The organism is Asticcacaulis sp. EMRT-3 (genome assembly GCF_030027245.1).
In the GTDB taxonomy this organism is placed as follows: Bacteria; Pseudomonadota; Alphaproteobacteria; order Caulobacterales; family Caulobacteraceae; genus Asticcacaulis.
In genome coordinates, this window is the sequence record NZ_JASERT010000002.1 from 173,015 (window position 1) to 230,685 (window position 57,671).

The following is a 57,671-nucleotide window of genomic DNA, read 5'->3' on the forward strand; positions in this document are numbered from 1 at the left end:
CGCAGCAGCGGCGTACCGATCAGGCCGTCGAAATCATCGAAATTATCCATCGTCTTCGGTTCGGTCAGGGCAACCGGCAGGACATCGATATGGAGGTCGCCAATGTCGATATTGGGCATACGGACGATGCGAACCGACAGGGTCTGGCCATTGCCGCCGATATTGGTGCTGGCCCGGATCAGCGGATATTTGTCCCATAGCTTGTGATCGGCCACGAATTGCGCACCCGCCAGCACCGGCGTGCCTGCGCCGGTATCGATGGCGCACAGCATCTTGTGGCCATCGAGTGTCAGCGGCACGAACACCTTTTCGGCCTCGCCATCGTGGGCCGCCTGAAACTCGGCGTCGATCTTGTGAAAACCGTCGAGATCCATGTCCGCGCCGTTCAGATAATAGCGTATCTCCTTGCCCTCATAATCGAGTTGCGACGGCAGGGCGGTCAGGATGCTGGCGGGCAAGACACCATCCACCCCTTTGATCGGGAAATGGGCCATGCCGATCAGGCTCATATGCGGCAGGCGCAGACCGCCGCCGATCAGGATGTTCTCGCCCTGATAAATATAGCTGTCCTCATGGCCGACCACGCTGCCGGTACGGATCGAGCCCGCCGATCTCAGCTTCAGCGACTTGGCCAGGTCTTCGCGGATCATGCAGGCAAAGGCGCCGGTATCGAGCAGAAAATGATAAGGCCCCTGCCCACCTATGGTCAGCGGCAAGACCGGCATCCCATTGGGCGCATAGTCAATCGGCACCCGGATGATCAGCGGCGCGGCGCGCGCCGTCGTCCCGGCAAAGGCCAGACCCGCCACAGCCGCCGCACCCATCCATATATCGCGTCTGGAAAACATCACATCCCCTCCCTGATGAATGGTTCAGACCCAGCATGACACCGGTGGACGTGTCATTCCAGAAGAAACGACAGCGATAATTTGGACTTTTCGTATCTTATCCGTGTCAATTTATGACGATCCGCAACCTGCTGGTTTTTTTGCACATGAAAGCCATGTCCACTGATAATTCTATTTTATTTTTGAAAAATTTATTGCATCATTTATCATATTTAAAATATATCGCCGTTTTTCAAGGGCTTATGTTGCAATAATACTATGCCCCCCGTTATCGTACTACAATTGATAACTCCACGCTGGAGTTTATCATACAAAATGTTAGCCTTATCAATAGCACATATAGATTCATAAAACGTGCCGCTTAGCCGGTTAGTTGATCTGCGTCTGTTGTGAATAAAATAAATTTTGGGAAGACGTACAGCAGACGAGAAAAAGGGGTTACTGCGCCCTTTTCTCGTTTTTACATATAAATTAGATTTTATGTGACGCTGAAACGCCCTTACCGGTTACCGTTTCGCCGTCCGGCTCCACAGAAGAGCCGGAACCACTTTCAGGGAGATGTAAAAGTGTCCAAGTCCCGTTATTCATCGCGCCGTATCGTTGCCCTCATGGGTGGCGCATCGCTGCTCACCCTCGGCCTGCTGGCTGCGCCCGCCTTCGCGCAGGACGCCGCCGCCACGCCGGATGCCGCAGCGCCCGCCCCGGCCTCGGCTGACAGCACCGTCGTGGTCGTCACCGGCCAGCGCGCTCAGCTTAGAAGCGCACAGAAGATCAAGAAGGATTCCGACGTCATCGTTGACTCCGTGACCGCCGTTGACATCGGTGCCCTGCCTGACCGCAGCGTCGCCGAAGCCCTGCAACGGATTTCTGGCGTCACCATCGAGCGCGCCGCCGATGCCGGCGACCCGATCCGCATGACGGCTGAAGCCGGCGGCGTTGAAATCCGCGGGCTGTCCTGGGTGCGTTCGGAACTGAATGGCCGCGACATTTTCTCGGCCAAGGATGGCCGGGGACTGAGCTGGGGTGATGTGTCATCCGACCTGCTGGCCGGCGTCGATGTGTACAAGAATCCCTCGGCCGACATGATAGAAGGCGGTATCGGCGGCACGGTTAATCTGCGCACCCGCTTGCCGTTTGATTCCAAGAAGCAGGTAATCGCCTTTACCATCGATAATACGCGCGGCGATTTGCAGCAAAAGGATCACCAGTCCGGCAGCCTGCTGTATTCGAACCAGTGGGACACGTCGATCGGCAAGATCGGTGCCCTGTTCAACTATTCGATGGTTGACGAAGGCAATATGACCAATGTCATCGCCGTTGACCGCTACAATCCGGAAACCACCGCAGGTGGTCAAAACGTGCTGGTGCCCAATACGATGGGCTGGCGCACGATCGAATGGAACCAGAAGCGCACTGCCGCCTATGCCGCCCTGCAATGGCGTCCCAACGATGCCTGGGAATTCACCCTGACCGGCCTGAACGCCAAGGCCGTTCCGAAGAATACCGAATATAATGTCGGCTTCTACAATGACAGTGGCGAATTCGCCTCACCCGCTTCGATGGCCTCCTACAAATACAATTCGGACGGGGTTTTCCAGAGCGGTACGGTCAAGCAGGCCGGTATTACCTCCAATACCCGTTACGGCGAAGATCATAACGAAACCAGCGACATTGCCCTGCACGCCCGCTGGAACGCCAGCAGCCGTCTGACCTTGTCTGCCGACTTGCAATATGTGCGCTCGACCTCCAACGTCTTGTCGAACACTGACTTCATGCAGGTAGCCACCAAGCCTGACGCTACGATCGACATTTCCGGCAAGCTGCCCGTCATCAGTGTCTCGAATGAAGCCGTTGTCGCTGACCCGTCGCAATACTGGTGGGCGGCGGCGATGGATCACGTCGAAGATAATTCCGGCCATGAGTTGGCCGCGCGCATCGATGGCGACTATGATATTGATGCCGGCTGGTTGAAGGATTTCAAATTCGGCGTGCGTTCCACTGACAAGACCTATGATACACGTCAGTCCGGCTACAACTGGAACGCGTTGTCTTACCAGTACTGGGGCAGCCCAGGCGGCGGTGCCGCGGTTTACGGCACCGATACCGGTGCCAGCACCTATGATGTGCGTGACTTCTCTAACTTCATGAACGGCGCTGTGCCGGTTCCTGGCACGGTCGTGTTCCCCTCGGCCCAGACCGTCAATATGGGCACGGCCCATACCTATGATGTGCTGAAGTCGACCGAAACCTCAGGCTGGGGCTGGACGCCGCTCAGCACCGATTACTCGACCTATGCGGCTTCGGGTGGGCTCAACCATCAAAGGGAAAAAACCTCCGCCATCTATGGCCTGCTGAAGTTCGGTCATGATGTCAGTATCGCCGGTCAGGATCGCACCATCGACGGCAATGTCGGCATTCGCTACGTTCAGACCAAGTCGACCGGTGCAAGCTATATCGTCATGGCGGCGCCGACATCGACCAGCGCCCAGTGCAATACGAACTGTACGGAATATCTGAACTATCTGGCCTTCGCCAGCGGCGGCTTCACCCAGCCCTATTCCGGCGGGCGCAATTATTCCAACACACTGCCGAATTTCAATATTCGCCTGAAATGGAATGACCAGTTGCAGTTCCGCTTCGGTGCTTCCGAAGGCATGGTGCGTCCGGAAATGGCATGGCTGAATCCTTACAGCTCTATTGGCGGTTCGATGAACTTCACTGGCACGGACGGCAAGACGTTCGATTACGCCACCTATACCGGCACCGGCGGCAATCCGAACCTGAAGCCGATCGAAGCCGCGCAATATGACTGGACCGGCGAGTGGTATTTCTCACCCACCGGCAGCCTGACGATGGATCTGTTCTATAAGAAGCTGAAGAACTACATCTATACGGGAACCTCTCCGGAAACCTATACCAATAACGGCCAGACCCTGACCTTTGATGTTACCCGTCAGGAAAACGGCAATGTTGACGGTACGGTCAAGGGTTACGAATTAGCCTATCAGCAGTTCTATGATTCTCTGCCAGCGCCGTTAAATGGTCTGGGCATTCAGGCCAACTATACCCACATCGACTCGTCGGGTGGCCGTAATTCCAGCTCGACCGCAGGCAGTGCGCTTAATGCCCTGCCGTTGGAAGGCATGTCGCCAAACAGCTACAACTTCGCTCTGATGTACGAAAAATACGGCATCTCGGCGCGACTGGCTTATAACTGGCGTTCGACCTATCTCTACACGACATCGGCAGCCAATGTGAATCGTCCGCTGTGGGCCGAATCCTACGGTCAGGTTGATGGCTCGGTCTTCTATACGATCAATGATCACTACAAGGTTGGCGTACAGATCACCAATCTGGGTCATTCGACCACGACCCAGCTCGTGTCGTCCGATCTTGATAATCCGCTCGTGCGTGAGTGGTATTCGGCCATCAAGACTGACAAGCGCATCTCGTTCGTGCTGCGCGCCCTCTACTAGAGGCCTTGTCCAATTACTGACGTCTCGACCTAAATCCCTCCGGCGGCAACGCCGGGGGGGTCTTTTTTTGTCAGGGCGGGCTTTTTCCCGTATAAGTAACATTCAGCCAGGAAGCGCATATGTCTGAAGCCATACGTAAAATCATCATCGCCGGAGGCGGCACAGCCGGCTGGATCACGGCGGCAGCCCTGCGCGCCGGTCTGGCGGCGAATGTTGAGATTTTGCTGATCGAGTCGGAAGACATCGCCACGATTGGTGTGGGTGAAGCCACCATCCCGACTATTCGCGTTTTTAACGAACATGTTGGCATCGACGAAATCAGCTTTATCCGTGCGACGAACGCTACCTTTAAGCTGGGCATCGAGTTTGTCGGCTGGGGTCACGAAGGCAACCGCTATTTCCATCCTTTCGGCGATTATGGCGGCACACATGAAGGCATTGCCGCGCACCAGATCTGGCGACGGCTCAATCAGGCCGGCGAAGTCACGCCGCTGGAAGCCTACAGCGTCGGCACGCAACTGGCCTATGCTGGCAAATTCTTCCCGCCGAACCCCGATCCGCGTTCACCGATGCATGACTATTCTTATGCATTTCAGTTCGACGCAGGCCTTTATGCGCGCTTCTTGCGCGAGCATTGCGAAAAGCGTGGGGTAAGCCGGATCAATGCCAAAATCACCGGCGTCAATCTGCGCAGCGAAAACGGCTATATTGACAGCCTGACCCTTGATGATGGCCGCTTCGAAGCCGCCGACCTGTTTATCGATTGCACGGGCTTTCGCGCGCTGCTGCTCGGCGAAGCCCTGGGCGTGCCCTTTGTGGACTGGTCCAAATGGCTGCCGGTGGACCGCGCCTGGGCCGTTGCGACCTCAAAGCCCGCTTCACCACACATGACGCCGTTTACGCGCTCGACCGCGCTGGAAGCCGGCTGGCAATGGCGCATTCCCCTGCAACACCGCACCGGCAACGGCCATGTTTTCTGCTCCAGCTATATTGACGAGCAGGCCGCGCTCGACACGCTTTTGCAAAACCTGGATGCGCCGCCCTTGAAAGAGCCGCGCCTGCTGCGCTTCAAAACGGGCCATCGTCAGGTCTATTGGGAAAAAAACTGCGTGGCCATCGGGCTATCCACCGGCTTTCTCGAACCGCTGGAATCGACCTCGATCAACTTCATCCAGAACAGCGCTGTACGGCTGCTGGAACTGTTCCCATCCAAACGGATCGACCCGTACCTGCGCGACGAATATAATCTGCGCAATCAAGGCTCTTACGACTTCGTGCGCGATTTTATTATCGCCCATTACTGCCTGAACGACCGCAGTGGTGAGCTATGGCGTTATTGCGCCAACATGCCAATTCCGGATGATCTGCAATGGAAGCTGGAGCTTTATAAGCGGCGTGGTGAAGTGCTGGTACGCAAGTTCGACCATTTTCACGAACCGTCATGGATTTCGATCTATCACGGCCACGGCCTGCGCGCCGAAGCCTATGATCCGCTGGCCGACCGCATCCCGCTGGAAGGTTTAAGTGAGATCATGCGCAAGCGGCGCGATCAGATCCGGCAGCTCGTGGCCAAGCTGCCCCGCCATGAAGATTTTATAGCCAAACACTGCGCTTCAGAGGCGGCTTTACCGAACCCTCATGGCTGTCGCTCTATTTCGGCCTCGGCCTGATGCCGCAAGCCTATGATCCGTTTGTTGACCTGATGGAGGCCGAAGCCCTGCGCGTCCATTTCGAGCGCATCCGCCAGTCGGTGGCTCAGGCGGCCGCGACCATGCCGCCGATGGAGGCCTATATCGAGCGCTTTTTGAAGGCCGAACCAGCCTGAAGTTCAGCTTCCCCACTCCCGACCGCCACATAGAGTTGTGGCCATGAATTCATTTTGCCGTCTTTACGTCGGCTCTCTATAATTCACAATCATGCGATGGCCTTGAAAAATTGCGCAGCGTCATCAGCCCAAGCAGACCTATACATATTATAATAATGTTCGACTAGCTCTTCAGTATCATAAAACTTTACTCCGCCAGCAGAATTATAAACACCTTCAACTAAATCATACCCACGATAAAGATTATTTTAATCAAATTTAATTTCAAAGTAATCGGCAATATATTTATTTGGAGATATATCTATGAAGTCTAGCTTAAAATAATCAGGAAGCGCATTTACATTAACGGAAGCGTATGGTATAGATATATAATTCAGTATAGATTTGATCGTGCCCCAGGGCGTGGTGTAATTGAGCGCTTGGCATCAATGACTTCCGGACAGGTCCGGGTTTCGCTCAGTTTGCCACGGCTGGCATGCTGAGAAGTGGATCATCGCTGAGTTGTGCGATGGTTTCAAGGGTAATGTAGCGTCCGCGCTGAACCGCCCATTCGTCATTTTGTTCGAGCAGGATGGCGCCGACCAGTCTGGTGATGGCATCGTCGTTTGGGAAGATGCCCACGACATCGCAGCGACGCTTGATTTCGCCATTGAGCCGTTCAATGGGGTTGGTTGAGTGCAGCTTGATGCGGTGTTCCTTCGGGAAGGTCATATAGGCCAGGACATCGTGCTCAGCCTCGTCCATGATCGTGGCCAGCTTTGGCATTTTGGGCCTGAGCTGGTCGGCGACGTTTCGCCATTGGGTACTCGCCGTTTCCGCCGTCTCCTGGGCGAAGGCCGTGCCGATGAAGGCAGAGACGACGCGTCGCCCGCTCTTGCCGGCATGGGCGCAGACATTGCGCATGAAGTGAACACGGCAGCGCTGCCAGGTGGCGTTGAGAACCTTGGAGACGGCACCCTTGATCCCGATGTGGGCATCAGAGACCACAAGTTTGACACCACGCAGGCCCCGGCGTGTCAGGTTGCGCAGGAACTCTGCCCAGATCGGTTCGGCTTCCGAGGTGCCGACCTCCATGCCCAGCACTTCACGCCTGCCGTCGCTGTTGACGCCAACGCAGATGATGACGGCGACCGAGACGATACGGCCGCCCCGGCGCACCTTCAGATACGTAGCGTCAATCCAGATGTATGGCCATTCCCCTTCAATGGGGCGGTTCAGGAAAGCCTTCACACGGTCATCGATCTCTTCGCACAGCCGACTGACCTGACTCTTGGAGATGCCGCTCATCCCCATCGCCTTGACCAGATCATCGACAGAGCGCGTCGAGATACCCTGAACGTAAGCCTCCTGGATCACAGCCGTCAGTGCCTTCTCGGCCACGCGCCTGGGCTCCAGGAAACCCGGGAAGTAACTGCCTTTACGAAGCTTCGGGATCCGAAGCTCGACCGTGCCTGCGCGTGTTTCCCAGTCTCGGTCACGATAGCCGTTGCGCTGGACCAGCCGGTCGCCGGTTTTCTCATGGTAGCCGGCACCGGTCATGCCGCTCACTTCCAATGCCATCAAGCGTTCAGCCGTGAAGCTGATCATGTCGCGCAACAAATCGCTGTCTGAGGTCTTTTCAACAAGCCCTTTCAGGGCCATCATATCGTCGGTCATCGGTGTTCTTTCGTTCTGGAATGAGTGTCGCAACCCAAACCTATCCGAAAATCACTGATGACCAACCCGCTACGCTAAGGCTCGCTTTGCCCTTTTGAATGGGCGGCGAGCCATGCGCTACGCTCTTACCCAGTTACACCACTCGCTGGGACACGACCATAGATTTCGCAGCATAGATCAAGAAATTAATGCAAGGGTGGTTTACCGTGTGCGTTATTGGATAAATATTATAATATTCATTTATAAATGAAGCGCACTTTACATCACATTCGGCATCGCGATTGACTAAATCGATTAAAGAGAGCTCGAACAGGTTGATTGCTTTTTCTTCAAAATTTACCATTTTTTGCCAGCAATCCACAGCCTGCTGCACACTTTTGCCGGAAGCATAGGCTTCAATGATCTGCCGGAAGTGGTTGGGCCCTAAAGGGCCGTCATAAGGCAGGTTATTTTTGTTGAGAGGGATTACAAATGAAGGATCGTAACCATTAAACCAGAAGCTGGTGAATGTAACAACCTTTTCTGGCCAACCGGCAGTTAAAAAGTTCGTCCTGACATATTCTATATGATAGTTATCACTTATTTATGCGTAAAAATAAAATCGACATCATGGAACACATTTAGGTACTTTTCTCTTTGTTCTTCAGAAAGCTTGTGAACCCCGTCCAAAACATAACAGGTTATATTGGGCGACATGGCTTTAATCAAAAGCTGTATTTTTTCTGACTGACAATTGCCAATAACTGCTATTTTTACCATGATACACTCCGGCTCAACCCATGTAAACACATGGCTGCATGCAAATAATTGAGTTTTATTTTCATCAAATTTAAGAATTCACTTATCGAATATATGGAGAATTCGATTAACACTCTATGATTAATCGATAAACTACTTTGGATAAATTATATTTGCAGCCTGTACCAATCGTCCCATTGAGATTCTACCCCGGAATATCCTTTACTTTCAAGCAGCTTCCTGATTTTTTCGCGGCTAGGCGTGAAATTATGCTCGACTGTAATGAGGTGTATCTTCCATTTTTCAAAAGGGAAATTCTCAAGAATTTCTAACTCACTCCCTTCCGTATCTATACTGAGGTAGTCAATATTTTTCGGTGCCTTATTCTTTTTAAGAAAGTCATGCAGAGAAATAGTAATAAGGTTTAGAGTTTTTCCTTGTTCTTGATAAGCTTGACGCTTGTCCTGATGCTTATCAGAGTTAGCATATTGCGCCATACCCCCAAAAACACCGGCCAGAATAAATTCTATTGAATTTCCCGTTTGGCCGCCAATGCAGTCAGAGGATACTTTACATTCTCGATTTACTTGTAGCTGAGCATAAAATTCAGGATTAGGCTCTGCACATATTCCCTTCCAGCCAAACTGCTTTTCCAATAGCCAGGTATTACTTAAAGCTATGCCGTCCGTCGCGCCAAATTCCACGAAATAACCGCCACGTTTATAGCCGGTCTGTTCCAGAACCCAAAGATCCTGGCCAAGCTGGGAAGGGGATTGTCTTTTGAGATCGTCGCCAGTTATGAGCGCCTGCCCCGGCACATCCGCCTTTTGCGGATCGCCATGTGGAAACATTTGGCCCTTCTGCAATGAGAGCCATAACTCGTGATGCAAGATTTCTATCTGTGCTTCCACGACAGACCGCCATGCCATACTATTTGAGCGTGTATCGTCTTGACTGCTGATCTCCTGATCCAGAAGTTGGCTGGCTTGCGGAATCAAGCCCAGTCTGGCGGCTTCGGATATCTGCCTCACCCGGCCCAGATAGGTGTTGTTACGCTTTGTCTCGATTATTTCAATGGCGCGATTAAAATATTCAGATGCATCTTTCTCACGATTTAACAGTAATGAGAGACGCCCTAATGTATTATATAGGTTGGATATAAGAATATCATTGACCAGCCTTCTGCTGCATCCCCAACTGACCGCTAAAGACGCAAAATGTCTAGCAAACGGCTTGTTCGTATTGTGCGCGTGCGCCGCGGCGATAAGCAGGGCCAGCTTAGCTCGGTCAGGATGATTTGTGAGATCAGCTTTGCCGATCTGTATCAGTGCATCCCAATCACCGAATTGCCAGCTCGTCCGCGCCGAATCCAGTGTGTACATGTCTTCCGGAGGATAGTCGGACTCTGGATTATCTATTTTTTCCGGCACGGCAACGAGTTCCCCAAGACCTTCTGACATCATCACTTTTTTAGCTGGTGATGGTTTTCCCGCGCTCTGGTCAGAAGTTTTTTTCATAGAGATTCATCACGCAGCAGCAGATCTTTAAGGATGTCAACCTGCCCTTCGAAACGGGAAAATTCAGTGCTGGCCAGCCATTGCTTGTGTTCCAGTTCTTTGATTTTCATAGTTTCTGCCTGAAGCGCCTGATCCTTTTGCAGAATTTGTCCTTGAGCGTCGGTAAGTGCGTGTTGCAACTGTTCTGATGCCGACTTCGCCTGCGCCAGAGCCTCCTCCAACTCGGTCAGGCGGGCCTCGGCTAATCGAGCCTGTTCAGTTTTGTCGCACAACATATCTTTATTTTTTTGATTCTCCACTTCGATTTTATCGTAAGCCTGCTGCAAATATTCAGCCTCCGAGGCCCGCAGCAGCAAGGCGGCGTCCAGTTCGGTCAGGCGCGCCTGCGCCGCCTGTGAGCGCGTCGTTTCAGCCCTGAGCGCCTCGTCCGCTTGCAACAGACGATCTTCGGCATTCTCCAGCCTTTGTTGCAGCTCGTCAGCCGCCGCCGACTTTTCAGAATAGCTCTTCGACATATCTGAGAGTGTCACCTCCAGATCAAGCAGGCGCGCCTGCGCCGCCTGTGAGCGCGTCGTTTCCGCCCTGAGCGCCTCGTCCGCTTGCAACAGACGATCTTCGGCATTCTCCAGCCTTTGTTGCAGCTCGTCAGCCGCTGCCCTCATTTGCGTGAGTGCGGCTTTCATTTGCGCAACCGTCGCCGCATGGGCATCAAATCTGAACCACAACTCTGTGAAGCCGGCATCATCCCTAAGCAGGGATTCGGTCAGATAGCCGCCCGCCTCAAGTATAGGCTGAAGTTCCTGAGTCGAAGAACCGTTTTCATACAGTATTTCTGAGGTGGCCCGCAGAATTATAGTTTTGAAAACCGGCGCTTGCAGGCCGACAATCTGCCTGAGGATAGCCAGTTCTTCTCCCGGCGCATCCAGAATCATCATGTTGTCGCCGGCCGCCGGCAGAGAAATCCGGCTTATCAAATCGCTGACATTCAGGGTTTCAACCGGCTGTTCCGATATGATGCGCAATCCTGGAAACAGCGACCGCAGGGCGTCCGTCGGCGGTTTCAATCCGGACAGCGAGGAAAAATTCAACATATAGAGCGTTGATTGTCCTGTTGTTTCCGCTAAGGCGAAGGGTAAAACTTCCAGACGCGCATCATTGCCGCCGATACGCTTCAGCGCCGAAACCAGATTGCTGTTCGGCTCAACAACAATAATTTTTTGGGCTTTGCTGTTTAGAAGCCAGGGCAGATCCGTACCCGCGCCGGCACCGACATATACGATAGTGTCTAAGGCATTTAGCGCTTCCAGAGCCATAAGCAATGGGGAATCATCGCTAGATTCATTCGACATTATTTTTCTCTGTTCTTAGAAATGCCTGTTCCCAGGCAAGTCAACCCTATCCATTAGAGCGCTTTTCGATCTGATAGACTCAGATCGGCGCTCTAAGTTTTTGTTTATCGCTCTTCCTTATCCAAAAAGTGAATCCACTTTTGGGGGAAACACTCTAAAGGCCGCGTTCCGCGCGACCGGATCAATCGTCCGAAACAGGTATGGCCTGGATATTTTCAACAAAAATTACCAGTTTGCGGGGATCGCCAGGTACGGTTTTAATTTGCGCGAACTCCATGACGCCTATGTTTTCACCTTCTTGCAAATCAACCTGTAGCTGGATGCTAAGTTTTGTTTTCATCGCCTCATTGGGCAAAACAAACGATTGCCCGAAAAGGCTGACCTCATTATCGCTCATGGGGTTACGGTAGTCGATCATCACATCATAGCGTCCCGCTACCTCGCATAGAAGAACAAATTCTGCCCTGGCCTCGTTTATCCAGCGCCCGCTGACAATGTCTTCTTCGGGAAAAGGCCCCTCGGAGCCTGAGAAACCTTCCCTAGGTATCCAGGTTTGCCTCGCCAGGGGCGTAAATTTCCATGACTTGCTTTCAAGGTCGTAATGAAAGGTTCCATCCGGCGATATATTTTTGTTCTTGGCCTTCCCGTCCATGAAGGCTTGTTCAAGCTCATAGCTTTTAAGGCTGTCCACTTCAGAGAAGTATTTCACCAGATTCGAACTCAACTGACCATCCCGCCTTCTGTGGCTGGCGATCAGGGTGTCGAGCTGATAATATTCCGTATGCTGGGCAAACCGGTACCAAAGATCATAATCGCCCGCATATCTCAAGGATGCATTCAAACCGCCCGTCTTGTCCCACAGTTCAGAGCACCAAAAGGTTCCCTCCTGCATGACAAAGACATCCTTGCGTCCGTCATAAAGTCCAAGCGCCATATTAAGCCGACTGTAGCCTCTTAACGGCCAAAGCCGGAATACGAAGCCATCGGACGCCATGATATTGACCAGACCGCCAACAAGCTGGGCGGAAGGATGCTCTCTGAAAAAGGACGCTATAGCCGCGAGGCCGCCGGGAAAAAGAATATCATCGGCATTGACCCAGCCCATGATGGTTCGTTCCCCGGCCTCATTTTCCACCTCGGGCATTTTATAGGCAGACGGCACAACCTTGCTGAACCTTGGTAATGAAGCCCCGCGCTGCCCCGCCTCTTTTGCCGAATTGCCCTCACTTTGGGCCAGAGACTTGCGGGCAAAATCGAACCCGCGGTTTATACCGTCATACATGCCGTTGTCCTTCTCGACCGAATAGGAGAAGGAAACTCCCTTGCAGAGCAGGGGGAAGTCAGGCCCGTCTATCAGACGCTGCCATTTTTGGATGATCTGATGGGTTTTATCCGTCGAGCCCGCATCCTGAATATGATAACGGATCCGGAAATCACCCTGCTGGAACACCACAGAGGATATAGTTTGTTCGATAAACTTATCCAGATTGTAGCTCGGCGTGACGATCACAAAAAGCATTACGCATCAACTCCTGCCGCCCGCGGCGTCGTAGCAGATTGAAAAAAACGTAGGCTGACCATGCCTGCGAATGGGCCGCGCTTTTTAATCCGCGCGGGAAAACAATATATCGCTCAGTATCAGCGCAAGCTTCCGGGGATCTGCCTCCGATGACGTCCATTTCTGGAACCTGATCGATAAGTCATTCCAGCCTTTTTTCAATGGAGTTTTAAAATAGACTGTATCGATATGCCCATAGGCGCTGCGCGCCAGGGTTTGCTGATGACTATCGCCGTCTCCAACCTGCATTTCCAATTCCATGTCGTCGAAAAGGATATTCTGGCATTCGATGGCGATCCAATAGTCACATGTCTCGGTGCTTTTGATACGAATCCGCGATTCCGGCCCCTGCAACCAGAAAAATGGTTTGGGAATGCCGTGTTGCGGATGGGCATCCTCTCTCGAACAGACACCGTCACCCGGAATCCAGGTATTGCCTGCCTTCACGCTGTCAAGAGCGCTTACCTCTGAAAACCGCGAGCGGAACTCTCTCGGCTTGAACGTAATATTGGTGCGCACGCCCAGCCGGTCGATCAGGCCTGCGCGCACCAGCACCTGATAGAAGCTATGGTAGCAGGCCTCCACGGAATGCTCATTGAAGAAGTAGATAGGCCCCAGTTCATGCAATTGCTGTCTGAGTTGCGGCCTTTCCTTGAGCATCAGCACAAGGCGGACAATATCGTCCGGCGACTCTGTCTGCGCCAGTACGCCCGAATACCCCTCCGCGACGGCTTCCGTCACGCCTGTGACACCATAGGCCACGGATGGCGTGCCGATCGCGGCCGCTTCGGCAAATATCTGGCCGAAGGTTTCCTCACGACTGCCACCGACCAGAAGATCCGACGCCGCGTAATACAGCCGCAATTTTTCCTGATCGGTGACATATCCGGGCAGCAGACACATATCGCCGAACATGTCGCGCTGCGATTCCGAGAAATGGCCAAGAATAATCACTTTAAGTTTGCTGATCTTGTGTTCGGCAAACTTTCGCATGATCGGCAAGGCGCCCTTGCGGGCATCATTCAGGTCGCTTGTGCTCATGATGACGATGAAATCATCGGTTGGCAGGCCCAGCGCCATGCGCGCTGTGGCCTTGTCCCGGGGCACGAAATACCCCGGATCAATCGCCAGCTTTATCTGGTCAACATCATGGAAGGGCAAAACGGACGACTGATCCACAAAATCCCGGGTCCAAAGCGAATTCGCCACGAGCACCACATTGGGATTGTCATTCAGCAAGGCGCGCTTCTGTACCCAGGCGCGGTTAATTTCATTTGCATCGAGCCGGGGATATTCATGGGGGGTGGGACAGTTGGCATCGCAACCCTCCTCCAGCATACGGCAGCCGTTCGTATAGGCGCAGCGCCCCGTCAGCCACCAGAAATCGTGCATGATAACCAGTGTCGGCCAGCGTTGGAACACGGCCTCAAAAAGGCTGGGATCGGCATTGGCCGAATGCACATTGCCCAGAACCACGATATCACAATCAGTCTCTTCAATCTGCGCGACCAGCTCTTCCGACGTGGGCAAAACCCCCTGGCGGTTTCGATCGAGCAACTGGAAGGCACTCACCTTGTGACCCGCGGCTTCGACAGCCTCGGCCAGTCTCATGTGCGCTATGCCGGCGCCGTAATGAAAGCCTATATCATTGACGAAGCAAAAAGACAGCTTGCGAGAACTGGCACCGTTTGGATTTTGAGTCGGTACGTGGCCGGTGCGCTTTACAAAGCTGTCGCGCACCGTAATGAGTTCTGCCTTAAAGCGCGATTCAACATGCGTCTTTTGTTGATCGTGGCGTCGGAACAACGCGATCGGACGACCGATTACGTGTATTTTGGCATTTTCGACCGCGAACCTCATCCACAGTTCGTAGTCCATGCTGTAATACAGGTCTTCTCGAACCATACCGCCCGCTTTTTCCCATATGGCGCGCGAAAAGAAGACTTCCGGCTGGTAAAAAAATTGTCCGGCATTCCAGCCGCCATCGAGATCAAGAATTCTATCCAGCGGCAAAATGCCGTCTGAACAGGCCGTCATATGCTCGGATTCGTAGACATAATCCTTATGGGTGCGGCAAATACCCGCGACCAGATCCGCGCCGGATGAGGCAAAAGCGACCGCCATAGCATGAAGGGCGCCTTCGGCCAGCATATCGTCACTGTTTAGCCAGGTCAGAATGTCACCGGAGGCGATATTCATGCCCTTATTGATGGCGTGAGACTGCCCTCTGTCAGGCTCGCTGACATAATGACTGATATGCGGAAGATAACGGCGAACCACCAGATCGGTAGCGTCCGTTGATCCGCCGTCCATTATGATAAGGTCAAGGTTTTCATAGCCTTGATTTATAATGGAGAGCAGCGTCTCTTCGATATAGTTTCCCTGATTATAGGTTGGCACCACGATCGAGATGCGCGGCCATTGCTGACCGTCAAGCCGGCCTTTCGGCGTCGTGTCGCTGCGACCGCGCCACGGCCAACGATCCGGCCGTTCATCGCCTGAAACAATCTCCGACCAGAAGGTCAGCAGCATATTTTGCAAGTCTTGCTCGCGGCTCTTCTTGTCCCCGTCGGCATCCCGATAAGCATCAAATATGATACGAAGGCGTTGCCAGTCGCTATCGTCGAAGCGGCGCGAAAACAGCCTTTCTCCGCGTGACGCCAGAGATACTGCCGATACCGGCCCTTCCAGCACCGCCACCAGATCGTCCGAAAGCGGCGCATCAATACACATGGCGCGCTGCGAAAGCATGGCCTCGCCTTCAGGCCTTATCAGGATGCCATCGGCGGAAAGCAATTCGAAAGCGTCTTCAATGCGCTGATATTCATCAATATCCGCATCCAGCCAGACAATGACGTCGAATTTCAGTGGGATGGTTTCAGCGAGACGTCTGACCGTCCCCGAAAGCAGCAGCGGCCGCTTTTCAAACGGAAGCTGGCGAATGTCGGCCCACGCCGTACTCGCATCCTGCTCGTTGCTGTAAGCAAAGGCCAGCAGGTCGGTCGAGGCCATAAGTGACGCATCGACCTCATGGCCATCGACGATTAAAATCGTGCGGCGCTCTGCGGCTCCACCCAGCAATAGTTGATGGTGAGCCAGTATAGTGTTTAATTGACGCAAGTGGAGAGTCATTAATTCAGCTCCTGCTGCACGGAGGCAAGATGGGGCTGCAATTTTGACACACCTAATTTTATACCCAGCTTAACCCAGCGCGAAGCCGAGATCAGCTTTATATCGCGCTTCAATACACTGAGCGATTCTCTCAGTGAGTTCAGCTCTTCATTTTGAATGTTTAGAGCCTCCAGAAGCATAGCATTTTCTTTTGCATTCTCGATTTTTTCTTCGTTCCGCGATTCCGTAATCACAGCTTCATTTACGTTCACCAAGTCATTTTCTCGCATTTTTGCAATATCATTGTAAAGCTGGTGAATCTCTTCCCGCGCCCTCGCCAATTCATAGCGGGCTTCGTGCAAATCCTCCGCCAAATCAGGATGGCTCTGCGGTTCATGTTTGGACACGGCTGCTTTTGAGGCCTTCAAAACCGCCAGCTTCCGCTCCAGATCGTTTATAATATGCCGCATAAGTTTGTCGCCGCTCTCATGGGTTTGCTCATTGCGGGCATACCGCTTTTGAACGTCCCTGAGTTCATTCTGGGCGACGATGGTCTTGTATTCCGACTGCAAGAGCTGCGACCGCAGGTTATTTTCTACGGATATTGCCTGATCCAGGCGCTGAACCAGAGGAAAGAAAATTTGCTCGAAAAGCTGGATCTGATCGTCATTGAAAGCGCCGGCATTCTTGAAAATTTTTTCAAGGCGCTCGCCCATTGGAATAATCAGGTCACCCGTCGACAGGGCGGCGTCCATGTCCTTGTTGGGATATATAGACGTCATACCTTTGCTGAGAGTCGTCAGAAACGATTTCCAGTCCCCGGCGCGGTCTTCGGATAGGGCAACAGGCATTATAGCGCGAGACACAACCGATTTTTCACCAACGAACTCCGGCGCGTCGGCCGGGTAGGCGGCAGTATTTTCCAGCACATGACCCAAGGCCTGCCTGACATCATCCCAATTCCAGTCTTCCAGGCTGCGCAGAGATGGAAGCCCCTTGATAAGGCCGGCATAGTCCGCATTTGTCGTGAGCAAACACATCTTATCGCCGGATGCGAACGCTTCTTGCAGATCGCCATTCGAAAACATGTATGCGCGCTCGATCAACGATGCCAGCTCGGGGCCCGGATATTCAGCACCCCCCTCAATTTTGCGCAGCCCATCTTGCCCAGACAGTTCCTGGCTCAACACCACGCCGAGATCATTGACAATAACGACGCCGTTCGGAAACGCAGCAAGCACATTCGAAAGCTCAGTGACAAGAAGCTGGCGGCCCGCCGACCAATCGCACGCATCAAAATAAAACAGGATGCTCGCCTGGCTGGGCAACTCTTGCTGAAGCCCGCTCAAAAATGTTGCCGGATCCGTGAAATCGACGCGAACATGCGGATAATCACCAAGTGATTTTTGCATGGATAGAAAATCGCCGCGTGACGACCTGCATATAATAATGGAGCCCGCAAAAGCTTCCGCAAGCTGCGCTGAAACCAAAGCGCTCCGCGCAGGCATTTCAACAAAAATATCGAAATTCACCAAACTCAATATATTTGCGATAAAATCGCAATGACCGACTGCAATGCGCTTCGGTCTAACAATTTCTTCAGACTGCTTCACTCTCACCAGCTTTTCATTAAAGTCATATCGGCCACAACACACATCGCCATCTTTGATTGTGGAATATTAATGGATATTTAACACTCACACCTGAAGCAAGCAACAGAATTTATGAATAAAACTGGCCTATCGTCGAATTTGGACTTATCCCAAAAATGCTCGCCGCTCAATGAGATTGATTAAAAAGGCGAGAGACGCACATTGTGCTCCTGACCCTGGGACTTAAACTCAAAAATTTGACTGCCGGTATCGGTGTCTCGGCGTAAGGTTCCTGGGTAAAATACAGAAACTCTGGCATAAGCTTCGTGGCGTTTCACAAAAATTTTAAGCTCCGCGTTACGGCGACTCACCTCGCCAGACTGATCATCCGCCCGCCGCGTCTGGCCTTCCTTGTGAATAAGACAAGCCTCGGCGGCATAGATGACTTTCAAACCCTTGTCACGGACGCGCAGGCATAGATCCACATCATTGACCGTGATGGCGAAGGCCTCTTCATCAAACCCCCCGACCTCATCAAACAGCGATTTTTCGATCATCAGACAGGCCGCCGTGACAGCATCGACCTCACCTGATTGCATCACGAGCGGGTTAAGCTCCCATGCGTGCCGGGGCGCGCCCAGCCACGGATGGCCTGGCCCCGGCACGAGATGGGTGGCAATGCCGGCATGTTGCAGATCGCCAGACGGATACAGCAGGCGAGCACCGACGACGCCAGTATCTTCGCGCGCTAGATAACCCAGCATTAATTTCAGCCACGCACCGTCCAGAGCTTCAATGTCATCATTGAGAAACAGCAGAACTGGCGCGTGGGCCACTCGGGCACCGGCATTGCAAAGGCGGGAAAAATTGAAAGGGATGTCGCAATCCAGAACTGTGACGTCCTGGCGCGCCGACAGGCTGGAGAGATAGCTGCGCATTTCGGGATGGGTCGCGCCATTATCCACGATAATGATCTCGATTTTCACACCGCTCACCATAGATAGTGAATCTACGCATGCCTTTAACAGGTCGAACCGTTCCTTGGTCGGGATGATGATGGAGACAAATTTCATGTCCGCCGGAACTTCGACAGGCGCGATGGCCGCGCGGGTATCGCCCTGGCCCGCCGCCGACAGGTTCTTCGACGCAATTGGCTCGCCCAATTTCGCACCGGTGACCTGTTGCCTCGACCGGCCAAGGCGTCCTTTGATCGCCGCCAGCAGTGGCGTGATCTCGCCTCTCATGATCCGCCCGGCGATCTTGCGCCCATAGAGACTGAATCTCTCGCGCCAGTTCAACGCGGCCAGTCTCAGATATATGTCTGCGCCTGTGCACATAACCTGGCGGACATAGAGATGATAGATACCCGTAGGCACGATCACATATTCGGCCTGTCCGGGGCCCGCATAAATGATGCTGCGGGCCAGGCTGTCGCGTTCGACCAGCTCGATCTCGGCAAGCTGGCCCTCGCACCACAAGCGATAGACTCCGCGCATGGGCCACATGCCTGCCGGTTCCAGGCCATCTCCGGCATCGAGTTGAATATGTTTGGAAATTGCTTCTCTTTGCATTGCCTTTATAGTGAAGCAATTACGCGGCTTTGACGAGATATTTTCTTTATGTCCCCTTTTAAAAACATGGCCGCAAGCACCCACCGCGCATTGGCAGGCTTGCGCTTTACGGCGGAATCCCTGAGGTGGCAAAAGGCCCGCGAATGTCAGTTGCCGCGCCCGGCGAAGATTCTGGTTTCCGGTTTCATGGACGAGGCGCTGGGCATTGGCCGGGCCGGTCGCCTGACGGTTGATGCGCTCAAGGCGATGGGCCTTGATGTGACAGCGGAATATTTGCGCCCCTTGGACAGAGGCCTGTTGACGCGCGGGCCGGTGGCCCTGCCCTGCCCCGAAGCCTGCGTCTGGCTCATCCATGCCAATCCGCCGGAAACGCGCATCGCCCTGCTGCGCCATCGCTACAGCGACTGGGCGCACAAGTACCGGATCGGTTATTGGGCATGGGAAAGCTCGGAAGCCCCTCAGGACTGGGCGAGAACCGCCCGATGGCTGCACGAGATTTGGGTGCCAAGCGAACATGTGCGTCTGGCCATCGGCCGGGCCTTCGCAAGGGTGGGCCGCCAACATGAAACACAAAAACTGCGCGTCGTGCCGCATCCTGTGGCGGTCGCCAGAAACGTTCAGGCACCGCCAGTCCATGCGGATGGCCGCGACGCCGACAAGGTCGCCACCCTCACCCTGTTCGATCCGCGCAGTGATTTTGAACGCAAGAATCCGATGGCGGTTATTGATGTCTGGCTTTCCCTGTTTCCGCAGGCCAGCCGGACGGCGCGGCTGATCGTCAAGACACACGCCGGGGCCGTGCATCACCCGCGTTTCGCCGAACTGGTGGCGCGCGGCAAAGGCCGTCCGGATATAGAGATCATGGCCCAGACCCTGAATGGCCCGGATACAGACAGGCTGATTCACAATACCGACATTCTTATATCGCTGCATCGCGCAGAAGGTTTCGGCCTGCCTTTGGCCGAGGCTATGGCGGCGGGCGTCAGCGTCATCGCCACGGGCTGGTCGGGCAATATGCAGTTCATGACGCCGGAGAATTCCATCCCCCTGCCGTATCGGCTGGTGCCCGCCAATACAGCCTATAATGGCCCAAAGGCCCAGTGGGCCGATCCTGATCCCGACGCGGCAGCGCAAGGTCTTAAGCGGCTGATCGATGATCCGGCTTTACGCGAAAGGCTTGGCGCACAGGCGCGCCACGATATGATGGCCTTGCGGGAAAACTGGTCGCCTTTTGCGCCGCAAACCGTGCAAAGCGCTTGCAATCCGGTATAATTAGCCTAGTCAATTTTCAGATGCACCCCGCAGACTTGCCGGTCACTGAGCCGACACGTGAGGTAGCGCTAACATATCCGGTCATCTGTTCGGATAAACTGAAATTTTCTGCGCCGGAATTTGTTCGCATCCGCGTTAAGACGGTACGTCCCTTATGAGGCCCCGATGTTCAAAATCAAATCCGTGACCGTCCCGCTCGCGCTGATGAGCGTTCTTGCGCTTGCCGCCTGTTCTAAAAAAGACAATGCGGGCGCACCCCACGGCCCGGCCCCGGTTGGTTATATCGTCGTCCATACCCAGCCAATCCAGTTGACGCAGGATTTATCGGGCCGCACCTCGGCCTGGCTGGTATCGGATGTGCGCCCGCAGGTCAGCGGCATCATCAAGGCGCGCCTGTTTACCGAGGGTGGTCTGGTCAGGGCCGGGCAGTCGCTGTACCAGATCGATCCGGCCACCTATCAGGCCGCGTTCGACAGTGCGCAGGCCCAGCAGGCCCAGGCCCAGGCCAATGCCGACGCCGCCAAGATCAAGGCCGACCGCGCCCAGCAGCTCATTACCATCAAGGCCATCAGCCAGCAGGATTATGACGACGCCGAAACGGCGCTGAAGACAGCGCAGGCAGCGCTGGCCCTGCAAAAGGCCAATGTCGAGAGCGCGCGGATCAATCTGAACTATACGCGCGTGCTGTCGCCGATTTCGGGCCGCATCGGCAAGTCGTCGGTCACGCCGGGCGCGCTGGTCACGGCCAGTCAGGCGACGGCGCTGGCCACGGTTCAGGATCTGTCGAAAATCTATGTCGATATTACCCAGTCCTCGTCTGATCTTTTGAAACTGAAGCAGGCAATGGCCGCCGGTCAGATCGGCGCGGTCGATCATGCCGACGTGACCCTGACGCTTGATGACGGCCAGACCTATAATCAGACGGGCCGTCTCGAATTTTCCGAAGCCAGTGTCGATCCTTCGACCGGCTCGGTGACGCTGCGGGCCGTCTTCCCGAACCCTGACGGCCTGTTACTGCCGGGCATGTTCGTGCAGGCGCGCATTATCAAGGGTGTGGTCAGTAATGGCGTGCTCATTCCGCAAGGCGCGGTGATCCTCGATCCGAAGGGCGGCGCCACCGTGCTGATCGTCGGTGCCGACGGCAAGGCGCAGAGCCGCAAGGTCGGTCTGGGCCAGATGATCGGCAGCCAGTGGCAGATCACGTCCGGCCTGCAATCGGGCGACAAGGTGATTACCGAAGGGGCCATGAAGCTGAAAGCCGGGTCGCCGATCAAGGCCACGCCCCAAAAGACCGCGCCCCCCGCCACCGACAGTGCGGAGTAGATCCCGGTGAATATTTCACGCTTCTTCATCGACCGGCCGATTTTTGCCTGGGTCATCGCCATCGTCATCATGCTGGCGGGGCTTTTGTCGATCTTCGTCCTGCCGATCGAGCAATATCCGCGCATCGCCCTGCCGCAGGTAACGGTCAACGCCTCCTATCCCGGCGCTTCGGCCAAGATCGTCGAGGACTCGGTCACCCAGGTCATCGAACAAAGCCTGACCGGCCTTGATCATCTCAAATACATGACCTCGAATTCGTCGGCAGGCTCGGCCAGCGTCACGCTGGTGTTTGAGGCCGGCACCGATCCCGACTTCGCGCAGGTGCAGGTGCAGAATCAGGTGCAGTCCGCCTTGCGCCGCCTGCCGCAGGATGTGCAGCAACAGGGCTTGCGGGTCAATAAGGCGTCGGGCACGGCGCTAATGGCCATCGCCTTCTACACCGATGACAACAGCCTTTCCAATGCCGACATCGGCGACTGGATCGCCTCGCACCTCAATGACCCGATTTCGCGCCTCGACGGCGTCGGCGACACGCGGGTCTTCGGTTCGCAATACGCGATGCGCATCTGGCTCAATGCCGACGAACTGGCCTCCTATGCGCTGACGCCTGCCGATATTGCCACGGCCATCCAAGCCCAGAACACTCAGGTTTCAGCCGGTTCCATCGGTGCCGACCCGGCCCTGCCGGACACGGCGCTCAATGCCACCATCACCGCGCAATCTCAGCTCCAGACGCCGGGCCAGTTCGAAAACATCATTGTCAAGAACAATCCCGACGGCACGCCCGTACGGCTAAAGGATGTGGCGCGCGTGGAACTGGGGCCGCAATCCTATGGCAATATTGCGCGCATGAACGGCCATCTGGCGGCAGGCATACAGGTATCGCTGGCCACGGGTGCCAATGCGCTGAAGACCGCCGATGAGGTCAAGGCCCTGCTCACCAAGATGGAGCCCAGCTTCCCCGCCGGGCTCAAATACGCCATTCCGAACGATTCGACCCAGTTCGTGAAGCTGTCGATCGAGGACGTGGTCAAGACGCTGATCGAAGCCGTCGTGCTGGTGTTTGTGGTCATGTTCCTGTTCCTGCAAAACTGGCGCGCCACCCTCATTCCGGCCATCGCCGTCCCCGTTGTGCTGTTGGGCACGTTCGGGATTCTGGCGGCTTTCGGCTATTCCATCAATACATTGACCATGTTCGGCCTTGTGCTGGCCATCGGGCTCCTGGTCGATGACGCCATCGTCGTGGTTGAAAACGTCGAGCGCGTCATGGCCGAAGAGGGGCTGGAGCCCAAGGAGGCGACCCGGCGCTCGATGGACGAGATCACCGGCGCCCTGATCGGCGTCGCCTCAGTGCTGGCCGCCATGTTCGTGCCTATGGCCTTCTTCGGCGGCACGCAGGGGATTATCTACCGCCAGTTCTCGGTGACGCTGGTGTCGGCGATGGTTCTGTCGGTCATCGTCGCCCTGGTTCTGACGCCGCCTCTGTGCGCTACCCTGCTGCACAGGCCCAAGCCCGGCGAAGGCATTCCGCCCGCCGAGGAAGGCGATGAGGATGTCAAGGTCAAGGGCGTGCTGTCCGCCTTCAATCGCGGCTTTCAGGTCTTTGCCCACCGCTATCAGATGTCGGTGCGCGGCATTATCCGCAAGCCCGGCCTTTTCATGCTTATCTATGGCGCCATCATTGCCGCCGTGGTGGCGCTGGCCATCACCCTGCCGACCTCCTTCCTGCCGGATGAGGATCAGGGTATGCTGACCACCATCGTGCAATTGCCCGTCGGTTCGACCACCGCCCAAACCCTGCAAGTGCTCGACAAGGTGCAGGCGGTTTACCAGAAAGACAAAGCGGTTCAGTATGTTTTCGCCATTGCGGGCTTCAGCTTTGCCGGTTCCGGGGAAAACCAGGGCATGGTCATCTGCCGGATGAAGGATTTCAAATATCGCCACGCCGCCGATATGAAGGTGCAGGCCGTGGTGGCGCGCGCGCGCAAATCGTTCGCGCAGATCCACAGCGCCACGATCATTCCGACCATTCCGCCACCCGTGCGCGAACTGGGCAATGCGTCGGGCTTCGACCTTGAGCTGAAAGACGTGAACGGCCAGGGTCATGACGCCCTCGCCAAGGCGCGCGACCAGCTCGTGGCGCTGGCCAACCGCAATCCTGTGCTGGCCGGCGTGCGCGCCAATGGTCAGGACGATACGCCGCAACTGCATATCGACATCGATAACACCAAGGTGGGCGCACTGGGCGTCAAGGTCAGCGATGTGAACGCGATGCTGTCCACGGCGCTTGGCGGCACCTATGTCAACGACTTCATCGACCGTGGCCGTATCAAGCGCGTCTATATTCAGGGTGATGCGCAGTTCCGCACGCGCCCGGAAGACATCAATCGCTGGTTCGTGCGCAATGCGAGCGGCCAGATGGTGCCCTTCTCGGCCTTCGGCACGTCAAGCTGGACGTTTGGGCCACCGCAGTTGCAACGCTATAATGGCTCAGGCTCGATGGAAATTCAGGGCACGGCCGCGCCCGGCCAGTCCAATGGCAAGGCGATGCAGGTCATGGAAGACCTGGTGAAGCAATTGCCCGGCGACTGGGGTTATGAATGGACCGGCCTTTCCTTGCAGGAACAGGAATCGGGCCAGCAGGCTCCGGCCCTCTACGCCCTGTCGCTGCTCGTCGTCTTCCTGTTGCTGGCGGCGCTGTACGAAAGCTGGTCGATCCCGTTCGCCGTCATCTTCGTGGTGCCGCTCGGCATCTTCGGGGCGTTGGTCGGCACCTGGCTGCGCGGACTGGACAATGACATCTACTTCCAGGTCGGACTTCTGGCCACGATGGGGCTGGCGGCGAAAAACGCCATCCTGATCGTCGAATTTGCGAAAATCCTGCACGAGGAAGGCCGCACCCTGGTGGCCGCCACACTGGAGGCCGTGCGCATCCGCCTGCGCCCGATCATCATGACCTCGCTGGCCTTTACCTTCGGCATCATGCCGCTGGCCCTGGCCAATTCGGCGGGTTCGTCGGCGCAGCACGCCATCGGCACCGGTCTGATCGGCGGGGTGCTGGCGGCCACCTTCCTGGCCATCTTCTTCGTGCCCCTGTTCTTCGTGCTGGTACAACGCCTCTTCCGGCAGGATCGCCTGCCGCAGGATCTGGCGGCAAAGGAGGCCAATCATGACTAAGGCCGTTTTCGCCTTCGCCTCGCTTGGCCTGTTGTTATCAGCCTGTTCAATGGCCCCGCCTTACGAGCGCCCCGCCCTGCCGGTGGCGCAAACCTGGCCGCTGGCTGCGCCCGCTGCGACCGCCGCAGCAAGCCCGGTAAGCTGGCGCGATCTGCTCACCGATCCGGCCCTGCAAAACACGATTAAACTGGCCCTTGCCAATAACCGCGACCTGCGCGTCGCCACGCTCAATGTGGCGAAGGCGCGCGCCCAGTATGGCATCGAACGCGCCGGGCTTTTCCCGTCGCTCGACGGCACGGGTGCGGGCAGCAAGAGCCATACCGACACACCGAACGCCATTACAGGCAAAACCAAGACGGAAAGCTATTCGGCCTCGCTGGGCGCCTCGTGGCAGCTTGACCTGTTCGGGCGCGTGCAAAGCCTGAAAAATGCCGCCAAGCAAGATTTCTTCGCCCAGACCGAAAACCGCAATGCCGCCGAAATCTCGCTGATCGCGGCGGTTGCCGACGCCTGGCTGCAACTGGCTGCCGATCAGGATCAGCTCCGTCTGTCGCAGCAAACCTATGATACGCAGAAAGACGCCTTCGACATTGCGGGCAAGCAGGCGCAGATCGGCGTTTTGTCCGATCTCGATCTCAACCAGATCCGCACGGAAATGGAGCAGGCGCGCGCCAATACGGCGGCGGCGGCCACGGCGGTCGATCAGGATAAGGCGGCGCTGACCCTGCTGGTAGGTAACGCCGTGCCCGACAATCTGTTACCGGACGGTCTTAAGCCCGATATGGTGGCGGCCAGCATCCCCGTGGGGCTACCGTCCGATGTGTTGCTGAACCGGCCCGATATTCTGGCCGCCGAGCATAATCTGAAGGCCTATAATGCCGATATTGGCGCAGCCCGCGCCGCCTTCTTCCCGTCGATCAGCCTGACCGGTTCCGCCGGTTCGGCCTCCACTGATCTCGGCCACCTTTTCGGATCGGGCACGGGCGTCTGGTCTTATGGCGCCAATCTGGCCGTGCCGATCTTTGCGGGCGGGGCCAATCTCAACAATCTGCGTTCGGCCAAGGTCAGCCGCGACATCGCCGTGGCCCAGTATGAGCAGGCGATCCAGCAGGCGTTTTCCGACGTCAATCAGGCCCTGGCCGTGCGGGCGCGCATCGATGAGCGGCTCGACGCCGAAAGCGCCTCGGCGGACGCGGCGGCGCAGTCGCTTAAATTATCGCAGGCGCTTTATCAGGTCGGCAGCGATTCCTACCTGACCCTGATGACCGCCCAGCGCACCTCCTATAGCGCCCAGCAGGCCCTGATCACCTTACAGGCCCTGAAAGCGAGAAATCTGGTGGCGCTCTATGCGGCGCTTGGCGATGATGCGACCCTGAAATAGGCAGGGTTACATCGCGCCGAAAGGCGGGCCGGTCAAATCATGCCGGCCAAATCCCGATTGACAGCCGTGCTGTTCTGCGCATTAGCAACGCAGCATGATGTCATCCGCCAGAAGCCGCTATCTCGCCGTGCTCGCCGCCGCCCTGTGCCTGGCGGCGGGGCTGGCCATCGCTTTTGGCTATATCAGCGTCGATTCCTGGTATTATATGCTGCTGGCGCGCTCGCTGCGCGATGGCCATCCCCTGCACCTGCACCACCAGTATATGGCGGTTTATCCGCTCGGCTACCCGCTGCTGCTGGCCCTGACCACGCCGCTGGCCCGGCCTGAGGTGATGATGATCACCTCCAAGCTTGCCAATATGGCTCTGCTGGCCGCCGATTTTGCCCTGATCTGGCGAGCCACCCGCAATCTGCCCGTGGCGACGCTGATCGTGGTCAATCCGGTTACGCTGGTGATCGCCATGTACACCTGGTCGGAAAACCTCGAACTGTTCGCCATCTGCGCCAGCCTGTTCCTCATCACAAACCTGGCGCAGGACGGTAAACGGCGCGATCTGTTCCTGCTGGCCATTGTGCTGATCATCGGCGTTTTCTCACGCTACTTTTTCGGCCCTCTGGCCTTCCTGATCTTTGCCGCTAGCTGGCGCGTTTATGGCCGCAAGGTGGCGTGGCGTATTTTCCCGGCCTTTTGCGTGGCCGGGCTGGTCTATCTGAGCTATCAGGGCGTCAACTGGGCGGTGACCGGCTATCCGACCGGAATGCCGCGCGGGCCTGCACCGGAAGCGCCGCTGCTGCTGATCCGCGACTTCCTGACGGCGGGCGGCTGGAACGGGCTGAAAGTGCTGATCGCGGCGGGATTATTCCTGGCCTTCGCCCGGCGTCATGTCTCGCTGCAACGTCCGGCCAGAAACGACGCCGCCACCCTGATCCTGCTGACCGGACTGGGCTTCCTCGCCCTGGCGCTCGTGCTCAGGCTACGTAATTATTTCGACCCGTTCGATACGCGCACCCTCGGCTACGGCATCGTCCTGACGCTCACGGGATTGATCGGTCGCTATATCCATTTGGACGAAGGCAATCAACCCGTCTGGCCGGTGGCCGCCCTGATCGCCTGCGCTCTGTTTTCTGTCGTTTTCGCCGATGATTTCGCCCTGCTTCAGGATATCCACGATCTGCCCGATGGCTATGCCTTTCCGGCGGCCTCGCTGGCCCAGCTTAAGGGCCATTCACCGCCTGCCAATGTGATCGTGTCTTTCCAGTTGCCCATAGCCGGGCTCGATTCCACCAATGTCGATAATATCAACGAGGTCTTTTATGGCCCGGACGTTACGGTGATCGCGCCGCTCGGCGGCCCCGACAATACGCCGGAATCGGTGCCTGCCTTCTGGCACCGATTATCGGCCCTGCATCCCCATACCTGTTATTTTGATTTCACGCCCTTTGCCACCGCCGCCGATTTTGACACCTATCTGAACGCCCAAAACCTGATCGACCGGCGCTGGTCATGGCAAGATTTTCGCTTCCACAAGGTCAAAATGACGGCCCTGGTGCCCGACATGCGCGTCTGGCTGCGCCACGTCTTCGTCGCAGGCCGCTATCTTCCCTGCGCCAGCGCACTTCATCGCTGATACCAAGTTGCGATGACTGTGGCTCATGGCAGCGTGGTATTACGATGATAAGGCGGTCACTGCGCCTGCTCGCCATCAAAGGCGTCGAGCGTCCTGACCGAGTACACAAGGGCAGCGCCCGCATTGACCGAGATGGCGGTGCCCAGAGCTTCAATGATTTCCGCGCGCGTGGCACCGGCCTTGATGGCGGCCGCCGTATGAACGCTGATACAGCCGTCACAACGGCTGGTCACCGCGACCGCCAGTGCGATCAGTTCATTGACCTTGTCGCCCAGGAGGCTGGTCTGCCGCGATGCCGCACCCAGGGCCTGATAGCCCTTGATGATGTCGGGGCTGGTTTTGGCAATCGACCCGACGCCGGCGGCCAGTTGCTGACGATATGTCTTCCAATCCAGAATTTGCATGAGATAGCTCCTTTGATTTGTCGGAGCAAAAATATTCCAAAATAGCTTTCTTTCAACGCCATACAGGCGCATATTTTTGATCTGACGGATCAACCCTGGCCTGGAGACGAAATGGACGGAGATGCTTTTTCAGGTTTGGCCCCCTTCCTGCGGGTCACGCCCGAACTGCAACTGATCTGCCGGTTTGGCGACCAGTGGCGTGCTGACCATGCCCGGGAAAGCGGTGACTGGGCGCCCTTCCATATTATTACCGAAGGCCAGTGCAGGCTCGATGTCGGATCGGCCAGGTATTTGCTGTCTGCCGGGGACGTTGCGCTCCTGCCGCACGGCAGCCCGCACCTGATACATTCGCTTACCAGTATGCCAAAAGTCGAAGAGCGCTATAGCCACCGCCTGCATAATGGCATCGTTGTACGCACAAATGGCGAACCACCCGATACCCAACTGGTCTGCGGTCGTCTCAGATTTGAAACTCTCCGCAACAACATGGTTCTGGCCGCCTTGCCGACGGTCATCGTCGTGAAACAGGCGGACGGTCAGGATGCCGGGCGATTGCGCACCCTGATTGAAGCCATGACCGCCGAGCTTGAAGCCGATGATCTGGGCAGCGGCAGTGTGGCCATGACGCTTGCCAGCGCCATCCTGATGATCGTTCTGCGGGCCTTTTTCAACGGAAACGCAACGGCGCCGGGGCTGTTGTCCCTGCTGGCGGATCCAAAGACAGGGCGTGTTATGCTGGCGGTGTTTCAGCGGATAGATCATCCCTGGGCCCTCGACGAACTGGCCAATATCGCTAATACGTCACGCGCGACACTCGTTCGGGCGTTTCAGCGCGCGGTCGGTATGGCGCCGCTGGCGTTTTTGATCGAATTGCGTCTCGATCTGGCGCGCCGACGTGTCCGGCTTGAAAAAACGCCCCTGGCAAGGATCGCAGAAGAAACGGGATACCTGTCGCAAAGCGCCTTCCATCGCGCCTTTCAGCGCCGGTTCGGCATAGCGCCCGGCGCGTATCGAAAGACGGCCTAATTGTCTCCCAAGCGCGCGACCACAAGCTGGATCAGGGCCCTCAGGCGCGCCAGCTTGCCGAGATCACGGTGATAGCCGAAAAAGAGATCGCGGGCGGGCGGTACATCGCCGAGATCGACGACCTCAAGGTCTTCCAACTGTTCGGCAAGACGCCGCGGTAAAACGGCGAGCCCGGCTCCCATCCGGCACAGCCGCGCCTGCGCTTCACGGTTATTGCTGCGAAAAACAACAGGGGCATCCGGACGCAGGGCTCTCAACCATTTTACGTCAGGCAGATGATCGAGGGCTGTGTCCATCAGGATCAGTCCCATGGCAGAGTGATCCTTGCCCATTTGTTTGTAAACAGCATAGGTCTGGGTCAGCAGGCGGCGCTGGCGGACATCGGGCTCGTCAAAAGCGCCGATACGAAAGACCAGATCCGCTTCTCTTCGGGACAGGCTGTAAAGGCGTGCATCGGTCACCAGCTCAACCGTCACAGCCGGGTGCATCAGGCTGAACTCGGCCAGAACCGGTGCCAGGACGTAGGTTCCGAACCACTCAGAGGCCGACAAGCGAAGGAAACCGCTCAAGCTGTCCGGTTGAGCGCCGGTCTGCCGGGCGATGCTTAAGGCCTCTTCCTCCATCCGCTCGGCATGACCCAGCACCGCCAGGCCTTCATCGGTCAGGACAAAGCCAGCCGGGGTGCGTTGAAACAGGCTCTGCCCCAATGCCGCCTCCAGTGCGCGCAATCGTCGGCCCAGTGTGGGCTGGGTCTGGCCAATCTGCCGCGCCGCGCCGCCCAGCGTCCCCGCCCTTGCTACGGCCAGAAATATCTTGAGGTCACTCCACTCCATTGACGCTCCTAAACATTTTTGCACGATAGATATGCAATAACGATAATTTCATGTCAATTTCGCATGGGGTAAATAGAGGGCAGTTTTCAGAATAAGGAATTTTCTCATGCGCGCCGCCCTGCTCCCCACCGCTCAAACTGACTTCATCGTCACCGAACTTGCCAAACCCGAACCCAAATCCGGCCAGGTGCTGGTTCGTATTGTCGCCAGCGGCGTCAATCCGCTCGACACCAAGATCCGGGCGGGCGGCGCGGCACATGCGCGCCAGCCTCTGCCAGCCGTGCTGGGCATGGATCTCGCGGGCGTCGTAGAGGCCATCGGCGAGGGGGTGACGGATTTTAAGCTCGGCGATGACGTTTTCGGCATGGCAACCGGCATTGGCGGCCAGCAAGGATCTCAGGCCGAATTTGCCGCCGTTGACGCTGATTTTCTGGCCCTGAAGCCCGCCTCGCTCGACTTTCGCCAGGCGGCAGCCCTGCCACTGGTCGTCATTACCGCATGGGAGGGTCTGGTTGACCATGCCCATGTCCAGCCAGGGCAGACGGTTCTCGTTCAGGGCGGCGCTGGCGGGGTCGGTCATGTCGCGGTGCAGATAGCAAAAGCTCTGGGCGCCACGGTCTATGCCACCGCTTCTCAAAAGGATTTTCCTTACCTGACCAGCCTCGGCGCAATACCTGTCGATCGCGACCTGCCGGTCGCCGATATGGTCGCCCGGTATGCCTCCGGCGAAGGCTTTGATATTGTTTATGATACGGTGGGCGGTGCCGCCATCGACGCGGCTTTTGAGGCCGTGAAGTGCCGTGGCCACGTCACCAGCGCCCTTGGCCGCGAAGCCCATAATCTGGCACCCCTGTCTTTGCGCGCCGCCACCTATTCGGCCGTCTTCACCCTCCTGCCCCTGCTCACGGGAAAGGGGCGCAAGCATCACGGCGACATCCTGCGGGAAATCGCCAGACAGGCAGACGCCGGTAAGCTTGTGCCGCGCCTTGATCCGCGCCGCTTTGGCCTGTCGGATGTTACCGCAGCGCATGAGGCGGTTACCAGCCAGCCGACCGGCAAGGTGATCATCGACATCGCCTGATCCTGCGCCACCTTTGGCGGGTGCGCGCCCAGACCGGTCGTACGACGCTTTTTTGCTGGAGACGTTTTTCCTGCGCGGCGCTTGTCAATGACACCGGTTTCCTTTACATCTTTCATCAAGTTGCCGACAACAGGCGCGAAACATTAGCAGGCGGCGGGATTCAACGTGGCGGACATCAGCGTTAGGCTCAGCGACGTGACCAAAAGCTTTGGTGGCCATGAGGTCATCAAGGGCATTTCACTCGAAGTGGAAAAGGGCGAACTGGTCGTTTTCGTCGGCCCGTCGGGCTGCGGAAAATCAACGCTGCTGCGCCTGATCGCAGGCCTCGACACCCCCACCTCAGGCAGCATCCAGATTTCTGGCCAGGATGTCACCTTTGCCCATCCGTCGAAGCGCGGCGTGGCGATGGTGTTCCAGTCCTACGCGCTTTATCCCCATATGACGGTTGAGGACAATATTGGTTTTGCCTTGAAGATCAAAGGCATGTCTAAAATAGATGTGAGATCGCGCGTGGCCCGCGCTGCCGATATATTGCAACTGACGCCTTTGCTGAAGCGCCTGCCCAAGGCGCTGTCGGGCGGTCAGCGCCAGCGCGTCGCCATTGGCCGCGCCATTGTGCGCGAACCGGATGTGTTTCTGTTCGACGAGCCCCTGTCCAATCTCGATGCGAGCCTGCGCGGTCAGATGCGCGTCGAAATCGCCCGCCTGCACGCCAATCTGGGCGCCACCTCGGTCTATGTCACCCATGATCAGGTCGAGGCCATGACACTGGCGTCCAAGATCGTGGTTTTGAATGGCGGGCGCATCGAGCAGATCGGTTCGCCGCTTGAGCTGTATCGCCGCCCGGCCAATCTGTTCGTGGCCGGTTTTATCGGCTCGCCACGCATGAATATGCTGCCCGCCACGCTCGATTCCAGCGGGCCCGCGCAGGTGACTCTGGCCACGGCGCAAGGCCCCCTCACCCTGCCGAGACAGGGCGTCGGGGCCATGAAGGGCGGAAAGATCACCTTGGGTTTGCGCCCCGAACATATCCATCTGGCGGGTGCGGAGGAGGCGGACGCCCTCACCGGCTGCGTCCATCTGGTCGAACGGCTGGGCGGGGAAACCTTCGCCTATGTCACGCTTGATGGCTTCGATGCCGCGCCTTTGATCGTGCGGCTGGATGGTGAAAGCGATGTGACGCCGCAAGCTGAGGTGCGCCTGAGCTTTGACCACGACCGCGCCCATCTGTTCGGCGCAGATGGCAAGGCGCTGGGCGCACCGGTTGAGGCCATCTGACATGTATCAGAACAAACTCACCGGCTCGCTCTATATCTCGCCCTTCATCATCGGCTTTGCGGTCTTCACGGCCTTTCCGTTTCTGGCCTCGTTTGTGTTGAGCCTGACCGACGCCCATTTGCAGGACCAACTCGGCGAGGCTCATTTCATCGGCCTGTCCAACTATGCCGCCATGTGGCGCGACGCCACCTTTCACAAAAGCCTAAGCGTCACCTTCATCTATGTGCTGCTGACCGTGCCGCTGAAGCTGGCCTTCGCGCTGTTGATGGCGGTTCTGCTCAATTTCCGCCTGCGCGCCATCGGCCTGTTCCGCACGGTGTTTTACCTGCCGTCGATCCTCGGCGGTTCGGTGGCCGTGGCAGTCGTGTGGCGCTTTGTGTTCGCTGGCGACGGCCTGATCAATCAGGTGCTGCACCTGATGCACTTAAGCGGCGTCAACTGGCTGGGCGAACCGTCCACCGCCATGTTCTCGTTGGTTTTGCTGCGCCTGTGGGAGTTCGGCTCGGCGATGGTGGTGTTTCTGGCGGGCTTAAAAGCCATTCCGTCCGATCTGTATGAAGCCGCCGATCTCGACGGGGCGTCGCGCCTGCGCCAGTTTATCTTCATCACCCTGCCGCTTTTAACGCCGGTGATCTTCTTCAACTTCATCATGCAGATCGTGCAGGCGTTTCAGGAGTTTAACGGCCCCTATATCATCACCGGCGGCGGGCCCATGAAATCAAGCTATCTGCTGCCTTTGATGATCTATGAGGAAGCGTTTAAATATTTCAATCTCGGCTATGCCTCGGCCCTGTCATGGGTTCTGTTCCTCATCATCGCCGTCTTCACCGCCGTGGCCTTCTGGTCGCAGGGCAAGTGGGTGTTTTACGCCCAAGAGTCGAAGGGGGACTGAGCATGGCCGTTCAATCTATCGACACCTGGCGCAAATACCTGCCCGCCGCCAATGCCTTTGTCCGCTATGGTCTGCTGATCGCCGTGGGATTTCTGATGCTCTATCCGCTTTTGTGGATGGTGGGTTCGGCCTTCAAGAACAACCACGACATCTTCACCACCATCGGCTTCATCCCGCATCACCCGACGGCGGATGGCTTCAAAAACGGCTGGAAGACTTCGACCGAATATACGTTTGGCCATTACCTGATCAATACGATGAAGATCGTCATCCCCAAGGTGATCTGCACGGTGATCTCGTCGGTCATCGTGGCCTATGGTTTCGCGCGTTTCGCCATTCCGGGCCGCAAGGTCTGGTTTGCGCTGCTGATGGCTACCGTGCTGCTGCCGAAAAGCGTGCTGCTGATCCCGCAATATCTGATGTTCCGCCAGTTCGGCTGGCTCGATACCTATCTGCCGCTCTATGTGCCGCAGGCCTTTGCGGTCGAAGGTTTCTTCGTCTTCCTGATCATCCAGTTCATGCGCTCGCTGCCGCGCGATATGGAAGAGGCGGCGGTGATGGATGGCTGCAACTCGTTTCAGGTGCTGACCCTGATCGTGGCGCCGGTCATCCTGCCCGCCATTATTTCGGTGGCCCTGTTCCAGTTCATGTGGTCGATGAACGACTTCATTCAACCGTTAATTTACCTGTCGTCGGTCGATAAATACCCGGTGTCGCTGGCGCTGAAAATGTCGATCGACGTCACCGAAGCGACCAACTGGAACGAGATCCTCGCCATGTCGGCCATTGCGCTTGCCCCATCTCTGATCCTGTTCTTCGTCGCGCAGAAATACTTTGTCGATGGCGTCACGTCGGGAGCGGTCAAGGGATGAGCCTGCATCGCCGTCATCTGTTGAGTGGACTGGCTTCCTCAGGTCTGGCGGCCTCCGGTCTGGTTGCCTCAGGTCTGGCTGCCTGCTCCGCCCGCCCGAAAGCCTCCACCGGCAAGAAGGTGTCCCTGCGCATGAGTTGGTGGGGCGGTTCGTCGGCGCACAAGGCCACGCTGTCGGCGCTCAAAATCTTCATGCAGCGTTATCCCCATATCGAGGTGACCGGCGAATATACCGGCTTTATCGGCCATCTGGAGCGCCTGACCACCCAGATTGCCGGCCATACCGCGCCCGACCTGATGCAGATCAACTGGTACTGGCAGATCCTGTTTTCGCGCGACGGCACAGGCTTTTACGATCTCGACCGGCTGTCGCACATCATTGATTTATCGCAGTTTGATCCGCGCACCCTCGATATGGGTCGGCGCGGCGGCCATCTGAATGCCCTGTCTTTGTCGAATGCGGCGCGGCTCTTCTATTTCAACCGCACCACTTTTGATCAGGCAGGGCTGTCCTTACCGGCAAGCTGGGACGATCTGCTGACGGCGGGGCCTAAGCTGCAAGCGAAACTGGGCGACGCCTATTACGCGATGGACGCCACCTTTCAGGATTTCACGGCTCTGGGCCGCTCCTATATCGTGCAGAAAACCGGCAAGGCGATGGTCGATGATGTCCATAAGCGGCTCAACTGCACGCCGGATGACATGGCCGAAATGGCGTGGCTCTATGGCCGGATGACCGGAAATCACGGCCTGCCGTCCGCCAGGTACCGCGCCTCATTCGGCAATGTGGCCCAGCAGGAATTGCGCCCGTGGATCAATGGCCAGTTCGCCGGATGCTATTTGTGGAACTCGTCGATCGACAAATTCACGGACACTCTGGCGCACGGCGAGAAGCTGAAACTGGCGCCCTATCCCTTGCGTCCCGGCGCGACCGATGCCGGACTTCTGTATCGTCCGTCAATGATGTTTGCGATCAACAGCCGCACCAAATATCCCGAAGAAACGGCGCTTTTGCTGAACTTTCTGATGAATGATCCGGCGGGGGTGCGCGCTATGGGTCTGGTGCGCGGCATCCCCGATTCCCGCATTGGCCGCGCCACTCTGGCGGCGGATGGGACCATTACAGGCCTCAAGGCCGACAGCGAGGTCGAGCTGGCCAAACTGCCGATCACCGTCACTGAAAGCCCGTGGTTCGAGCATCCGCGCGTGCGCGACGGCTTTCAGGATATTCTCGAAATGCAGGGCTATGGTGTGCTGAGCGAAAAAGAGGCCGGTCAGCGACTATATGATGACATCAATGCGATACTGGCCAGAGTGATAAGATGAGAGTGATAAGATGAGGGAAATCGTCTTTCATCCTCCCCTGCGCAGCGGGGGAGGTGTCGAGCAAGCGCAGCGCGTCGAGACGGAGGGGCCCTCTGGCTGCGGTCATGCCCCCTCCGTCGCGGACTTCGCCGCGCCACCTCCCCCGCTGCGCAGGGGAGGATGAGTTGACGATCATGACCCCTTCCCTCACCCTGATCTGCGCCCTGCCGAACTCGCTGACCTTTGAGCTGCGCAATGGTGCGTGCTTCGAGAGCGATACGCCGCATCAGATTCTCGTCAATGGCGCGCAAGTGCTTTCCACCACCCGCAATGTCTTCACCCTGCGCGGCCTGATGAGCGCTACAGACCACCGCGTCGAGGTGCGTTCCGGCGGCAAGAGCTTCAAAACCACGGCCCGCACCGCCCCTTTAAGCGTCGTCCTCCATCCTGAGGATTTCGGCGCGAAAGGCGATGGCGTGGCCGACGACACGCGCGCCCTGCAAGCCGCCCTGTCGGCCTGTCCGCCCGATGGCGTGGTGCGGCTGGCCAAGACCTATCTGTCCGGCCCTCTGTTTCTGAAAAGCCGGATGAATCTCGAAATCCTGAAGGGTGCAAAACTGCTGGGTGTGCGCGACATCGCTCAGTGGCCCATCCTTCCGGGTATATTGTATGATGAGCAGGGCATTGAAAAAGCCTGGCTTGGCTCATGGGAGGGCCAGCCACAGGGCTGCCACGCCGCGCTTCTCAATATCCTCAGCGCCTCGCAGGTCAGCATCTATGGCGAGGGGCTGATCGACGGCCAGGCCGGTTTCGATACCTGGTGGGCGCACCCGAAAACCCCCTATAGCGGAAGCTGGCGGCCACGCCTGATCTTCTGCGTTGACAGCGACAACCTGACCTTTGAGGGCTTTACCCTGGCCAATTCGCCGTCATGGAATCTGCACCCGCTCCATTGCCGTCAGGTGACCGCCGCCTGTCTCAATATCACCGCCCCCGCCAACAGTCCGAATACCGATGGTTTTGACCCCGAAAGCTGCGAAGATGTGGTGGGGGCCGGTATCCATTTCACGGTCGGCGATGATTGCATCGCCATCAAATCGGGCAAGATCGAGATGGCCAAAAAGGCGCTGCGGCCAACGCGCGGCGTGCACATCTCCAACTGCTGGATGCAGGACGGCCACGGCGGCGTCACGCTCGGCTCGGAAATGGCGGCGGGCGTTTACGGCGTGGTGGTGCGCGACTGCCGCTTTACCGGCACCGACCGCGGGGTGCGCGTCAAGACACGGCGCGGTCGCGGCAAGGACGCCATCGTCAAGGGGGCGTGGTTCGATAATATCGAGATGAACGGCGTCGGCACCGCCTTTGTCATCAACAGCTTCTACTGGGCCGATGCGGACGGCAAGACCGATTATGTCGGCTCGCGCGCCCCGCAGCCGGTCAGCGACCTGACGCCGTGGCTGGGCGGTTTCAAACTGACCCATATCCGCTGCGAAAATGTCCGCAACGCCGTCGTTTATCTGCTCGGCCTGCCCGAACAGCCGATCGAAGGCATCGACATCGACGGGCTTTATGCCCGCTTCGATCCCGCCGCCAAGCCGGAACCGCCTGATATGGCCGCCTCGATCCCGCCGGAGCTGCATCGCGGCATCTATATCGTCAATGCCCGCCATATCCGCCTCAGACATATCGACATAGAAGGTCAGGCGGGCGACAAAATCCATCTGGAGAATGTGTCGTGATCGTGCTGCCCGCTATCCCCGACAATGTAAAGACAGCGCCGGTGAAGCGCAGCTTTCATCTCGGCCGCGACACGATTTCCGGGCTATCGGCGTTCGGCGCGCAGGTGCCGGTTTTCGTCGAATCCTACCTGCGCACCTGGACGCCTTACCGGTCGTTCTGGAACTATGAAGACGGCTGCGTCTGGACCGGGGCGCTGGCGCTGTATGAGGCCACGGCTGATCAGGCCCTGCTTGATTTCGTGCGCTCCGAGGCAGGTCTGCGCATCACGCCCGAAGGTGGCATCCCCAGCTTCGACCCGTCCGAATACAATATTGACGGCGTGCAGGCGGGCCGCGTTCTGGCCCCGCTGTTCCGCCTGACCGGCGAGGCGCGTTACCGTCAGGCGATGGATACGCAGTTCGTCCAGCTCGAAAGCCATCCGCGCACGCAATCGGGCAATTACTGGCACAAGCAGATCTATCCGCATCAGGTCTGGCTCGACGGCCTGTACATGGCCCAGCCCTTCCAGACGCAATATGCGCTGGCGGCGGGCAGGCCTGAGCTGTTTGCCGATACGGTGCGCCAGTTTCTGCACGTTGAAAAGGTGCTGAAAGACCCGAAAACCGGCCTCTGTTATCACGGCTGGGACGAGAGCCGCGCCGAGCGCTGGGCCAATCCCGAAACCGGTTGTTCGCCCTGTTTCTGGGGGCGCGCTATGGGCTGGTGGGTAATGGCGCTGGCCGATGTTTATGAGCTGTCCGCAGGGCTTGATGAAGCGGGCCGCGCTGAAATCGCCCGGCTTTTGCGCGATACCGCCACCGCCTTGATGGCGGCGCGCTCGCCGGCCGGCCTGTGGTGGCAGGTGCTGGGTCAGGGGAGCCGCGACGGCAATTACGAAGAGGTTTCGGCTTCGCTAATGATCGCTTATGCCCTGATGAAGGGCGCGCGCCTCGGCGTGCTGTCCGTCGATTGCGCCACGGCCGGACGCCACGCGCTCAACACGCTTTGCGCGCGATTTGTCACGCCCTCGGCGCTGGACGGCATTTGCGGCGTTGCGGGGCTAGGCAATACGCCTTACCGCGATGGCAGTTTTGCCTATTACCTGTCTGAAAAGATCACGCCCAACGACCCCAAGGGGGTGGCCGCCCTGCTGATGGCGCTGGCCGAAGGGCTCAGATCTTCCTGACCCACCCGACTTGCGGGAATCCTGCCGAAGCCACCCGCCAGAACATAAAGCTGCTTTTCAGCGTGTCCGGCAAGACGGAACTTTCATGACCGCGCGCCTGACAAGGCGCAATCCGCTGCCACGATGAACCGTATCAAATACTTGTTTTTACAAAATAATATATAGTTTACGACGGACTTCGGTGGCAAAAATGCCGCATCCTCCGCCAGTTTTGCCACCGGTGTCTTTTTTTGCGGAGCAGGCCTTGCGATGCAGAACAAACTATGTCTAAGTCAAGGCATACCTGGTGGCTTTATTGTCAAACTGTAATGACACCGGTGTCAAATAAGTCATTAAAATGGACGCAATCGATAGCGTTCCGACATTGAAAAAGGTTCGCCGGAGTCGCGTAACGAACTCAGGTAGCAGACCAGAACGGGGAGTGAATTTATGAAAACTGAGTCATCCAATGCCATAGTTGCGTCCGGTCGCCGTCGGGCCTCGCTCTATCTCGGCGCCTCTTTCGGCGTCCTCTTCAGCGTTCTGGCGGGTGCTGCTATGGCGCAGGACGCCGCCCCCGCCGCACCGGCGGCGGACGATTCCACCGTCGTCATCGTCACCGGCTTTCGCGGTTCGCTGCAATCGGCCCTGAGCGCCAAACGCAAGTCAGACGCGATTGTTGACGTGATTAAGTCGGAAGACATCGCGCAGTTCCCGGACAATAACCTTGCTGAAGCGCTGCAACGAATCCCAGGTGTAGCCATCGACCGCGACGGCGGCGAAGGTCGCACGATCACGGTGCGCGGCCTAGGCCCCGACTTCACCCGCGTGCGTTTGAATGGCATGGAGGCCCTCGCCACGACGGGGGGTAAGGATTCTTCGGGCGGCACCAATCGCGGCCGCGGCTTTGACTTCTCGGTCTTCGCCGCCGAACTGTTCCAGTCGGTCACCGTGCGCAAATCGCCCGAAGCCGCGACCGAAGAAGGCTCACTTGGCGCCACGGTCGATCTGCAAGCCCCGCATCCGTTTGACTACAAGGGCTTCACCATGGGTGGCGGCCTGCAAATGGGTTATAACGACCTGTCGAAGAACAAGAGTCCGAAAGGCTCCTTCCTGATTTCCAACCGCTGGGATGACGGCAAACTGGGCGCCTTGTTCTCGGTTGCCTATTCCGACAAGACCGAATTTGAAGAAGGCCCCTCTACCACACGCTGGGAAAACGCCTACAGTCCGTCATCGGTTGACCGGTTCGGTGCCTATTCCACCGATGGCGGAAAAACCTTTATTCCGATCAAGCAATGCGCCAAGAAAAGCTGTGATAGTGGCAAATCAACGCAAGGCCTACCCGCCACCGGCGATCCGCTGGCCGATGCCCTGTCCAATGCCCTGCATCCGCGCATTCCGCGTTATGGCCGTCTGACCTATCACCAGAAGCGCCTGGGTCTGACGGGTTCGTTCCAGATGAAACCAACGCCGGACACAACCATCACGCTGGACGCCCTTTACTCGGACTTCGTCGCCGACCGCGACGAGCAATATCTCGAAGCCATTTCGTTCAGCCGCGCCGGTACGCTTGGCAAGCCCACAACCGGCGGCGTGCCCAATATGCAGGTTTATGACTATACGATCGATAGCCAGGGCAACCTGATCAAGGGCAGCTTCAACAATACCGACATCCGCACCGAAAACCGCCACGACGCGCTGGAAACCCAGTTCGGCGAACTGGCCCTGACCTGGGATCAGAATATCGGCGATCATCTGAAGCTGAAAGGCTATCTCGGCGCGTCCAAATCGACCCAGATGAACCCGGAACAGACCACCCTGTCCTTCGATGCCTATGATGTGCAGGGCTATTCTTACGATTTCACCGATGAAAAGCATCCGGTCTTTACCTACGGCACCAGCCACGGCTGCTCCGTCGATCAGGCCTGTTACTGGCAGATGTCGGACTCAACGGCCCTGGGCGATGCCTCACTGGTGCGCCTGCGTCCCAACACCACCAAGAATGATTTCGGCACGGCCTCTTTGAGCGCCATCTATGATTTCGACAACGGCTTCAAGATTGAGGCTGGTGTGCAATCCAAGAAATACAGCTTCTCGACCAGCCAGTTCTGGCTGGCGGATTCGACAGAGCCCCTGCCCAGCGCCAATGGCCATGCCGCCTCGAACCTGCTCAATGCTGATCTTTTGTCCTATTCTCAGCCGATAACGGCTTTTGGCACCACCTGGCTGATGCCCGATCTGGCCAAGATCGACAACGCCATCCATTATAATTGTAACTGCGTCAACCAATATGGCGATTTTCGTCTGTCACAAACTACCGCCAAGGCTGCGCCCTATAATCAGGCCGCGACCGAACGCGATGGCTCCAGCTATGTGCAGGCCGATTTCAACCATGATGTCTTCGGTATCAATGTGCGCGGCAATCTCGGTGTGCGCTACGTGACCACCGATCAGACGGTGCAGGGCATACAGGCCAACAAGGCCGGCACCAGCTTCACCCATGTGACCACCGAACGTAAATATTCCGATACCCTGCCGGCGCTGAACATTATCGCCGAGCCGATCGACAATGTTCTGATCCGCTTCGCCGCCTCCAAGGTCATGGCGCGGCCCACTATGCAATCACTGGTGCCCAATGGCACGCTCGACCTGACGGCGGGCACCCCCACCTGGTCGGGCGGCAATCCCAACCTCAACCCGATCCGCGCTACCGATTACGATCTGAATGCCGAATGGTACTGGTCGAAGGACGCCCTGATTTCGGGCGGTCTGTTCTACAAAGACATCACCTCCTATATCCAGACCCTGTCCTATACCGGTACGCTCGCCGATCTCGGCGTTACGCAGGATCAGCTCGACGCGCAAGGTTACAGCCAGCTCAGCCCGGATACCTCAGCCACGATCAAGAATCCGGTCAATACGCCGGGTGGAATCCTGCGCGGCTGGGAATTCAACGTGCAGGACACCTTCAGTTTCCTGCCCTGGTACTTCAAAAATCTGGGCGGTGTGTTCAACTACACCCACGTCGATTCGACGATCAGCTACTATACCTCCGCTTCGACGACGAAGGGCGTCATCAAGGCCAATCTGCTCGGCATGTCGCCCAATTCCTGGAATACCACGCTTTATTATCAGGACTCGAAATTCGAGGCACGTATCACCGCCTCGCACCGCGACAAGTATCTGCAACAGCTCAACCCAGGTTCTGGTGCCGCCTTCCAGGGTAAGAACGGTATTACCGATATCGATGCACAGATTACCTATAATCTGACCAAGCACCTGACCCTGACCTTCCAGGGCATCAACCTGACCAATGTGCCAGACAGCGATTCCTTCGATTACTATGATACCGCGCAGGGCAATACCGACTCCAACGCCATGCTGGAATATCTGAACGATGGCCGCCAATACTATGTCGGCATCCGTTACAAGTACTGATCCTCTCTCCTCAACTGCTCAAACTTCGCAGGCGCTGTCGCAAGGCAGCGCCTCTTTTTTTGTCTGTTTTCGCGGTTCGGAAACCCGCCGGCAGCCGGACATGAAAAAGGCGGAAGGCCTACCACCTTCCGCCTTCCGCCCTGAGCCACACACCAGCCAATCTAGCCCGCCGGATGCATCTTCGCCCAATCAGCATAGACATCGAACGCCTTCTGTGGCGAGGTCGAGAACCAGTTATAGCCATTGCGGCGTTCAAGGCTGAGTTCGGCCACGTCATCATGCAGGCTTTTGTCGCGGTCGGCGAACACCGGCTTTCCTGTCTCGGCGTCATAATAACGCGCCCAGATCGGCCCTGCGCCCGGCGAAGATACAAGCTCACGCCCCTTGTCGGTGCGCGTCCAGGCAAGATCGCGCAGTTCGTGCGCCTTCAGCCATGCCACGGCGTCATGCACCACAGCGATGACGGCGGGCGACGGATCGGGCTGCTGCATCAGGAAGATCAGCACATCCGAACTTTCATCACTGGCAAGGGCGGGCGGCTCGAAATTACGCGCCGATTCCGGTTGCAGGGTCAGCGGATCGTATTGCTGCGCCCATATCGTCGGCATAGCGCCGACCCTGACCTGCGTGGCCAGAATAACCTGCACAGCCTTCGCCGCCGCCGCGCCCGCCGCTTTACGCACATCGGGCGGCACAAAGGCATAGTCCCCCTTGCCTGAGGCCGCATCGCTCAGCACCATCGCCGCCAGCGCCACAGCATTATCATTATAGGTCACGCCGTCATGATAGCCGCCTTCCAGCGGCCAGACCTGCGGCCAGCCGCCGTTCGGATATTGCGCGTTGAGAAGATAGTGCACGCCCTTCAGAAAGCTTTTGCGATAGGCGTCGCCTTCCGGCCCAGGCACCTGGGCGGCGACCCTGGCCAGAAAGCGCATCTCCGTCGTGGTGGCGTTGTTGTCGAGCGTGCCGACATAGTTCCATTGCGGATCATGCGGCGTGTCGTAATCGTCGGGCCCAAGAAATTTTGAACTGTTATCGGCGACATAGGCCTGCCCCGGCTTTCGCAGCTCGCCATCGCGGCGCTGGTTCTTGCCCCAGCCGCCCGCCGGAGTCTGGAAGGAAACGATCACGTCGGCGATGTGGCGCGCTGGTGCCGTCGCATACCAGCCGTCGGGCTTGTCCAGCGGCAGGGTGTCGCCGTGGCCTTCCTGTGGCGGCGGCGGGATCTGTGCCAGCCCCTTGCGCTCGGCGCTCAGGGCCGCCTTGTCAGCGGCTTCTTGCGCCTTTGAACGCGCCAGATAGGCGGCCCACTCAGCGCCTTGCGCCTGTGGCAGCGCATCAAGGCGGCTTTGCGTCAGCGACAGGGCGGGCGGGTTCGTCCCGATCGTCGCGGCGCCTGCGCTACCCGCCCACAGCGCCACAACGCAAACCCCTGTCAGGGCCAATTTCAGCTTGATCCGATTCATAGCACCCTTCGCAGTCTTCCCTGTTATGGCCCCAGTTGATACCGGTGTCATTTCGATGTCAAGCGGATTAGCGCGGACTGGACTGAAGTTGCAGCCGCTCATAACGCATGTCGCGTCACGATTCGTCCGTCTTCCGTTTCCGCGCCCCTCGAAGTCACTTTTCTGTCAATAGCGGGGATTGACAAAGGGTGGACTGAGGCCGCACAAAGATGGCCAACAGCCCAAAAATCCATTGTCAAAATATCACGGGCGAACAGGGACACAGCTATATGACACCGGTTTCCAAAATCCATCTGATCACCGCCTGCGCGGCGTTCGCGCTGCTGGCTGGCATTGCGCGGGCGGCTGACGCACCCGTGCAGACCCAATGGGGGCTGGTCAGCGAACCGGCCATGCCGACGCATGTTTGCGCCACCCTGAAGGCCACCCTGACCTCGGATCACGGTTCGCTTGATGCGGTCGATGCGCAGGGCAAGACCACCCACCCCGACCAGGAACGGCTGCAAATGGCGATCGACGCCTGCCATGATGGGGCGGTGAAGCTGGTGGCGGGCGAACACGGTGAGGACGGCTTCCTGACCTCGCCGATCCAGCTCAGAACCGGCGTCATCCTGTGGATCGACAACGGCGTCACGCTGTTCGCCTCACGTGATCCAAAGGACTATGATAATGGCCCCGGCGACTGCGGCACGGCCAACCGGGTTGGCAAAAAATCCTGCACCTCGCTGATCTGGACAAAGAATGCCGATCATGCCGGGATCGTCGGCGCAGGCAGGATCGACGGGCGCGGCGGCTCCCTTTTGCTGAGCGGCCCGAACGCCGGCAAGCGCTCGTGGTGGGACGTGGCCTGGCAGACCAAACAGGGCCTGATCCAGCATAATTTCCGCCTGTTGCAGATTGACGGCGGCAAGGATTTCATCCTGCACGGCGTCACCTTTGAGAACAGCCCGAATTTTCACATCGTTTCCAACGGCCTGAGTGGCTTCACCGCCTGGGGTATCCGCATCCTGTCGCCGTCGATGGTCTATACGAAGCCGGGTTACGCCTGCCCGGAAGGTTCGACACCTGACACGGTAACGCCCGCCACCTGCTTCACGCCCGAAACGGTCAAGAACACGGACGGCTTCGATCCAGGCCAGTCCGACCATGTGCTTCTGGCCTATAGCTATATCTCGACCGGCGATGACAATGTCGCCATCAAGGCGCATGGCGACGCACCCGCCAGCCTGATCACCATTGCCCACAACCATTTCTATTATGGTCATGGCATGTCGCTGGGCTCCGAAACCGATTCCGGCGATCATGACATCCACGTCTATGACCTGTCGCTCGACGGCATGGACAGCGCCCAGAATAACGGTCTGCGCATCAAGTCGGACGCTTCCCGCGGCGGCAAGGTGACGAATGTGGTGTTTGAAGACATCTGTATGCGCGGCCAGCTCAATCCCATCGTGCTTGACACCGCCTATGCCAAAAAGTCGGGCACGGACTTTCCCGATTTTGCCGACATTACCTTGCGCAATGTCCATGATCTCGGCAGCGTGAAATTCAAGGATAAGCAGCGCATCGTGCTGCGCGGCTTTGATGATCAGGGTCAGCATCTGCCGTTGGGCGTGCGTTTTGATAATGTCGTCTTCGATCAGACACCGCTCGTCATCGGCAATCACAACCCGAAAGACGGCCCCGATCCGCTGGCCACCCACGTTATTTTCGGCCCCGGTCCGGTCAGCTTTGCCGGTCTGATCAAGCCCTCGACCGACCGCGATGTGACGGTGGACGACCAGCGCACGGGCGATGCCGCGCCGCGCGATTGCTCGGCGGCCTTCCCGAAACTGTCGGACGTGCTGGCCGATTCGCCGATTTAACCTTCCCCTCTCCCCATGCGCATGGGGAGAGGGATAAGAATGGGAGACTGCTTATGAACCGTCGCGAAACCCTGATCGGATTGGGCACGGCAGCCGCCGCCATCACCTTACCCGCGACGGCCGCCCCCGCCTTTTCCCAAACCGCCGCACCCGTGGTCACCACCACGAACGGACGGGTGCGTGGTCAGGTCAAGGGTGGGTGCGCCGTCTTCCTCGGCCTGCGCTATGGTGCGGATACCGGCCGGGCGCGTTTCCAGCCGCCGGTGAAACCCGAACCGTGGCATGACATCGCCGCCGCCGAAACCTACGGCAACGCCGCCCCGCAAAGCGGCAAGCCCGATGACTGCCCGCAATCGGAAGACTGCCTGTTTCTCAATATCTGGACACCGCAAGCCAGCCCGGCCAAAAAACGTCCTGTGCTGTTTTACATCCACGGCGGGGCCTATAATTCCGGCTCGGGCTCCGATCCGCTGTATGACGGCACAAATCTCGCCACGCATGGCGACGTGGTGGTGGTGACGGTCAATCACCGCCTCAACAGTTTCGGGTATCTCTATCTGGCGCGTTTAGAACGCGCTGTGTCGGGCGGTACTAACGCTTCGCGCCTTGAGCACACGCCCGACACGTTAAGACCCCTCCAATATTCCGGCAATACCGGTCAGATGGACCTGCATCTGGCGCTCACATGGGTGCGTGACAATATAGCCAGCTTCGGCGGCGATCCGGAGTGCGTCATGGTGTTCGGACAATCGGGCGGCGGGGCCAAGATCGCCACCATGATGGCCACGCCCGCCGCGACGGGCCTGTTCCACCGCGCCGCCACCATGAGCGGCCAGCAGGTGACGGCGTCCGGCCCCGGCAATGCGACGTTACGCGCGCAAGCCTATCTGAAGGCGCTTGGCCTCGGTAGCGATGCCGACAGCCTCGCCAAAATCCAGACCCTGCCGATAGCCGCGCTGATCGACGCCCTGCACGCCACAGACCCCGTGATCGGCTCAGGCGGCCTCTATTTCGGCCCGGTGCTGGATGAGACGATCCTGTTCCGCCACCCCTTCTGGCCCGACGCGCCGGAGCAATCGCGCCATATTCCGATGATGATCGGCAACACCCACGATGAGACGCGCGCCTTCCTCGGCAATGATCCGCACAATTTCGAGCTGACATGGGACGAACTGCCCGCCAGGCTGCCGCCGGCCTATCGCGTCGATATTGACCCGTATCTGGTCATCGAAACCTACCGCAAACTCTATCCCGCCATGACACCGAGCGAGGTCTTTTTTGCGGCTAGCACGGCTGGCCGGTCATGGCGCGGCGCCATCGAGGAGGACGAGGCCCGCGCCCGCCAAGGGGCGCCCGCCTTCGCCTATCAGGTCGATTTCAGTTCACCGCGCGACGGCGGCAAATACCGCGCCCAGCACATGATTGATATTCCACTTGTTTTCCGCAACACGGCGGTGCCGGGATCGCTGTCGGGCAACGGGCAGGATGCCCGTCATATGGCCGATCTGTTCTCCGACGCCTTCATCGCCTTTGCACGCTCAGGTTCGCCCCAGACGAACGCCCTGCCCGCCTGGACGCCCTATTCGCTCGAAAAACGCGAAACGATGGTGATGAATGTGACGCCACAGCTAGTCAATGATCCGCGCGGCGAAGAGCGCAAGCTGTTCGCCAGGGTGCCGTTTATCCAGCAGGGCACCTAACCCCTTCGCAGCGAGCTCCGGAGGTTCCGACCGGACAGACGCTTGGCCATCCGGTCGGTTTGCCCGTTCAGTGCTTAGGGTAGGCGTGGACGTACAGTGATGCCCAGCCCGCCTTCGGACTCATATCGTCGAGAGTCCAGTCGGCCACGACAAAGGGGCGGCTCGTCGGCTTGTAGTTCGGATAGCCGTAATAGTTCTGCGCCTCGGAATCGATGATCTCGCCACGCCCTTCGGCCACATCCGACAGAATCTTGAAATCGACATCGTCGCGGTCCCACGGACGGGCACCGACCGATTCATAAATTTCGTCCTCAAGCTTACTGGCCGGAATAATCTTGATGTCGTCGGGCAGATACGGCGTCCTGGCTTCGATGATCTTGGCGGAGCCGGTCGTGTAGGTTCCGGTCATCGGCAGCGGATTGCCGTACATATCGACGGCGATATTGTCGCGCATGTAAAGATCGACATCGCCGTCGCCGCCCAGCGTGAACAGCGGCAGGCCCGCGCGCGAATCCGGCCCCTGACGATAGACATTGCCGATCAGGGTGATTATGCCGGTTTCAAACGGATGCGTCTCCCATTCGTGGGCGATCAGGTTGTAATGCACCGCCTTCTGGCCGGGATTGTAGATCATGGTGTTGATCTCGGCGGCATGAACCCCGCCCTTGAACAGGGCGTTGCGCTCCTCGTTTGAAGCGTAGAGATTGGCGTATAAAAGAATGCCGGTATTGTTGTCGTGGATCAGCCCGCCCTTGGAATGCTCGCCCTTGCCGTGCGTCGAATTGCGCAGGCCCTCATAAACAAGATCATGGCTGTAGGTGATGTTATGCGAGGTGTTCTGCCGCCATTCATGGACATCCTTGCCGTCGAAACGCGGGCCGGAGGTGGACAGGTTTTCATCGGTCGCCCACGAGAACGAGCAATGATCGACGATGACATTCCAGGCCGAGCGCGTGGACAGGCCATCCGCCTCCCAGCCGCTTTTCTTCGCATGGCCCGCCTCGCCGGTGCGCACCATGACGTGCTGCATGATCACGTCATGGGTGGCGATGTTGAACTCACCCTTGATGAAGGTGATTCCCGGCGACGGCGCGGTCTGGCCCGCAATGGTGACGTAAGGCTCGCTGATGCGGATCGAATCGGAATCAAGGTCAATCACCCCGCCGACTTCGAACACGATGATGCGCGGCCCTTTGGCCTCAACCGCTGCGCGGAACGAACCGGGCCCATCCTTGTTGAGATTGGTGACGCGGATGATGCGCCCGCCCCGGCCACCCTTGGTGTCTTTCGCCCAGCCGAGAATATCATAGGTCGAGCGGTTGAGGTGGTAACCCGGCGTGACCGTGGCGTCAGACGTCATCGCCAAAGCGCTGGCAGGAAGCCCGATGACGGCTGCCAGAGCCAGCGTGGATAGTGTTTTCAGCATAGTATAAATTCCCTGTTTTACTGGCCTTTTGGCCTTTTATAAAATTTAGGTAACCGGTATCATTTCTGTGCCAAAGAGTGATCCCTTAGTGGCGCAACATATCGTGGCTCTGCGTCAGCGCTTCTGACAGCGCGCCAGAGCAACGCGCGTTTCATTTGACGTACAAATTGCATGCGAGATGCGGAAAACGTAAAATGGAGGATCGACAGCGTGTTCATCGACATGAGAGCGTTTCCTAAAATGTGGATCCATTTTTTGGATAAGGAAGAGCGATAAAACAAAACCTTAGAGCGCCGATCTGAGTCTATCAGATCGAAATGCGCTCTATGCTGAAAAACCTCGCCGGACAGAACGCTTGCGCCGGTGCGGGAAATCGTCTTTGGTAACCGGTGTCATAAATCAAAATGCAGGTCTTTGGCAAGCTGTTCTTTTATCGTTGCGCAAAGCGGCGTGACCATTCATGAATATTTATTGCATAGCTTGCAACTGTGTGCGGGCTGTCCAGGCCCGGCCGTTTATAACGAAAGAAATCCATGTCAGAAGCATCCGAACAGGGAGATTTCGCCGAATTCGAATCGCGCCGCCGCCGTGCCACCATCAATGACGTGGCGCGACTGGCCAAGGTTTCCAAGAAGACCGTATCGCGGATTATCAACAATTCGCCCAATGTGCGCGAGGAAACGCGCGAACGGGTCAATGAAGTGATCGCGCGCGTCAATTTCCGGCCTACGCCTCAGGCGCGAAGCCTGGCCTTTCGCCGCTCCTTCCTCATTTCGATGATCTATGACAATCCCAACGCGCAATATATCGTCACCATGCAGGCCAGCGTGCTTGAACGCCTGCGTGGTTCGGGAATCGAGCTGGTGGTCCATCCCTGCGACCGCAAAAGCCCGGACTTCTCCAAAGACCTGCGTGACTTTATCGAAGTGCAGCGTCCGGCGGGCGTCATCATCCTGCCACCCCTGTCGGAGAATGCCGAACTGCTGACCCTGCTGGAAGAGTATGATGTGCCTTTTGTGCGCATCACCGCCCATCCCGGCTCCCCCGGCACAGCCTTGTCGCACGGCCATCAGGTCATATCTCTCGATCGCGCCAGTTGCCGCGCCGCCGCCGAACACCTGATCGGACTCGGCCACAGGCGCATCGGCTTCATTACCGGCCCCGCCGGCTACGCTTCTTCGGTGGAACGCGATCTCGGCTTTAACGAAGGGCTGGCCGCCCACGGCCTTGCTCTTGCCAAGGATCATCGTATCGAGGGCGCCTATACGTTCGATTCCGGTTATGAGGCTGCGCAAACCTTGTTGAGTCTGCCGCAGCGCCCCACCGCCATCTTCGCTGCTAATGACGAGATGGCCACCGGCGTCTATCGCGCCGCCATGGAACTGGGCCTGAAGATTCCCGGCGATCTCAGCCTGATCGGCTTTGACGACAGCCCGATCGCCTCGTGGGTGTCGCCGCCGCTCACCACGGTGCGTATGCCGATCACGAATATGGGCCGCGCCGCCGCCGAATGCCTGATCGGCGAGCACGATGCACGCCTGATTCACTTTGAGTCCATACTTGTTGTGCGCGGTTCGACCAGCCCACCTCTTTGCGACCCTCAGACATTGTAAGTCCCCGAAATTACGCTCAATGAGGTGCGCATCATCTCAAGACCCTCACCGGCCCGAACGTCGCCGATCCGTTACCCACCGCTGATGCGCCTGGCGTGCCATAAGGCGCTTGCGCGAACAGGCCGATCTGCGCGCCGACCCATTCACCGGGCTGGCTGACGAAATCATTACCCAGCGGCGTGAAGGTCTGCCCATCAAGGCTGTAGCTGAAACTGACCTTTGCATCGGTCAGGGTCAGCATGGCCGGCCATTGCGGACTATATTCGGATGGCCCCGTTGCATGTTGATAGGGCACCAGCGTCATCTTCAGCCACACCGGGCCGCTGACAGCCGCATCGGCCACATCCGTCGTTTCCGGCGCGTTGGCCTTGGCGCTGTCGCGCACCACCTGTTCGATGCGCACACCCTGGGCGGTATTGACCAGACCGATAAAGCCATAGGCGCGGCCAAACAGGATTAGTCCCGCCCGCTCGCCGATATTGCGCGGCGCAAATGTCATCCGGGTTGTGACGCTGAAACCCATAGCGGGCAGCTTTTGTGTCAGCACATTGCCCGCCTCCCACAGATTGGCCGATGACGGCACGGCCTTGAGGCGCAACAGACCGGGCGTGGAGGTATCGGCCCAGTCCGCGCCGGGATTGGCGTTCCATTGCCAGCCGAGGTTCAGGCCATGCGCGAAATCATCGCCGGTCACCGGGATCGAGACGGGTTGGCCCTGAACCGGCTTTTGCCCGCCCGCCACCGGTCGGCCAATACCATTGTCACCCTCACGTCCGATCACCGGCCAGTCGTTTTTCCATGTCACCGGCTCCAGCCAGACGCGGCGGCCATAGGAGTCGGTGTCCTGAAAATGCAGGAACCAGCTCTTGCCATCCGGCGCATCCACCAGCGCGCCCTGATGCGGGCCGTTGGCGGGGCCTAAATCATCGGGCGGCCCCTGATCCATCACGTCGCGCGCCTCATAGGGGCCATTGATGGTGCGGGCGCGAAACACGGCCTGCCAGCCATTCTTGACGCCATCAGCGGGGGCGAAGATATAGTACCAGCCATCGCGCTTATAGAGCTTCGGCCCTTCGATCACCGACCAGTCCGCCATGCCGAGCGAGGTTTTCACCTGCGGCAGATGCGCGCCATCGATCAGCACCCTGCCCTCGCCCAATGTATGCGTCCCGTCGGCATTCATGGGCTTCAACACCAGCATATTGTTCTTGCCCGCCCGCGATTTGGCGAAGGCGTGGATCAGATAGGCCCGGCCATCATCGTCCCAGAACGGACACGGATCGATGGCGCCTTTGGTGGCGTCCACCAGTACCGGCGCGCTCCACGGCCCTTTCGGATCGCGGGCGCTGACCATATAGATGCCGAAATCTGGATCAGGGTAATAGATGTAGAACCGTCCGGCATGAAAGCGAAGCGCTGGTGCCCATACCCCGCCGCCACGGCGCGGCGTGCGGTAATGATCGACAGGGTTCAGTTGCGGCAGGGCGTGGCCGATAATCTGCCAGTTGACCATATCCCTGGAATGCAGAATGGGCAGGCCGGGCACATTGCTGAATGAGGACGAGGTCAGGTAAAAATCATCACCCACCCGGATGGCGTCAGGATCGGAATAATCGCCTTGCAGCACCGGATTGCGATAGCTGCCGTCACCCTGATCGGGCACCCACGCGCCCGGAACCGGCGTCGCCGCCAGCCCCGGAGCCGCGAACAGCATCAGGGTGAAAATCAGCACATATCTCATAGCGTCAGGCCATCTGTCAGTTCATTCAGGGCATTGATCAGGAAGCGGGTTTGCAAGGGGGCCACCATATCGGGCATACGATGAAACAAAAGCTTCGTCTTATCCTTGCGTACCCTAAACGAGGCAGCGCCCATCAGGCGGTCATGGTCACGCGAATAGGCGGCGATGATCTCGATGCCCTCGCCTGCCACGCGCAGGCCATTGGACGGCGGCCCCTCGATCTGGTGCCACAGCCCGGCGCAACAGTCCGTCGGGATGCCTGAGAAAACCGGATGGCGGCGCAGCACGTTCCAGTTGCCCATCCACGGCGCGCGCAAATCACCCACCTGACCCGAATAGCCGAACAGGCCAAGCTGTGAAAGCTGGCGGGCGATGCCGTCGGCCAGACCGTCTTCCGGGGCCATGACCAGCAGCGGCAGGCCTTTGCTCACCGCCTCCAGCACATCGTCCGGCACCTGTCCCAGGACCAGCGGCGGCTTTTCACCTTTTTTTGGCGCGGCTTCATTGCCGGTCTGGTCACCGATCTGGCGGCGGGCGATCTCATCGGCCTTGAGGCCCGAAGCGATCACGGCGTCATAGGCACCGCCCGCCGTGAAATCGGCAAGGGTGACGCCCGGCAGGGCGGAAAGCTGATCGCGCAGGGATGTAGCAATGCCTGAAACGGCGATCCGCAGGGGTCTGGCGAGCTTCACCCCCGTATCCACCACCCAGAGCTGGCGGCGGAAGGTCACGCCCGGACGGCCCTCAAGCTCAAACAGGATGGTGTGTGCGCCCTCGCCTTTCAGCACCGGCGTCATTACTTTTTCGGCGACCAGATAGCTGAACACATCCGCCGTCTGGGCTGGCACATCGTAATAGCCGATGGGCGTCGTCTGCCCCGCCTGATCAATGACGCTTAAATGCAGCCTGCCGGTTACCGCCGCGCCCGTATCATTGAGCAGCCACAGATCGAGTTCCGCCGCCTCGCCCTGCGCATAGGTCATGCGCCTTTGCTTGGCGACCGGTCGCACCGGCATCAGGCTGACGGACATGCGCGCCGGATCGGCATGAAAATAGCGCAGATTATCGACAATGCCGGAATGGTTTTCGATGGCCGTCGATTCCCAGCCGCTGATCGCCGCCATATCGACCTGATCGCAGATGCGGATGTTTTCGAGATAGTTCTGCCAGGAGTCATACTGCTTCTGGCCGACGGCGAGGAAATAGCTCTCCGTGGTCGGAAAAGCCTCACGGAAACCCCATTGATCGAGAAAGCCGCCCGCCCCGGCGATAATCGCCTGATGATCGGCCAGATCGTAGGCGTGACCGCCGTGTTGCAGGATGTCGGCCACCATCCTCACATGATCGTCGCAGACCGCGCAACCTTCCATTTCGCCAAATTCGACAATGGCTTCCGGCATGGTTTCACGATGCACAAAGTCGTCCTTATCGACGTAGAACTTATCGTACCACTGATCGCCCGCCCCCTGATGATTGACCCACCAGCCACCGGCCTTTTCCACGTCCGAGCGGTAATAGTGATCATCATAGGGCAGGAACATGGCCTGCGCCGCGCCGCGTCCGACAAAGCCGTCATTGAGGATAACCGTGCGGCTGGGATCGAGGGCGTGCATGGCGGCCAGCACCGCTTCGACATCGGGGTTGCTGAGATTGGCCGATACCTCGTTTTGCAGCGTGTAATGGACAAGGCTGGGGTGCGAACGAAAGGCGCGCACCATCGCCTTGCACTTGGCCACCATGAAATCGCGGCTGAAACGATCGGCGACCGACAGACTTTCGCCCGGCTTGAGATCGCGCCCGATGGCTTGCCGCCCCGCGCCCGGCTCCATGCTGCGCAACAGGCCCATCTCGTCCTGACGATCGAGCACTTCGCGCTTGCCGACATTGCGGTGGAAACTGAGCGCATTGAGGCCGAGCGTTTTGGCCGCCGTCACCTCGCGCCTTGCCAGTTCGGGCGTCGGCCACAGGCCGTTATAGCCCCAATAGCCCCACGAAATCGCCGAATAGGCCTTGATACGGTGGCCATTGAGCCGCAGCATGGCATTGGAGCCGATGCCTTCGGGACTGTACCAGCGAAAACCGAAACGCACCTCGGCGCTGTCACGCGCCGCACCATCGCACCAGACGAGCTGCACGCGGTACAGGTTGGGCGTATCGAGATCCCAAACCTTCGCCGTGGGCGCGCTGAGGCGAAACCGCGCCGTGGCGAGACGGCCCTTGATCTGCACGTCTTCGAGCGTGACATCGGCGGCGACGGGCTGGCCCTGATCATCCATCAGGCTGGCGCTCAGTTGCGATTTTAAAGCCCCGGCGCTGACCGGCGCGGCCAGTTCCAGCTCCAGATGGGCGGTCATGGTGCGCGGTTCGGGCACGTTCAGCACCCAGGCGTCACCTATGCGGCCCGCCCTGGGGTGAAGGCTCAAGGCCAGGCCGCGGTCGAGCCCGCCAAAGCCGTGCGATTCATAGAATTTCACATGGCCCCAGGTGAGGCTGTTGGAATCCTTCCAGTCATAGCGCCCGCCCGGATTGGTCAGGCGGATGGCCAGCCGGTTCGCCTCACCGGGACGCATGGCGGCGCTCAGATCGCAGGTGATCGGCAGTTCCGACATGATCGAATAACCGACCAGATTTTCATTGAGAAACACCTCGGCCCGCAGGCGCGCGCCCCGGATATGCAGAAAGACCTGCTGGCCGTGCGCCGAGGCCGGAATGGCGATGTCGCGCCACCACCACGAAATGCCGACATAGGCACCGTTTTGCGGCACGGGATCGTCATCGGCATAGCGATATTCATCGGCTGTGTAGGGCCTAAGGCCAAACTGGCCCCAGTCGAACTGCTCGACCGTGGCAGGCAGCGTCACCTCGCGCGAGGCGGCTGTTGTGAGTTGCGCCCAGCCACCTGTGGGCGGATGAACCGGCAGGGTGTCAAGCGGCGGCACATCATCGGGCAGGTAGATGGCGTCGTCCTGCCATGTCGCCTTCGGATCCAGCCACATCTGCCAGCCTTCATCGGGGATGGGCATGGCCTGCCCCAGATGGCCGGAGGCAGGCATGGGCGTGTCGGCGGACGCCCTGACGGCGCTCAGGGCAAGCGGGGCTGCGGCGGTCAGGCCCAGCAGGCGGCGACGATCAATCTGGCGCATGATCAATATCCAGCGGGCATGTCATAGGGGGTGGGATAGAGTTTATCGACCAGCTCGCGGCGCAGATCGGGCACGGCTTTCGCCAGTTCGACCGTCACCATATGGGCGAAATATTCCGCGCCCCTGGGGCCAAGGTGGGTATAGTCAAACACCACTGTCGGATGGCCTTGCGGCGTATCGAGCGTCTCATTGGCCATTTCCGGCGCGGGCTTGCCGTTTTTCGGCGCGCCGACCGTGGTGCCGGTCTTCGCGGCATCGATCACGAAAGACGGCGGCGGCGTTTCTGACAGGCTGATCGCGGCAACCGGCCCCATCGCCTGCACGGCGTCGGTCGACGCCTTGTTGAGATCGACCAGCGGCGTGTGGGTGTCGGCAGCCACCTTGCGCACGGCTTCCGCCCAGGCGTTCAGATCGGCCTGCAACGAGCCGTTTTTGAACGAGCGTCGCGTCAGCGGCGTCACCAGCACCGGAATGGCCCCGGCGGCGCGCACCTCCTTGACATAGCGCGCCAGATTGGCCGGATATTCCGTATAAAGGTCGGTGGAGCGTCCCGGCTTGCCCGGCTGATCGTTATGGCCGAACTGGATCAGCACATAGACGTGGCGGTAGCCCGGCACTTTCATTTCGCCGAGCGCAATATCCCATGAGCCTTCGGCGCGATAATCAAACGTGCCGCGTCCGCCGCGCGCCAGATTGAGGCACGAAAGGAACGAAGTGACGTGGTTGTCGCAAAAGGCGCCGCCCCAGCCGCTGCCGACCTGGGTGGTGGAATCGCCGACCAGAATGATCTTGTCGGGTTCGATATGTTTGATCGCCGCGCGCTTGGCCGCATCGGTCACGGCGGGCAACTGATCCGCCGACAGGTGCGGCGGGGCGGGACTATAGGTCGGCTGGACTTGCGCCAGAGCCGGGGCGGCCATCAGGGCAGCGGCGCACAGGGTGGTGAAAAAAAGCGGTTTCATGTGGCGTTTCCTGTATTGTTATGGGTGTTTATCGGGCGTCTTTGGGCAACCAGTCGGTATCGCCCTTGAAGAAGCTGTCTAAGCGCCACCGGGCGGCCTGCGCATCGGTAAGCTGATAGCTGTAAGGCTCGCGGCCGGTCGGGTCAGCGCCGGGGCCGGTCGATTGATATTCGGCGTAATAGGTGGTTTTGAGCCTGTCGGTTTCGCCCGGATGCCATTCGCGCCAGCCGCCCTTGACCAGCGGTGTTTTGATGTTCGCATTGAGCAGCACAACAGAGGCATAGGCCCGCCACGGACGGCCAAGGCTGACATTCTGTGCGCCGGCACCCGCCGTAAAGGTGCAGTGATCAAAGACGAAGGCGCTGTCCTCATCGGGGGCATTGCGGCTTTGGGCTGTGTACATCACTTCGGAATGGGCAATGCCATGGATTTCGCAGCCCTGAAAATAGGCCTTGGCATTGCCGAAGATGAAATCGACATGGCCTTCGATAAAACAGTCGGCGAAATAGTCGCGGCTCATGCGCCCGTCCGGCCCCTTATTGACGTACAGCGTATCCTGCGCGCCGAGCAGGCGCACATGGGTCAGCACATCCTTGTCGCCGGTCAGGGACAGGGCCACAGCCTGCGAGCCGACATCACTGTGTTTGGAATAGTCATTCTGGATGGTGAGATTGTCGGCGTGAAAGCCATCGCCGGTGACGAGCACGGTTTGCGATTTAAACGTCGAGCCGGTGTTGGCAGCGCTGTCGCCCCAGACGATGACGACATCATCAGGCTTGGCGCCCAGCCCTTTCAGATGCACATTATCGCCGCTGATCGTCACCTTTTCGCGGTAGGTGCCGGGCTGAAGATCGATTTCGCCACCGGTGTCATGCAGGGCGTCAACAGCGGCCTGCACGGTGGGATAAGCCCCCCTTCCGTCGGCGGACATCGTGATGGCCTGCGCCTGTGTCAGAACCGGCAAAAACGCAAGCAGGCACGCAGTGAGGCAAAGGAAGACTTTCATGGTTTTTAGTCCCTGTTACGTCTGTTTGGCAAACCTAGAGCGGTCTGCATTCTGATTGAATCGGTCAAAGGAATGCAACCCGCTCTCCATTTTACGTTTTTCCGCATCTCGCATTCAATTTGTAAGTCAAATTAAACGCTCGTTGCTCTAGGCCCAGCCTCATACCCTGCGCAAGCAGGGCAATCGGCTGCATCGATGACACCTGTAAAAAAATGGCGCCGGTTTTTGTAAACCGGCGCCAAGGATCCAGCTTTTTTGCGGTGATACTCAGGCGCAAAACGGGGAGCTGGAGATCTGGCCGCCGAAGTGGGGAGTGTACGACGGCGGCGCAGGGGGGTGAACGCAGGTCTGATTAATACTTGTAGCGCAGGCCAATCGTTATCTGACGACCTGTTGACGCGTACTGTGTGACCACGGGATTGGCCACATAGGCATAGCGATTTGTCGTCTGGTTTGTGAGATTCAAACCTTCGAGACGGGCACTCAGATGCTCGTCGAAATTCCAGTTGAAGACCGCATCCACATTGGTCGTGCCCTTGGATCCGGCAAAATCATTGATCAGCGGCGAGTCACAAGCTCCCGGCGCGCACGCACCGGCGGCAATCGGGTAGTTGGTATAATAGCCCGAACGCTTAGCCACCGACACACGCGCCGTAAATTGCGGCACTTCGTAATAGAGGGTGAAGTTGACCGCATCGGGTGAAGCGCCCAGC

The 57,671-nt window shown here is 58.1% G+C and carries 38 protein-coding genes (2 of these 38 running past the window's edge); 20 read left to right on the forward strand and 18 right to left on the reverse strand.

Going from position 1 to position 57,671, the window contains the following annotated elements; all coding sequences use genetic code 11:
• Nucleotides 1–848 carry the 5' portion of a retroviral-like aspartic protease family protein gene (locus QB905_RS14075; RefSeq protein WP_282975765.1) on the reverse strand. Its footprint begins 907 nt before the window's first position, so the window shows 848 of its 1,755 coding nt (coding positions 1–848); it begins with the start codon at nt 846–848; the stop codon falls past the left edge of the window.
• A 566-nt stretch (nt 849–1,414) separates the two neighbouring features.
• Here QB905_RS14075 and QB905_RS14080 point away from each other — a divergent pair.
• The 3 genes from QB905_RS14080 to QB905_RS14090 all read left to right on the forward strand — a co-directional run bounded on the left by QB905_RS14080 (nt 1,415) and on the right by QB905_RS14090 (nt 6,149).
• On the forward strand, nt 1,415–4,324 hold the full coding sequence (locus QB905_RS14080) for a TonB-dependent receptor (protein WP_282975767.1): 2,910 nt from the start codon (nt 1,415–1,417) through the stop codon (nt 4,322–4,324).
• A 119-nt stretch (nt 4,325–4,443) separates the two neighbouring features.
• Complete coding sequence (locus tag QB905_RS14085) at nt 4,444–5,994, forward strand: tryptophan halogenase family protein (RefSeq protein ID WP_282975768.1); 1,551 nt, start codon at nt 4,444–4,446, stop codon at nt 5,992–5,994.
• The gene (locus QB905_RS14090) at nt 5,994–6,149 is read left to right on the forward strand and encodes a hypothetical protein (protein ID WP_282975769.1); all 156 of its coding nucleotides are present in this window, start codon (nt 5,994–5,996) and stop codon (nt 6,147–6,149) included. Before QB905_RS14085 ends, QB905_RS14090 begins: the two co-directional genes overlap by 1 nt.
• Before the next feature lie 456 nt (nt 6,150–6,605).
• Here the strand turns inward: QB905_RS14090 and QB905_RS14095 are convergent, their stop codons facing one another.
• The 8 genes from QB905_RS14095 to QB905_RS14125 all read right to left on the reverse strand — a co-directional run bounded on the left by QB905_RS14095 (nt 6,606) and on the right by QB905_RS14125 (nt 19,166).
• On the reverse strand, nt 6,606–7,805 hold the full coding sequence (locus QB905_RS14095) for an IS256 family transposase (RefSeq protein WP_282973519.1): 1,200 nt from the start codon (nt 7,803–7,805) through the stop codon (nt 6,606–6,608).
• A gap of 133 nt (nt 7,806–7,938) precedes the next feature.
• Nucleotides 7,939–8,388 carry a WcbI family polysaccharide biosynthesis putative acetyltransferase gene (locus QB905_RS15355; RefSeq protein WP_461781805.1) on the reverse strand — a complete coding sequence of 150 codons (450 nt, stop codon included), beginning with the start codon at nt 8,386–8,388 and terminating at the stop codon, nt 7,939–7,941.
• Nucleotides 8,389–8,710: 322 nt separating this feature from the next.
• Nucleotides 8,711–10,060 (reverse strand): FkbM family methyltransferase, encoded by a 1,350-nt coding sequence (locus QB905_RS14100; RefSeq protein WP_282975770.1) that lies wholly within the window; start codon nt 10,058–10,060, stop codon nt 8,711–8,713.
• Nucleotides 10,057–11,409 carry a coiled-coil domain-containing protein gene (locus QB905_RS14105; protein ID WP_282975771.1) on the reverse strand — a complete coding sequence of 451 codons (1,353 nt, stop codon included), beginning with the start codon at nt 11,407–11,409 and terminating at the stop codon, nt 10,057–10,059. Before QB905_RS14105 ends, QB905_RS14100 begins: the two co-directional genes overlap by 4 nt.
• 181 nt (nt 11,410–11,590) lie before the next feature.
• Nucleotides 11,591–12,928 carry a glycosyltransferase gene (locus QB905_RS14110; RefSeq protein WP_282975772.1) on the reverse strand — a complete coding sequence of 446 codons (1,338 nt, stop codon included), beginning with the start codon at nt 12,926–12,928 and terminating at the stop codon, nt 11,591–11,593.
• An 84-nt stretch (nt 12,929–13,012) separates the two neighbouring features.
• Entirely contained in the window at nt 13,013–16,099 is a 3,087-nt protein-coding gene (locus tag QB905_RS14115; RefSeq protein WP_282975773.1) for a glycosyltransferase, read from the reverse strand.
• Nucleotides 16,099–17,691: a hypothetical protein gene (locus QB905_RS14120; protein WP_282975774.1), complete on the reverse strand. Its 1,593-nt coding sequence runs from the start codon at nt 17,689–17,691 to the stop codon at nt 16,099–16,101. The genes QB905_RS14115 and QB905_RS14120 overlap by 1 nt, the downstream gene beginning before the upstream one ends.
• A 179-nt stretch (nt 17,692–17,870) precedes the next feature.
• Nucleotides 17,871–19,166: a glycosyltransferase family 2 protein gene (locus QB905_RS14125; RefSeq protein WP_282975775.1), complete on the reverse strand. Its 1,296-nt coding sequence runs from the start codon at nt 19,164–19,166 to the stop codon at nt 17,871–17,873.
• A 141-nt stretch (nt 19,167–19,307) separates the two neighbouring features.
• Between QB905_RS14125 and QB905_RS14130 the strand changes: the two genes are divergently transcribed.
• The 5 genes from QB905_RS14130 to QB905_RS14150 all read left to right on the forward strand — a co-directional run bounded on the left by QB905_RS14130 (nt 19,308) and on the right by QB905_RS14150 (nt 28,021).
• On the forward strand, nt 19,308–20,513 hold the full coding sequence (locus tag QB905_RS14130; protein ID WP_282975776.1) for a glycosyltransferase family 4 protein: 1,206 nt from the start codon (nt 19,308–19,310) through the stop codon (nt 20,511–20,513).
• 165 nt (nt 20,514–20,678) lie between these two features.
• A complete protein-coding gene (locus QB905_RS14135) occupies nt 20,679–21,836 on the forward strand; it encodes an efflux RND transporter periplasmic adaptor subunit (RefSeq protein ID WP_282975777.1) in 1,158 nt (385 codons plus the stop codon).
• A 6-nt stretch (nt 21,837–21,842) separates the two neighbouring features.
• Nucleotides 21,843–25,013: an efflux RND transporter permease subunit gene (locus tag QB905_RS14140; protein ID WP_282975778.1), complete on the forward strand. Its 3,171-nt coding sequence runs from the start codon at nt 21,843–21,845 to the stop codon at nt 25,011–25,013.
• A complete protein-coding gene (locus QB905_RS14145; RefSeq protein WP_282975779.1) occupies nt 25,006–26,394 on the forward strand; it encodes an efflux transporter outer membrane subunit in 1,389 nt (462 codons plus the stop codon). Before QB905_RS14140 ends, QB905_RS14145 begins: the two co-directional genes overlap by 8 nt.
• 94 nt (nt 26,395–26,488) lie before the next feature.
• The gene (locus QB905_RS14150; RefSeq protein WP_282975780.1) at nt 26,489–28,021 is read left to right on the forward strand and encodes a hypothetical protein; all 1,533 of its coding nucleotides are present in this window, start codon (nt 26,489–26,491) and stop codon (nt 28,019–28,021) included.
• A gap of 56 nt (nt 28,022–28,077) precedes the next feature.
• On the opposite strand, the gene QB905_RS14155 is transcribed toward QB905_RS14150, so the two are convergent.
• Nucleotides 28,078–28,425: a carboxymuconolactone decarboxylase family protein gene (locus tag QB905_RS14155; RefSeq protein WP_282975781.1), complete on the reverse strand. Its 348-nt coding sequence runs from the start codon at nt 28,423–28,425 to the stop codon at nt 28,078–28,080.
• Between the two features lie 111 nt (nt 28,426–28,536).
• Here QB905_RS14155 and QB905_RS14160 point away from each other — a divergent pair, with 111 nt between their 5' ends.
• On the forward strand, nt 28,537–29,451 hold the full coding sequence (locus tag QB905_RS14160) for an AraC family transcriptional regulator (RefSeq protein WP_282975782.1): 915 nt from the start codon (nt 28,537–28,539) through the stop codon (nt 29,449–29,451).
• On the opposite strand, the gene QB905_RS14165 is transcribed toward QB905_RS14160, so the two are convergent.
• Nucleotides 29,448–30,284 carry a LysR family transcriptional regulator gene (locus QB905_RS14165; RefSeq protein WP_282975783.1) on the reverse strand — a complete coding sequence of 279 codons (837 nt, stop codon included), beginning with the start codon at nt 30,282–30,284 and terminating at the stop codon, nt 29,448–29,450. The two genes, QB905_RS14160 and QB905_RS14165, sit on opposite strands and share 4 nt — an antisense overlap.
• A 106-nt stretch (nt 30,285–30,390) precedes the next feature.
• On the opposite strand from QB905_RS14165, the gene QB905_RS14170 reads away from it, so the two are divergent.
• The 8 genes from QB905_RS14170 (at nt 30,391) to QB905_RS14205 (ending at nt 42,036) form a co-directional block, all read left to right on the forward strand.
• Nucleotides 30,391–31,365 carry a zinc-dependent alcohol dehydrogenase family protein gene (locus tag QB905_RS14170; protein WP_282975784.1) on the forward strand — a complete coding sequence of 325 codons (975 nt, stop codon included), beginning with the start codon at nt 30,391–30,393 and terminating at the stop codon, nt 31,363–31,365.
• A gap of 165 nt (nt 31,366–31,530) precedes the next feature.
• Entirely contained in the window at nt 31,531–32,643 is a 1,113-nt protein-coding gene (locus tag QB905_RS14175) for an ABC transporter ATP-binding protein (protein WP_282975786.1), read from the forward strand.
• Between the two features lies 1 nt (nt 32,644).
• Nucleotides 32,645–33,535, forward strand: coding sequence for a carbohydrate ABC transporter permease (locus QB905_RS14180; RefSeq protein WP_282975787.1), 891 nt, complete (start codon nt 32,645–32,647; stop codon nt 33,533–33,535).
• A 2-nt stretch (nt 33,536–33,537) separates the two neighbouring features.
• A complete protein-coding gene (locus QB905_RS14185; protein ID WP_282975789.1) occupies nt 33,538–34,407 on the forward strand; it encodes a carbohydrate ABC transporter permease in 870 nt (289 codons plus the stop codon).
• On the forward strand, nt 34,404–35,732 hold the full coding sequence (locus QB905_RS14190; protein WP_282975791.1) for an ABC transporter substrate-binding protein: 1,329 nt from the start codon (nt 34,404–34,406) through the stop codon (nt 35,730–35,732). Before QB905_RS14185 ends, QB905_RS14190 begins: the two co-directional genes overlap by 4 nt.
• A gap of 173 nt (nt 35,733–35,905) precedes the next feature.
• Nucleotides 35,906–37,450 carry a glycoside hydrolase family 28 protein gene (locus QB905_RS14195; RefSeq protein WP_282975793.1) on the forward strand — a complete coding sequence of 515 codons (1,545 nt, stop codon included), beginning with the start codon at nt 35,906–35,908 and terminating at the stop codon, nt 37,448–37,450.
• Nucleotides 37,447–38,616 (forward strand): glycoside hydrolase family 88/105 protein, encoded by a 1,170-nt coding sequence (locus QB905_RS14200; RefSeq protein WP_282975795.1) that lies wholly within the window; start codon nt 37,447–37,449, stop codon nt 38,614–38,616. Before QB905_RS14195 ends, QB905_RS14200 begins: the two co-directional genes overlap by 4 nt.
• Before the next feature lie 429 nt (nt 38,617–39,045).
• Nucleotides 39,046–42,036, forward strand: coding sequence for a TonB-dependent receptor (locus QB905_RS14205; protein WP_282975797.1), 2,991 nt, complete (start codon nt 39,046–39,048; stop codon nt 42,034–42,036).
• Between the two features lie 161 nt (nt 42,037–42,197).
• On the opposite strand, the gene pelA is transcribed toward QB905_RS14205, so the two are convergent.
• Entirely contained in the window at nt 42,198–43,502 is a 1,305-nt protein-coding gene (pelA, locus tag QB905_RS14210) for a pectate lyase (RefSeq protein WP_282975798.1), read from the reverse strand.
• A 269-nt stretch (nt 43,503–43,771) separates the two neighbouring features.
• On the opposite strand from pelA, the gene QB905_RS14215 reads away from it, so the two are divergent.
• Together QB905_RS14215 and QB905_RS14220 are read left to right on the forward strand one after the other, a co-directional pair.
• Nucleotides 43,772–45,367 carry a glycoside hydrolase family 28 protein gene (locus QB905_RS14215; protein WP_282975799.1) on the forward strand — a complete coding sequence of 532 codons (1,596 nt, stop codon included), beginning with the start codon at nt 43,772–43,774 and terminating at the stop codon, nt 45,365–45,367.
• 53 nt (nt 45,368–45,420) lie between these two features.
• Nucleotides 45,421–47,067 carry a carboxylesterase/lipase family protein gene (locus QB905_RS14220; protein WP_282975801.1) on the forward strand — a complete coding sequence of 549 codons (1,647 nt, stop codon included), beginning with the start codon at nt 45,421–45,423 and terminating at the stop codon, nt 47,065–47,067.
• 67 nt (nt 47,068–47,134) lie between these two features.
• Here QB905_RS14220 and QB905_RS14225 read toward each other — a convergent pair whose 3' ends face one another.
• Nucleotides 47,135–48,493 carry a pectate lyase family protein gene (locus QB905_RS14225; RefSeq protein ID WP_282975802.1) on the reverse strand — a complete coding sequence of 453 codons (1,359 nt, stop codon included), beginning with the start codon at nt 48,491–48,493 and terminating at the stop codon, nt 47,135–47,137.
• Nucleotides 48,494–49,026: 533 nt separating this feature from the next.
• Between QB905_RS14225 and QB905_RS14230 the strand changes: the two genes are divergently transcribed.
• A complete protein-coding gene (locus QB905_RS14230) occupies nt 49,027–50,106 on the forward strand; it encodes a LacI family DNA-binding transcriptional regulator (protein WP_282975804.1) in 1,080 nt (359 codons plus the stop codon).
• Between the two features lie 31 nt (nt 50,107–50,137).
• Here the strand turns inward: QB905_RS14230 and QB905_RS14235 are convergent, their stop codons facing one another.
• The 5 genes from QB905_RS14235 to QB905_RS14255 form a co-directional block, all read right to left on the reverse strand.
• Nucleotides 50,138–51,847, reverse strand: coding sequence for a glycoside hydrolase family 43 protein (locus tag QB905_RS14235; RefSeq protein ID WP_282975805.1), 1,710 nt, complete (start codon nt 51,845–51,847; stop codon nt 50,138–50,140).
• Nucleotides 51,844–54,990 carry a sugar-binding domain-containing protein gene (locus tag QB905_RS14240; protein WP_282975807.1) on the reverse strand — a complete coding sequence of 1,049 codons (3,147 nt, stop codon included), beginning with the start codon at nt 54,988–54,990 and terminating at the stop codon, nt 51,844–51,846. The genes QB905_RS14235 and QB905_RS14240 overlap by 4 nt, the downstream gene beginning before the upstream one ends.
• A 2-nt stretch (nt 54,991–54,992) precedes the next feature.
• Nucleotides 54,993–55,952, reverse strand: a complete 960-nt coding sequence (locus tag QB905_RS14245) for a rhamnogalacturonan acetylesterase (protein WP_282975809.1) — start codon at nt 55,950–55,952, stop codon at nt 54,993–54,995.
• 28 nt (nt 55,953–55,980) lie between these two features.
• Nucleotides 55,981–56,883, reverse strand: coding sequence for a pectinesterase family protein (locus QB905_RS14250; protein ID WP_282975810.1), 903 nt, complete (start codon nt 56,881–56,883; stop codon nt 55,981–55,983).
• Between the two features lie 427 nt (nt 56,884–57,310).
• On the reverse strand, nt 57,311–57,671 hold the 3' end of the coding sequence (locus tag QB905_RS14255) for a TonB-dependent receptor domain-containing protein (protein ID WP_282975812.1). 2,942 nt of this gene lie beyond the right edge of the window; the window shows 361 of its 3,303 coding nt (coding positions 2,943–3,303); the start codon falls outside the window, past its right edge; its stop codon occupies nt 57,311–57,313.

Excerpts from the sequence above, each read along its gene's own strand:
- QB905_RS14085 (WP_282975768.1), top strand. The coding sequence starts at position 4,444 with ATGTCTGAAGCCATACGTAAAATCATCATCGCCGGAGGCGGCACAGCC.
- QB905_RS14090 (WP_282975769.1), top strand. The coding sequence starts at position 5,994 with ATGCCGCAAGCCTATGATCCGTTTGTTGACCTGATGGAGGCCGAAGCC.
- QB905_RS14095 (WP_282973519.1), bottom strand. The coding sequence starts at position 7,805 with ATGACCGACGATATGATGGCCCTGAAAGGGCTTGTTGAAAAGACCTCA.
- QB905_RS14100 (WP_282975770.1), bottom strand. The coding sequence starts at position 10,060 with ATGAAAAAAACTTCTGACCAGAGCGCGGGAAAACCATCACCAGCTAAA.
- QB905_RS14105 (WP_282975771.1), bottom strand. The coding sequence starts at position 11,409 with ATGTCGAATGAATCTAGCGATGATTCCCCATTGCTTATGGCTCTGGAA.
- QB905_RS14110 (WP_282975772.1), bottom strand. The coding sequence starts at position 12,928 with ATGCTTTTTGTGATCGTCACGCCGAGCTACAATCTGGATAAGTTTATC.
- QB905_RS14115 (WP_282975773.1), bottom strand. The coding sequence starts at position 16,099 with ATGACTCTCCACTTGCGTCAATTAAACACTATACTGGCTCACCATCAA.
- QB905_RS14125 (WP_282975775.1), bottom strand. The coding sequence starts at position 19,166 with ATGCGCGGAGTCTATCGCTTGTGGTGCGAGGGCCAGCTTGCCGAGATC.
- QB905_RS14130 (WP_282975776.1), top strand. The coding sequence starts at position 19,308 with ATGGCCGCAAGCACCCACCGCGCATTGGCAGGCTTGCGCTTTACGGCG.
- QB905_RS14135 (WP_282975777.1), top strand. The coding sequence starts at position 20,679 with ATGTTCAAAATCAAATCCGTGACCGTCCCGCTCGCGCTGATGAGCGTT.
- QB905_RS14145 (WP_282975779.1), top strand. The coding sequence starts at position 25,006 with ATGACTAAGGCCGTTTTCGCCTTCGCCTCGCTTGGCCTGTTGTTATCA.
- QB905_RS14150 (WP_282975780.1), top strand. The coding sequence starts at position 26,489 with ATGATGTCATCCGCCAGAAGCCGCTATCTCGCCGTGCTCGCCGCCGCC.
- QB905_RS14155 (WP_282975781.1), bottom strand. The coding sequence starts at position 28,425 with ATGCAAATTCTGGATTGGAAGACATATCGTCAGCAACTGGCCGCCGGC.
- QB905_RS14160 (WP_282975782.1), top strand. The coding sequence starts at position 28,537 with ATGGACGGAGATGCTTTTTCAGGTTTGGCCCCCTTCCTGCGGGTCACG.
- QB905_RS14165 (WP_282975783.1), bottom strand. The coding sequence starts at position 30,284 with ATGGAGTGGAGTGACCTCAAGATATTTCTGGCCGTAGCAAGGGCGGGG.
- QB905_RS14170 (WP_282975784.1), top strand. The coding sequence starts at position 30,391 with ATGCGCGCCGCCCTGCTCCCCACCGCTCAAACTGACTTCATCGTCACC.
- QB905_RS14180 (WP_282975787.1), top strand. The coding sequence starts at position 32,645 with ATGTATCAGAACAAACTCACCGGCTCGCTCTATATCTCGCCCTTCATC.
- QB905_RS14185 (WP_282975789.1), top strand. The coding sequence starts at position 33,538 with ATGGCCGTTCAATCTATCGACACCTGGCGCAAATACCTGCCCGCCGCC.
- QB905_RS14190 (WP_282975791.1), top strand. The coding sequence starts at position 34,404 with ATGAGCCTGCATCGCCGTCATCTGTTGAGTGGACTGGCTTCCTCAGGT.
- QB905_RS14195 (WP_282975793.1), top strand. The coding sequence starts at position 35,906 with ATGACCCCTTCCCTCACCCTGATCTGCGCCCTGCCGAACTCGCTGACC.
- QB905_RS14205 (WP_282975797.1), top strand. The coding sequence starts at position 39,046 with ATGAAAACTGAGTCATCCAATGCCATAGTTGCGTCCGGTCGCCGTCGG.
- pelA (WP_282975798.1), bottom strand. The coding sequence starts at position 43,502 with ATGAATCGGATCAAGCTGAAATTGGCCCTGACAGGGGTTTGCGTTGTG.
- QB905_RS14215 (WP_282975799.1), top strand. The coding sequence starts at position 43,772 with ATGACACCGGTTTCCAAAATCCATCTGATCACCGCCTGCGCGGCGTTC.
- QB905_RS14220 (WP_282975801.1), top strand. The coding sequence starts at position 45,421 with ATGAACCGTCGCGAAACCCTGATCGGATTGGGCACGGCAGCCGCCGCC.
- QB905_RS14225 (WP_282975802.1), bottom strand. The coding sequence starts at position 48,493 with ATGCTGAAAACACTATCCACGCTGGCTCTGGCAGCCGTCATCGGGCTT.
- QB905_RS14230 (WP_282975804.1), top strand. The coding sequence starts at position 49,027 with ATGTCAGAAGCATCCGAACAGGGAGATTTCGCCGAATTCGAATCGCGC.
- QB905_RS14235 (WP_282975805.1), bottom strand. The coding sequence starts at position 51,847 with ATGAGATATGTGCTGATTTTCACCCTGATGCTGTTCGCGGCTCCGGGG.
- QB905_RS14240 (WP_282975807.1), bottom strand. The coding sequence starts at position 54,990 with ATGCGCCAGATTGATCGTCGCCGCCTGCTGGGCCTGACCGCCGCAGCC.
- QB905_RS14245 (WP_282975809.1), bottom strand. The coding sequence starts at position 55,952 with ATGAAACCGCTTTTTTTCACCACCCTGTGCGCCGCTGCCCTGATGGCC.
- QB905_RS14250 (WP_282975810.1), bottom strand. The coding sequence starts at position 56,883 with ATGTCCGCCGACGGAAGGGGGGCTTATCCCACCGTGCAGGCCGCTGTT.